The following is a 57,671-nucleotide window of genomic DNA, read 5'->3' on the forward strand; positions in this document are numbered from 1 at the left end:
TCGTCTAGAGGCCTAGGACACCGCCCTTTCACGGCGGTAACAGGGGTTCGAATCCCCTAGGGGACGCCACTTACTTTCCATATTCTATTCCTCATCTTATTGATATTTATATTTACCTTTCTTAGTTGTTTAAGCTCAGAACTCTGCTAGCTTTTATATTAACTTTCTGTTGTTCGTTAAGTATTCATACCAATTTTTCTTAATACTTGATCCTTCAAAATAGAACACTTAATTGTGTAAATTGGTATCAAATTATATTTCACTATGATCTCAATCAGTCTTTCGGTGAAATCTCTTACGGTTTTTAAGAAAGTAATAATTTATTATCTATTGCCCTTTTTAATCGAGAGCGAGCTATGACAAAAGGTAGAGCTGATTACACAGGAAAAGAGAATGATTATCCAAGTTCTTACAATCTACTTTCAACGACAAACGTAAAAGGTCAGATAAAGTATGCAAATTCACAGTTTTGTGAAGTTGCAGGGTTTTCACTTAGTGAGTTAGAGGGGAAGCCCCATAATATCGTTAGGCATCCAACAATGCCTAAAGCCGCTTTCAAGAATCTATGGGATTATATCGAAGCGGGTAAACCTTGGATGGGAATGGTTAAAAACCGCTGCAAGAATGGCGATCACTATTGGGTTAATGCTTTTGTTACTCCTATTAAAGATGCATCTGGTAAGACTGTCGAATATCAATCAGTGAGGACAAAGCCGAGCCGGGAAGTCGTTAACCGTGCAGAGGAAATCTACACTGATTTAAATAACGGTGTGTCACCAAGTAAATTTACTCGTGCCTCTTGGTCTTTGTCAGCTCAAATGATGGCAATAATCATTGTTTTCTATGCCTTGACCATGTTGATCTCAACTTTATCATCACCTTGGAATTACTTCGCTGAAACTCTGCTTACTCTCGCTGTTTTATTTATTACTTATTCTCGCCTTGCTCCAGTGCGATCGCTCAGCGAAAAAGCAAAAAAGGTCTACGATAACCCTTTGATGCAAAAGGTGTATCTTAATAAGGTTAATGATGTTGCATCTATAGAGCTTGCCTTACTTGCTAGAGAATCCGAGCTTCGGGCTGTGCTTGGACGTGTTAAAGATGCGAGTGCCACCGTTTCAGAGTACGCAACCAAAACGATGCAAGAATGCAAAACGAGTTCTGATATTTTAAATCGACAGCAAGCGCAAACCGGCTCCTTAGCAACAGCAATTAATCAGATGTCGGTATCGATTGGTGAAATAGCCTCTAATACTAACAATGCAGCGCAGCAATCCGAAGCAGCCCTTGAATCCGTTGTGAAAGGCAACAAAGCCGTCGATGACAATATGGAAAATAATTATGCTTTATCGGAAGAGTTATCTCGCACGCAAAAAGATATAGAAGATCTTAATGCGCAAACAGTTAACATCGAAGGAGTTGTCGACGTGATCCGAGGGATCTCCGAGCAAACTAACCTACTTGCTTTAAATGCTGCTATAGAGGCTGCACGGGCCGGTGAGCAGGGAAGAGGATTTGCGGTTGTTGCTGATGAGGTGAGAGCGCTTGCGCAAAGGACACAAGATTCGACAGCCGAGATTAATGGTATTATTGCCGATCTGAGGCAACGAGCAGAACGGGCGGTTACTGCCATTCAAAGTGGAGTAGAGCGCTCCTCTGAATGTGTAGTAAAGGCAGAAGGTACTAAAGTGAGCCTTGAAACGATCAACACAATAGTAAATGAAATATCAGGTTTGAACTATCAAATTGCGACATCGACAGAAGAAATGTCGAGTGTTTCTAATGAGCTTAACGCAAATGCAGTGACAATTTCAGGTCTTGCGGATGAGTCTATGGAAAGTGCGCGTAAAACGCATGAAACGATGAAAAATACAGAGCAGGCTTTAGAAAATCAAGAGGTGCTTGTCGAGCAGTTTATTCGAAAATTAAACAGTGCCCACCGTTGAGTAGATAACTTAAAGTAATACAGTACTTACCTTGTTGTGTATGGGAGAAGTGTAATCAGAGCTATCTAGCTCTGATTAATAATAGTAGTAAACGGAGCGGACCTAATACCAATTGCATTAATTCTCCAGCCAATTTGAAGGGGGAGATGCCATATTAGTGCCGTCAAAAATAGCTCTTTTAATTAATTGGTATAATTAAACGCTGTAGCCGTCTTCAACCCCTTTCACAGCATAGGCTACTGCGTCATGAGCATGAAGAGATTCGTAATGGTTTATCTTCACATAGAAATCTAAATAAGTTTGCTGGTTTAGCAATGCTTTTAACTTCCTAGCTGCATCTTCACAAAACATTAGGTTTTGGCCATTTAGGCGCGCAAACTCTTGCTCATCTTCTCGTTTTACGGCGGCTTGAACGGGAGTTTTCAACTCGTTTTCAACCAACTCGATCAGATCTAAAATTTCAAACTCAGCACTATTATCTGTAAGCTTAACTTTTACATTTGCAATCGAGCGCTGAGAATGGGGTGTTGCAACGATCCCTTCTGTGCTACCTAGCCAGTTATGCACACTATGGAAATCTAATTGTTTACCATCGAAAGCTTGTTGGAAAGCGTTTTGGATCAGTTGACGAGACAGTGCTGCCGAACAGGGGCAAGTCGATGAGTAAGCAACGTCAAGCGCCAGTTCTAGCTTGTAAATACCGTTTATCAGCGTCGCATCAAGGGTAATTGGGTATGATTTCCATCCCATTTTTTTACTTAAAAGCGAAGGGCGTCTGATAGGCAATTCAAACTGCAGGGTTACTTTTGCACCTGTACTTAAGTCGCTATGCGTACTTAAAAAGTTATCTAACAACTGCTTTAGAGTTTTTGGTGTAAGTACTTGCTCACAAGAAAGCGTGTCAAGAGCAAGAAAGAGGCGTGACATGTGAATGCCTTTTGCGTCTTCTTTTTGCAAATTAACAAAAGCATCGGCTTTGGCTGTAACAGTAACTTGATTTAGGCCTTTGCTTTCTAATACTAAAGGCAACTCTATGTTACCCATGCCTACCCAGTCTAAAGTTCCTGTTTGTAACGCACTAGCACTGTGTGCAATGTCTGGCATGTTATTTTGCATCGACGCTCTCTTTTCTCACGACTTAAAAAACGGGCATATTACACGAAATCAGATTAAGTTGGGATGGTGAGCTTAAATCTATCCGCACTAAATTAGATGATTTGTGCATTTAGTGATACAGAGTCTCATGTCCGTTATCTATCGTTCTGCTTAGTGTGTATGAAAATGAGTGAATGATCTGACCTCGCAATTTCTATACTCGCTTATTACTAGGGCTTTTGTATAATATTTACTTTGAGGGCTTGAAAAGCAATTCAGTCAGGCTCAAGCGGTAGAATATAAACTTGCCTGACAAGTGTTTAATAATGGTGAAGTAATAATATGACAGAAAATTCGTTTGGCTCATGGGCTCGAATTTTATCAAACTTGGTAGAAAAATACGGTAACAAGCGGGCGTTTGCCATCGCTTATGCTTTTACGCTCTTCGTTGCAGTTATTCTATCTTGCATGTTTTACTATGTTGCATTAGGTGTAGTTGAAATTGTTGATATATCGGCACTCTTTTTCTTAACCGCTGTTATTGCGCCCGCTCTCATCATGATGTCCGTCGCAGCAATGCGAGAGGTACACTCATCTAAGGCCTATTTGGAGTCGGCAACACAACAAGAAAAGATGCTGAATCAAACACTAAAAGACAATATTAATCGTTTAAATAGTGAGATTGACGAGCGTAAAATTGCTTTGCATGCTAAACACCGTGCGATAGATGAATTAAGAAAAGAAATTGCAGAACGTAAAAAGACCCAACAAGAACTTGCGCAGCAAGGTATGTTACTGCGAAGCATTGTTGATTCATCTCCTGATCTGTTCTATTACCGCGATGAAAACGGTGTATTCGCAGGCTGTAACAAGATGTTCGAATTAGTGATGGGCAAAAGCAGTGAAGAACTAATTGGTAAATCAGTCGAACAAATATATTCAGAGCAATATCTTCCAAAAGTACTTGAAACAGATAGCCAGGTATCAGAAACACAGCAACCATTAACACTTGACGTAGAGTATCCTGTTGAAGGCGAACCTCGTTGGTTTGAAATGCGCAAGCTGCCATTTATCAATGATAAAGGTGAATATATAGGCTTGTTGGCCTTTGGCCGTGATATTACTAGTCGTAAAGAAGCCGAGCAGGCGTTAGAAACTGCGTATAAGGATAAAGGTAAGTTTATTGCTACGCTAAGTCATGAATTAAGAACCCCGCTCAATGGTATTGTGGGTCTGACGCGCATGATGTTAGACACCGATCTGACTGCGCAACAAAAAAGCTGGTGTAATACCGTGTTTTCAAGCGCGGAGACGCTTGGCAATATTTTTAACGACATCATTGATTTAGATAAAATTGATAGGGAGCAGCTAGATATAGCAACGGACAGTATCAATGTCTCTGATTTTATAAACGATGTAGTCAACTTTGCAGGTCTAATTGCCGACCAGAAGGGCTTAGAATTTACTATTAATCGTTCTGGAATCTTAGACGTTTATGCGTTACTCGATCCGACACGTCTACGTCAGGTACTCTGGAATCTAATTAATAATGCAGTGAAGTTTACCCACAAGGGGAATGTTACGCTGGAATGCCGCCGCGAGAATCGAGATGATGGACCATGGCTGACAATTAGCGTTATAGATACAGGTATGGGAATATCTGAAGATCAGCTTGAGCGGATCTTTGAGATGTATTACAAGGCTCCTGATGCGTCGGGCAGCAATGCGATTGGCTCGGGCATTGGCCTTGCGGTTACTAAAGCCCTAGTTCAGGCTATGAAAGGAACGATAGCGGTTACTAGCCAAGAAGGTAAGGGGAGTCGTTTTGATGTTGAGATCCCGTTACAGCTATGTAATGCACCGAAAGAACAAAGTTACGCTGGTAGAAGCTTGTACATTTTACTTGTTGAGGATGTGCCGTTAAACGCTGAAATTGCAACAAATCTATTAGAACAGCGAGGGCATGAAGTTATTTGGGCTGAAACTGGCGAGGACGCTCTCTCGTTTGTTGAAACTGAGGATGACCTAGATCTCATTCTTTTGGATATGCAGTTACCAGATATCAATGGTGATGTTGTCGCGCGCCAAATAAGAGAAGACAGCCACTTTGATCACTTACCAATTGTTGCCTTAACTGCAAACGTCAGAAGCGCCGAGCAAGAGCTTGAGGGGATTAATGTCCAGGGAGCTTTGGCCAAACCAATAAATACTACTAAGCTCGACAAAATGCTCGCTGAGTTATTTGGAATTGAGGCACAGAAAAACAAACAAAGTATCGATATTCGAGAAGCGTTATCACAACCTGAGTACTCCGATTTAGATATAGAGACTATTTGCGACTTTGTTGAGTCTATGGGGGCTGCTGCATTTCAAAGAAGCTGTGACCTATTTACTAAGCTCAGTCCTAAGTACTGTCAAGAGCTCAGAGAAGCTGTTGCACAAAATGATATCGAGGAATATGGTGCGGTTGCACATAAAGTTAAAGGTGCTGCTGGTTCGGTAGGGTTGCAACTTGCACAATTACAAGCAAAGAAAATGGAATTAGAATCAGAAGGGAAAGAGGAAGAGACGCTATTGAATTGGGTTTCTGAGTTAGAGGCAAAAATAGAAGAAGGGCAAGAAGCCCTTCATCCATTAATTGCAAAACTCGCTGAAGATTAGTAAAAACGATTATTGAGCGTCGAGTTTACCAATGAAACGGTAACCTTCACCGTGAATTGTACTAATTAATTCAGGCGTATTGTTATCAGTTTCGAAATGCTTACGAATACGACGAATAGTAACGTCAACAGTACGGTCATTTGCACGAAGTTCACGACCAGTCATGTGCTTGATAAGCTGCTCACGGCTAAAGATGCGGCCAGGCGAATCTAGCATTAGACGAAGTGCACGATATTCACCTTTTGGTAGACGCTTCGAGTCACCTGTTGGAGATGTTAAACAGCGACTGTTTTCATCTAACTCCCAACCATTAAAAGTAATAACGCCGTTGCTATCAATTGTTGACTCTTCTGCAGACGTGCCAGTACGAGAGATTAGGTTGCGAGCACGAATTGTTAGTTCACGCGGGTTAAATGGTTTTGTGATGTAATCATCAGCACCAATCTCAAGACCAAGAATGCGGTCAACATCATTGTCACGACCTGTTAGGAAAATAAGGCCGATGTTTTTCTTCTGGCGTAATTCACGCGCCAAAATTAAACCATTTTTACCAGGAAGGTTGATATCCATGATTACAAGGTTTACATCATCATTTGATGTCAACTTGTCATGCATGTCATCGCCATCAATGGCTTCGATTACTTTGTAACCTTCCGCTTCAAATAAACTAACGAGGTTCAGTCGAGTTACGTCTTCATCCTCTACAATTAGAATGACTGGCGTTTGCATTATTAATTAACCTTTTCGGAATATATAATTTACAATGTGTCCGGACTTATATAATAAATCCGAATATTTACGATTATAGGAGCTTATCCAATTGTTAACAAGTAAAATCAGTTGGGATGAAACTTGGATACGGCAAGCAGCCTTGAGCGCACGATGAAGTACTGTTTTTCTAGTGCTTGCTTATTTATATACAGTCGAATTTTGCTCCCTTCTTGGACCAAAGAAGCAATCCCGCCTCTTTCTAAAAACTCAATACTTTCGCCCACGGTCAACATGTTTGACTCTATTGTATCGGTCCAAGCGGACAGTATATCATTTTCGCTAGTTTCATCAATGTATGTGATATCGCAAGCGCTGGAAAGTTCCCTATAACTCCAGGTTTTTTTTGCTTCTACGAGCTCAATGGGTTTGCCTCGCACATTTAGCTTTGTTGCACTTTTTAGTTCAGCAGCAGGCCCTGATTCAAGTGAATAGAAGCAAAATTGAATACTGGTTTTTGTGTTTTCGTCGGGAAACTCGACGAATTTTGCCATCTGATAGAGAAAAGCAGAGCGAACCTGATCTGGTGATTTTGCAGTTGTATTTAAGGAGACAAATAAAAGCAAAATAACTAGATTAATCAACCTCATTTTAGATTACCCGACAGAGGAAGAGTTATAATAAATTTAGCACCTTGGCTAAATTCTTCATCTAAAGTGATCGAGCCTCCAAGTGCTTGGGTTACCAAGTTATAAACCAAATGCATACCTAGGCCGCTTCCACCCTCACCTCTACGAGTTGTGACAAACGGATCGAAGATGCGCTTTTTAATTGCTTTGGGTACACCCATTCCGTTGTCTGCATACTCAATAGCAAGTTGCCCCATTGATGGTTTCACAGTAATTGAAATGCTATTGCTTTGTTGATCTTTAAAGCCATGGAGTAAGGAGTTGGATATAAGCTGCTCTAACACTTGTTGTAATGGCCCCGCTTTACTTTCGATTGCAAGTCCAGAGTCACAGTCAATAGTCACTTCAGGTTGTTTTGTGGAGAGTTCAGCTCGCATAGATGCTACGACTTCAGTAAGCAGGTTTGACAAATCTATTTGTGAGTTCACTTCTAGATCCTGACTTACCGCCAAGCGCTTAAAGCTAGAAACCAGCTCAGCCGCTCGGTTTAGGTTGCGGTAGATGAGATCAAGATTTTCAATTCCATCGTTAACAAAGCGCTCTAACTGCTTGGAGGTCAGAGACTTTGTTTGAAACGCTTCGCGAATATCGGATAATTTGTCTCTTAACAACGTAGAGCCTGTGATACCCAAACCGATAGGGGTATTTACCTCGTGGGCAACACCTGCCACCATTTGCCCCAGCGAAGCCATTTTTTCGTTCTCGATGATTTGGTTTTGGTATTGATGCATTCGCTCTAAAGCGTTCAGTAGCTCTTGGTTAGCCTCTCTCAACGCAATTGTGCGTTGATTCACTTTTTCTTCCAAGCTCTGGTTGAGCTGTTTTATTTCTTGTTTATCCGCTTTATGACGCTCAAGTTGATTTTCGGTGCGAGCTAACATGATATTTAAGTTATTTGCTAGCACGTTTAGTTCAGCAATATTGCTTCCTGGCGCTCTAGCACTGTAATTATGATTTTTTGAAACGTCCTGCAATAGTGCTGAGAGTCCTTCAATTGGCGTCGCTATACGCTTTTGGATCCCCCTTGAAACTAGCAATACGAGGAGTAGTACGAATAAGGTGAGCGCGATATCTACCAAGATTTTTTTATTTATATAGTTTGAGAGCCTTTCTAAACCGCCGCGGACATAAACATAACCTTCAATATTCCCCTCATAAATTACAGGTTTAATCAATTCAATGTAGTCTTCTGAGACCTTGGGGGTTTTTAACTCTTCAATTTGATTAACCTTTAGCGGTACTGGTGGTGTTCGACTGGCGTTGTAACTGGTAAAAAATACAGGGCTGTTGGTTACGTCATCCATGGCATAGATATGGATGTTTTTGATGATATCCACTTGTTGAAAAGACTTTAGACGTGCATCTTCTGTTTTTCGATCATCGAATAAAATAGTGATCTGAGAATTGAACGCAACGATGTCGGCTATCATCTCTATTTTGTTGATGATCAGTTGCTTTTGCTCTTTTACATCAAGGTAAGTGGAAATAGATATGGATAAAGAGAGGCACAGCGCGGTTACAAGCATCACTGCGCTGATCAATACTTTTCTTATGCTTGTTTTGGTTAATTGCTTACTCATTCTTATTCCAGCTGTATGATCAGCCTTAGCTGCGGCTACAGAGCTTTTGAGATCCAATAACTCATTATAATAAAGTAGAGCAAATCTTTGAAAATGAAAAGATAAAAGGTGGGTTTGAGTTAAGGTTTACTTGATATAAGCAAGTAAACCTTAGAGTTAGTAAACTACTGCGCTTTATAGATGGCGAATTTAGTGTTTTTAGTGACAACTTCAAACTGTTCAAACTGAGCTTCTAAAATAGGTGGGTATTTTAAGAAGCTATTTGCAACTAGCTGAATATTAGACTTGGTATCCATATGACGCTTAATGTTATGTAGAAATTGCTCAGCGATATCATAGTCTGTTGAAAGGCCTGTATGAAATGGTGGATTGCTTAAAATAAGGTTGAATTTACCATTCAATTCACTCAAACCATCGCTAAGTAACAAAGTTGCACTGAGGTTGTTTAAAGCTAAAGTCTGCTGCGTGGCAAACAGCGCAAGCGCATTGACATCCAAACAGGTAAACTTAAGAGTTGGGCTGTTCAATAAGGCGTAGCAGGCAATAAGTCCTGCACCACAGCCAAAATCTAACACTTTACCTTTATAGGGAAGGGTGACATTTTCTAGTAATAGTTGAGTACCAGCATCGAGCTTCCCATGATTAAATACACCAGGCAAACTTGCTGCAGTAAACTCGGTCTTGGCGATACGCACTGAAAATGTCTGTACATAATGGCTTACGTCAAAACTTGGGTTGGCAGTAAGCTGATCAAACTCATACAAAATGCAGTGTTTTGCGCTTTCTAATTTATAACAGTGTGCAGCGTGTTCTTTAAGTTGCTTTTCTGCACTTTTCACCCCACTTTTGTTTTCGCCAACAACGAGTAACCTAGTTTCAGCCGTGCTCAAGTGACGAATATTGTCAAACACCATTTGTGCTTCAGGTTTTGACTTAGGGTAATAATAAATAACTAAATCAATATCTTGCAATTGCGGTAGTTGATGATCTACATAGCTCATAACATCGGCGATTTTATCGGCGTGAAGGTGGTCTGCAAAATCGAAACTAAACGCATGAATTGCCGAACTTGGATTGAGCGCTTTTAATTCACGTAGGAAGCCATCGCGCTGATGGTTAATAACCAGAATATTGTTGGCAATAAGCTCTTCTTCATTACGAAGTAGTAATAAACTCGGGTTGGTAAACTGCAACGCTAGCTCCTAGTGAATGTACTCAAATAGATGGGCAATGAAGCAGCCTGATGAGCCGCTCCATTATAAAGAGGGGTTGTTTAGCTAATACGCTCGAACATTAAGTCCCAAACGCCATGTCCTAAACGATGGCCTCGTTGCTCAAACTTAGTAAGCGGTCTAAAGTCTGGGCGAGGAACATAGTCATTGCTTTGCGACTGGTTTTTATAACCAGGTGCTGCACTCATCACTTCAAGCATATGTTCGGCATAGTTTTCCCAGTCAGTTGCCATATGGAACACACCACCGACTTTAAGCTTTTGGCGTATTTTGTCAGCAAATTCAAGTTGTACAATGCGGCGTTTGTGGTGACGCTTTTTATGCCATGGATCTGGAAAGAATAGCTGTAATTTAGCAAGGCTGCCATCAGCGATACAATCCGCTAAGATTTCAACTGCATCATGTTCAAAAACACGTAAGTTAGTGATGCCTTGCTCATCTGCATCCATCAAACAAGCACCTACACCTGGACGGTGTACTTCTATGCCAATAAAGTTTTGTTGTGGGTTATTTTTTGCCATCTCAACGAGAGATTTACCCATACCAAATCCAATCTCAAGAACGACTTCATTGCTGTTACCAAAAACTTCAGTAAAGTCTAGCAAACCTTGTTGGTGTTCCAGTCCCATTGTTGGCCAGCATTTTTCTAGCGATGCTGCTTGGCCTTTTGTAAGACGTCCTTCACGCTTAACAAAGCTACGCACTTTTCTGATGTACTTGCCTTCTTCCTGCGCCTGTTCGAGCGCACTTTTGCTTGATTCGTTCATGGTCATTTCTATGCTCGTGAAAATGGTCGCATATTATCGTCATTCAGTTGGCAATAAACAAGTATAGAGTGAAACTTTACGTGGTGACTATTAAAGCGATTGTGATTACACTGGCGGCTTTTGTAGCAAGTACTAGTCAAGTTTATGAAAGTTAGCCAGCAACAAGCTAAGTGGTTTGGTGAGCAAGTTGTGTCTTGGTATCACCTTCATGGTAGAAAAACACTGCCGTGGCAACTCGGAAAAACGCCGTATAAAGTATGGGTTTCAGAGGTGATGTTACAGCAGACTCAAGTAACCACAGTTATTCCTTATTTTGAGCGCTTTATGGCGCGCTTCCCAACGGTAATTGCGTTGGCCGATGCACCGGAAGATGAAGTGTTACACCATTGGACTGGGCTTGGTTATTACGCCAGAGCAAGAAATCTTCATAAAGCTGCAAAGGTGATCAGAGATAGTTATAAGGGTAAATTCCCACAAACATTAGAAGCGGTGATGGACTTACCGGGCATTGGTCGCTCTACCGCAGGCGCGATACTCTCTCTTGCGCTTGGTCAGCATCATCCAATACTCGATGGTAATGTTAAGCGGGTACTCGCTAGGTTTTATATGGTTGAGGGCTGGTACGGAGTAAAAAAGGTCGAAAATCAGTTATGGTCTTTGAGTGATGCCGTCACGCCAAGCGGTGATGTAAGAGCATTTAATCAGGCGATGATGGATTTAGGTTCAGGCGTATGTACCAGAAGTAAGCCAAACTGTGATGTTTGCCCACTTGTTGAGGAATGTTCAGCGTTCAAAAATAATCGGGTTAAAGAATTTCCAAACCCTAAACCCAAAAAGGAGAAGCCAAAAAAACGTACTCACCACTTAATAATTAAATGTGATGATAAAGTTTTGATGGAGAAGCGTCCTTCGAGTGGAATATGGGGTGGGTTATTCGGCTTTTTTGAGTTTGCAGAGCAAGATGAATTAGACGCGTTTATTAAGCAGCAAGAACTTAAACTTGAATGTACAAATACACTTGAACCCTTTGTGCATATTTTTACGCATTTTGAGTTAACTATTACCCCCGTGGTTGTAGAAGTAAAAAGCATGCCAGATTGTGTGCATGATCAGCAATTGCTGTGGTTCGATACTCATAATCCACCAGAGGTTGGGCTTGCTGCGCCGACTAAAAAGTTGGTTAAAGTATTAACCGCAATAGGGTAAACTGACGCTATCACTGGTGCTGACTCTCATTGAGTGCACGATTAAAATTGAAGAGGTAGATACTCATGGCACGTACGGTATTTTGTCAAAAGTTACAAAAGGAAGCGCCTGGACTGGATTTTCAACTGTATCCAGGAGAAGTTGGTGAACGTATATTTAATAACATCTCTAAAGAAGCTTGGCAGCAATGGCAACACAAGCAAACCATGCTAATTAACGAAAAGCATCTTAATATGATGGATCCTGAGCATAGGCAAATGCTTGAAGAGCAGATGGTCGGCTTTTTGTTTGAAGATAAAGAAGTCGAAATTGAAGGCTACAGGCCACCAGAAAAATAAAGGTCGCATCAGCGACCTTTTTATAGCTCATAAACTGGCTAGGGGACGATTAATACTCTCTATCCACTGAAAGTTTAGCAAGTCCTATCAGTGCTTCTTTGTGCACTGAGTCAGGTAAAATGCTCAATTGTGCAATCGCTTTTTGGGCTTCTTCTTGGGCTTTAGCCATCGTGAAGTCAAGTGCTTTGGTCTCGGCTAGTGTTGCTAAAATATCTTCAAGATAATCAAGTCCATTACCACTTTCTATTGCAGTTCTGATCTGAGCTGTTTGCTGAGCATTTGCATGCTGCATTGCATAAATAAGCGGAAGCGTAGGTTTACCCTCGGCGAGATCATCGCCAATATTCTTGCCCAGCAATTCTGCGTTAGCACTGTAGTCAAGAATATCGTCTACAAGTTGGAAGGCTGTGCCTAAATGCATACCGTAAAGCTTAAGTGCAGTTTTAATTTCGTCTGATTGCTCTAACACTACAGCGGGTAGTAAAGTTGCAGCTTCAAAAAGCTTTGCCGTTTTGCTGTAGATAACCTGCATATAACTCTTTTCAGTTGTATCTGGGTCATTACAGTTCATTAGCTGTAACACTTCGCCCTCAGCGATAATATTGGTTGCATCCGCTAGGATCTGCATGACTTCCATATTGCCAAGACCAACCATCAACTGGAATGAACGAGTGTAGATAAAATCACCGACTAATACGCTTGCGGCATTTCCAAATTCAGCATTTGCAGTCGGTTCTCCACGGCGCAGTAATGACTCATCAACCACGTCATCGTGGAGTAAGGTTGCTGTGTGAATAAACTCTACAATTGTCGCTAGTGTGATGTGTTTATCACCTTCGTAACCTAATGCTCGTGCAGCCAAAAGGGCTAACATTGGGCGGATGCGTTTTCCTCCGCTATTTACAATGTATAAACCTAGCTGTTTTACAAGTGCAACATCAGATTGCATTTGTTGATGTATAAGTTGGTTGACGTCAAGCATATCTTGCTCAACCAAATTTTGGATAGTTTTTATATCCATTGCGCTCCGAGCCAATCTATTAACCGAAAATGAATAAACTCGGCGATTGTACTACAAAAAAATCATCGACTCGATAAATTGTCGTAGTTGCTTATAAAAAAACGTTTTTATGCTTACTTTTTGTGCTTTTAATGGTCGCGTAATGGGTGAAATAGGTACAGTGAAATCTCATTTGGCACTGTATTAGGTAAACTATAGATTCGCCTTTTGTCTGATGAATTGAGAGAAAAAAGAGCTTGGCTTTGACATTTTTTTGACTAGAATAGGGGAAAATATTTGATTGCCCTCATACGAGCTAAATTTTATTCACTTTCTTCAAATTTGCTCTTGCGCCAAGATACGCATTAGCGTAAACTTCGCGCCCTATTGAAGAATATTAAGTTGCGTCGATTTGAGGGCGCACAGACGGAGTTAATTATGTACGCGGTTTTCCAAAGTGGTGGTAAACAGCACCGTGTGACTGAAGGTCAAACAATTCGTTTAGAAAAGCTAAACGTTGAAACTGGTGCAGCAGTTGAATTTGATTCAGTACTTCTAATTGCTGATGGTGAAAAGATCGAGATCGGTGCACCGTTTGTTAACGGTGGTAAAATTACAGCTGAAGTTGTATCTCACGGTCGTGGCGAGAAGATTAAGATTGTTAAGTTTAGACGTCGTAAGCATTCTCGTAAGCAGATGGGCCACCGTCAGTGGTTCACTGAAGTTAAAATCACTGGCATTAGCGCTTAATTTTTAGAGGTACAGAAAGATGGCACATAAGAAGGCAGCTGGTAGTACTCGTAACGGTCGCGATTCAGAAAGTAAACGCTTAGGTGTTAAACGTTTTGGTGGCGAATCAGTTCTAGCGGGTAGCATCATCGTTCGTCAACGTGGTACTAAGTTCCACGCTGGTTCTAACGCAGGTATCGGTAAAGACCACACAATCTTCGCAAAAGCAGACGGTAAAGTTGTTTTTGAGCAGAAAGGTCCTTTAAACCGTAAATACGTTAGCATCGTTGCTGAGTAATCGGTATTAAATACTAAAAAACCCCGCTTAGGCGGGGTTTTTTGTTTTCAGCACATCAATTACCAAATTAGCTATATCAAGGCGTATTAATACAATTGGTATTAGGAGCGATTTGTCGCTGCTGCTATAATGGTGTAGTGAATTCAGACAGAGTTAAAGAGTTTAAACCATGAAGTTTGTCGATGAAGTAGAGATTAGAGCGGAAGCCGGAGATGGGGGCAGTGGTGTCGTTTCATTCCGCCGCGAAAAGTTTGTGCCAGATGGTGGCCCAGACGGTGGTGATGGTGGCGATGGCGGTAGTGTATTCCTGCAGGCTGATGAAAATTTAAATACGCTTATCGACTATCAGTTTGAACGCTTTCACAGGGCTGAGCGTGGTACCAATGGTCAAGGCCGTAATTGTACCGGTAAAAAAGGTCAGGACTTAGTACTTAAGGTACCAGTTGGTACAAGAGTTACAGATGTCGATACTGAAGAGTGTTTAGGCGATTTGACCAAAAATGGACAAAAGCTGATCGTAGCGAAAGGTGGGTATCATGGTCTTGGTAATACGCGTTTTAAGTCAAGTACTAATCGCGCACCAAGACAGAAAACGCTGGGTACTCAAGGTGAAGTTCGTAACCTTCGCTTAGAATTAATGCTGCTTGCAGACGTCGGTTTGTTAGGTCTGCCAAATGCTGGTAAATCTACGTTTATCCGCAGTGTATCTGCTGCCAAACCAAAAGTCGCTGACTATCCATTTACCACGCTAGTGCCCAATTTAGGTGTTGTAAGACCTGAAGCGAGCAAGTCATTTGTAATTGCTGATATCCCAGGCCTAATTGAAGGTGCAGCTGACGGTGCAGGCCTTGGTATTCGTTTCTTAAAGCACTTAGAGCGCTGTCGAGTGTTATTACACATTATTGATGTGATGCCGGTTGACGGTAGTGATCCTGTTGAGAATGGCTTCGCTATTATTAACGAACTGCATCAATACAGCCCTAAGTTAGCGGAAAAGCCTCGTTGGTTAGTGCTAAATAAAGTGGATTTATTGCTTGAAGAAGAAAGAGAAGAAGTATGCGCTCGTATTGCTGAAGAGCTAGACGCAGAAAACTTTTATATGATCTCTGCTGCAAACAAGTTAAATACGCAACCTTTGTGCTTTGATATCATGAACCTTCTTGAAAGCATGCCAAAAGATAAATTCGAAGAAGAGCAGCAAGAAGAAGTTGAATTTAAGTGGGACACATACCACAGACATGCAACTAAAAATGATAAGAGCGACGATGATGACTGGGATGATTGGGATGACGACGACTACGATGTTGAAGTTATTTACGAGCGTTAAGTTACATTGAATTTATTCTAAGAGGCCCATTAAATGGGCCTTTTTTATGCCTATTTGAACGGTATATTACTTCAACGCAGTATTCTCGCCGTAATTGTGTTGAAGATGATATACTAATCAACCTGAACTCGGGATAACAACTTGTTCTCTAGCAGCTGTTATCCCTTACTACTGCGTTAAATTTGCTTGCAATAGGCCAGCTATTGACGCACAAATTTGCCTTGTATTAAGAAATAACTTCTGGCTAGAGTGATACTACGCTTTTGAGCTTAGTGATTTTAGTGGATTAACTTACTTCTTATCCCGAGTCAGGTTAACCAAACATCTTACATGCTAATTGTGTGTATAAACTAATACTAAAATACTATAAAGGTGCGTTGTGGTAATTTCAATGATAGCTGCGATGGCAAATAACCGTGTTATCGGAAAAGATAACGATATGCCGTGGCACTTACCTGCAGATCTTCAACATTTCAAAAAGGTTACGCTAGGTAAACCAGTGATTATGGGCCGAAAGACATTTGAGTCTATTGGTAGACCTCTTCCTGGTCGTAGAAACATAGTGATATCCAGAAATCTTGACTATACTCAAGAAGGTATTGAAGTCCTCGCTTCACCTGAAGCCGCACTTAGTGCTGTTAGGGGTTGTGACGAAATTATGATAATTGGTGGTGGTCATATATATGACATATTTCTTCCTTATGCTCAGCGGCTCTATTTGACCTTCATCGATTTAGAAGTTGAAGGGGATACTCAATTTCCTGACTACGAGCAAGTTGCTGAGTGGGAAGTGCTTGAAACTGAGTGTAACGAACCTGATGAAAGAAATAACCATAGTTATAAATTCGTAACTCTGAACAAAAAACTATGAGTTTCTTGCTAACAATTGTTTAGGTTGCTAAAATATAGCCAGTTATATGCTACGAATAAAGTATTAAAGGGTCTGTGTAATGAAATTAACTACCGTGCTACTGTCAGCTTCTATCGCTGTTGCAGCTTTTTCTTTCAGCAAACCAGTAAGTGCAAACGATCAGTTGGCGCTTTCTATATGTGAATATATCGCAGCGGACGATAAAAATCGCATTCGTAACGCTTTGAAAACATCACGCCTTAAAATGCGTAATGTTTACGATGCAATCCAGTGCAACGGTAACAACTTACTTAGACATGCAATTGCTAGCAACGCTGTCGATTCGGGCGAGTACATTATTAAAAGTATTCCAAAAAGCGCGTTAGAAGATGGTAAAGATTTAGCGTGGGCTGAGTCAAACCACGGTGGTTCAGCATTGATTGCTGTCATCAAAGAGCGTGCAGGCCTTTAATTGTAAAGTTTACGCAATATGAAAAGAGCCCTTTCTAGGGCTTTTTTTATGCCTGAGTTTTCTAACAATCCTAATTAGCGCGTAATTTTTCTACCAATCTATTTTTTGATTAGAATCAGCTTCCTTCCAATTTTTGTAATAAATTTCTGCTAAGGCTCTTGAGAAATCGAGCAATCGTGCCAATACTATTGTTAAGGGTAAACGCAAAAGAAGGATTGCATATGAAGATTAATTTATCTGGCCATCACGTAGATGTAACCGATGCTGTTAAAAACCACGTTCATGAAAAGTTTGCCAAGATCGCTAACCATTTTCCGTCGTTGTTATCCCTAGACATCATCGTCAGCAAAGAACACAAACAATTTTACACGGAGATAAGTACAAACTACGCAGGTAGCCGAATATCAGTAAAAGGTGAAGACGAAGTGATGTATCCTGCTATTGCTAAAGCGTCTAAAAAGCTGGATGCAGCTTTGAAGCACCGAAAAGGTCAGTTAAAAGCCAATAAACATCAAAAGCCGGTGAGTACAACGCCACCTATTGCGCACGAGATTATTCAAGAAATGGAACTGAAATAACCTTAGTTTCAGATAAACATCAGGCCCTACGGGGCCTTTTTTGATACACTTCTCCAATCACCCTAGCTAGCCTTAATTACGAGCATATGCCAAATTACCAAGAAATTTTAGAACAGGCTGCACAGCGAGTTCAACCGTTGTTACGCCAAGGCAAAGTTGCTAACTATATTCCCGCTTTAGCTGAGCAGCCGTTAGAACAATTTTCTGTTTCACTTCACACGGTAGATGGCGAAACATTTAGTGCTGGAGATACTGAAGCCAGATTTACAATTCAATCAGTATCTAAAGTAATGACATTGACGCTAGCATTGCAGCGCTATGGTGACGAGCTTTGGAGTCGGGTAGGGAAAGAGCCTTCGGGTACTGCTTTTAATTCCTTAACTCAGCTTGAGTTCGAAAATGGCATTCCAAGAAATCCCTTTATAAATGCAGGTGCCATTGTAACTTGTGATGCGCTGTACTCTCGTTTATCTGCTCCAATTCATACCATGCTAGAAAGCTATAGAGCGATGTCTGGTAATGATAAGCTGTGTATTAATAAGGTTGTGGCGCAGTCTGAGTATGATCACAGGTATAGAAATGCAGCGATGGCTTATTTGATGAAGTCATTTGGCAATTTTAATAATGAAGTCGAGGATGTGTTGTGGTCATATTTCAATTTTTGTGCAATAGAAATGAATACCACTGAGTTGGCGAAGTCATTTTCCTATCTGTCTAGTCAAGGTTACTGCAACTTATCAAAACAGCGGATACTAACCAAAAAACAAACCAAGCAAATGAACTCGCTGTTGTTTACGAGTGGTCTTTACGATGCAGCAGGTGACTTCGGTTATCGAGTAGGAATGCCTGGCAAGTCGGGTGTCGGGGGGGCAATAATCGCTATTGTGCCGAATCGTTTTACAATTTCGGTATGGTCGCCAGGGCTTGATAAAGTAGGTAACTCTTTGGCTGGGATCGCGGCATTAGAATACCTATCCAACGAACTTGGTACTGCTATTTTTTGATGCCAAGCTATATACACACTAGATGATATAAAAATAGCGACCGTAGTCGCTATTTTTACCAATCCTAAACAAGCTAAGAACCGTTATTGTTCCCAGTATGATTGCTCTAGTGAGTCTTCACGCTCAGGTAAGCCTCGAGATAGCCTGGGTGAATGCTGAACGAGTACCTCATAGCTTGCACGATTTGCATATTTGCTTATCTGTGCCAAAGATGAATAGGTAATTGCACTTTGTTCATGTTTTGCTGAGTTTGGTACATTCAGCTTATGATATTCATTAGCACAAATATCATGCAGAACAGCGGCAAGGGCACAGTCACCGGCACCATTCGTATTCTTGATTATATCCGGTCCACCCATGTAAGGAGCGGTATGGCTGTATGCTCTGATCGGCTGTTCACATTGGGCTTTTTTCATCGCGCGTGAGAATTCGTAGCGATTAAATTCAGGAATAGCGCCAGGCAGCAACGGGTATTCAGTCACACGCTTGCAGCTGTCATCAACATAACCCGCCATAAACAGCCCTTTAGGGCCTGCGGTACAAATGACCAAATCAACCCAGTCCAGTGCTTTATCTGCGGCAAGAAGTGGATCGCTAAAGCCTGTGATCGCCTCACCTTCTTCTTCGTTCATCGCAAGGATATCAACATGTTTAGCAACGAAGTCAGCCCACCATTTGGGGTCTTGTTCAATTAAGAACTTAGTGCCAAGCGTCAATACTACGGGTATGCCAGCATTATTGGCATACTCAACCGCCTGCATCGTTGCTTGTGTCATGGTTTCGTCGCCACTCGTGCGCATCAAATAAGCGCTGATCACTAACGCCGATGATTCTTCGATAAGCGTTTGGCAAATAGACTCAGGACGTAGGTGATTCATTAATCCTGCGCTGATAGCAAAAGTTCGCTCACCACTGTCATCGATAAGTGTAAAACAACGACCGATGGGGCCATCAACTGGCTGCAAGTAGTCTAGATCAACTCGGCTTGAGGTGTTACATAAAAATTTGTAGGCGTAGCTGCCAATCTTTATGTTTTCACTCATCACTCCAAGTAGTACTGAGCGGTCATCTGCTAGCACTGAATAGTTGTGCATGGTGTTACCTATGGTACCGCCGGCAAATTCATAGTCGATCATGTCATCACGTTTTAGCCTATCATAAAGGGCGTTGGTGACATCATTGTCTATCACTTGTGACATACCACGCTGTAAGTGGAATTCATCAAGAAAAGCTTGATCCACTTTCGCTTCGATATCAACGACGATTTGATCTATACCACAGATATAGCTCCTTTTTAGCCGATCATCAGCGTGTAACTGGTTAATAAGCGGATCTTTATCTTCCACCGGAAAATAGTGTTTATGCCTACGGCGTCCCGGAAATTTCATATTCTACCCGTGTGTTTTTGAGCTTACGAAATAAAAAAAGCGGCGAATTATAGCGTAAATCCAACCCTGTGAGCCACGGCAAAATTGCGAAAATTATCAATAATCTCCGCAAAATATTAAAAAGATGTTGGTAACATCCTGAGTTTGCTTATAAAAGCAGCTGTAATGGTGACTATGATTATTTAAGAATAGCAGCTTAACCAGAGCTCTGCTGGAGGTGATATACTCCATTTTAGGTGAGGACGACAATAAAATTATCATGTCAGAAGTAAAAGATGATCAATATTGGATGAGAATGGCGTTAGCATTTGCTGACAAAGCTGAAGCCGAAAACGAAATTCCAGTCGGTGCTGTTGTAGTGAAAGATGGTGAAATGATAGCTGCGGGTTGGAACCGTTCAATTACCTGTCATGATCCTTCGGCTCACGCTGAAATGATGGCTATTAGAGAAGCTGGCAAAGTCGTTGAAAATTATCGGCTGATTGATTGCACTTTATATGTGACGCTTGAGCCATGTCCTATGTGTGCCGGTTTACTGGTTCATAGCCGCTTGAGCAGAGTGGTGTTTGGTGCCTCTGATGCAAAAACGGGTGCGGCTGGTTCGATAATGAACTTGTTACAGCACGAAAAGCTGAACCACCAACTAGAAGTTACATCGGGCGTATTGGGTGAAGTATGTGGCGAAAAGCTGTCTGCATTTTTTAAGCGCAGACGCCAAGAGATTAAAGCAGCAAAAAAGTTGAAAAACGGTAGTACTTAAGGCTGTACTACCGCTGTGGCTGTTTTTGCGTCCCTTTGCTCTTCCATTTGAATTAGCGCAAAAATACGATGGCGCAAGAGCATTTTACGGTGTGCATTTTTCATCATTACACGACGGCGATTTGGCGACGTGTATTTGGTGTTACGTTTAAATTGATGATTCCGACGTCTTCTCAACATAGAACCTCCGAATGTGAGAGATTAGGTGGGGGTAATGCCCCCAAATATTAATTTAATATAAATACGCTATGCCTATGACAGATTTATGACCTTTTGAAGCATTTATCAAGCCAGTTTAGTAAATATAAATTACTGTTGCTTCTCGACTTCACTGGCTTTGTCCGAATTATCAACCGGAGTCGTTTGCGAAGAGGCTTTACTGCTATCAGGTAGGAGTGCACCGTTGTCTTCCAACCACACAAGTGCATCATAATAGCGGCGAATATTATCTACATACGTTACCGCAACATCACCACGAGCATATCCATATCTTGTATTTCGATAGTAGCGCTTTTTAGTAAGTAGCGGTAGTCGTTTTTTAACATCTGCCCAGTTATTCGGATCGCCACCTTGATCCGCAGTAATGTTGCGTGCATCTCGTACATGGCCCCAGCCTACATTGTAAGAAGCAAGGGCAAGCCAAGTACTATCGGGCTGCTGTATTTCTTCAGGCATACGGTCAAATAAAATACGTAGATATTTGGCACCACCTTCAATATTTTGTTGGGCATTGAGGCGGTTTGTCACGCCAACTTTTTTAGCTGTGGGTTGCGTTAGCATCATAATGCCACGAACCCCAGTTGGAGATTTAGCTCTGGGATCCCACATCGATTCTTGATAGCTGACTGCAGCCAGCAAACGCCAATCGATATTGTGCTGTTTCGAATAACTTTTAAACCACTTGAGATAGGTTGGTAAGGTACTATGTACGGCTTCGACAAAGGCTAAGGTGTTTACATAGTTAAACTCTTCGATATGACCAAAATACTTCTCTTCGAGCGTGGCCAAAAAGTTGTTTTGTTGTACTCGAGCGAAAAATGCAGGCAGCAACGCATATAACGAGTCGTCTTTTTCGTTACGCATCATCCACGCCACATGTTCATCTTTTGTAACTGAAAACGCAATACTGACGGTCGGGTGGTAGCGTCTAAATAGGGCCAGTGAATGTGAGTCTGTAATGGTGTAGTCAATCTCTCCATCAATGATGGCCTGAAGCAGTTCTTCCTCACCTTTATCTGAGACAACCTCCCAACTCAAATGAGGATGGCTTGTTTTAGCCTCTTCAAGCGCGATAACATGATTGCTGTGTGCAAGTACGGTAATTGGCGCTTTAATATCATCAAAGTCTCTTGGCCACTCTCTCCCTTGTTTGTACACGAGCTTTTGACTGATCATTCTATACGTTGGGCCAAAACGATATTGCGCTGTTCTTGATGGGTGGAAGCTCACCGCGGAGGCGACGATATCTAAGTCCCCAGCATCTAGCCTTGCAAATAACTCATCTAAGTTAAAGTAAGGAACGATGTGTAATTCAACACCAAGCTCATTGGCAAATTCACTCGCCAGTTCATATTCGAACCCTTGTTCTCCAGTGGTGCCTTGGTAGTAGTTTCCCGGACCCGCGAGCGTGCCAACACGTAATACCTTATTTTGTTTTACATGTTGCAACTGATTAAGAGGGGCTTTGTCGCACCCAATTAAACAGATGACAACAAAGCACATAAAGACGTATTTAAACATGACCTAGGTTCTCTTTTGCGCTCGAAATCCCAACTTACCGCAGCAAAATCATAATTGCAAAAGCCGAATTAACTTAAGGTAATGATAGATTTGCATGATATTTTCTAGTTTTGACAAATTAGTGTTAATTCCGCGCGCTATTTCCACTATAATGAGCGCCCAAAGATATCGTTCAATCCTTAACCCCGGATGAAAATACCTATGTTAATCCTACGTGGTGCACCTGCACTTTCAGATTTCAAAGTCCAAAAGATCCTTAAAACCTGCGCTGCAGCTCAATTACCAGTTACCAATGTTTATGCCGAGTTCATGCATTTTGCTGATCTAACGGCTGAGCTTTCAGAGACTGAGTTAACTAAGCTAAACAGCCTGTTAAAGTATGGACCGACTATTACGGAGCATAAGCCTGAGGGCAAACTGATCTTGGTAACACCAAGGATCGGAACTATCTCTCCTTGGGCTTCTAAAGCGACAGATATTGCAAACAACTGTGGTCTTACGCAAGTACACCGTGTTGAGCGTGGTATTGCTTATTATGTTGAGGGTGAACTAACACAAGCTCAGTTCGACGAAGTTGCACAGTTACTTCATGACCGCATGACCGAATCTGTTCATGCAGAGCTTGATGATGCAGCTAAATTATTCCGCACGGAAACGCCTCGCCCAATGTCTTCAGTAGATATTCTTGGCGGCGGCCGTGAAGCACTCGCGGTTGCGAATGTTGAGCAAGGCTTTGCACTTGCCGATGACGAAATTGACTACTTAGTTGAAAGCTTTGAAAAGCTTGGCCGTAACCCTAATGACATCGAACTGTTCATGTTCGCTCAAGCAAACTCTGAGCACTGTCGTCACAAAATTTTCAACGCTGATTGGACTATCGATGGTGTAGAGCAGCCTAAGTCGCTGTTTAAAATGATTAAAAACACCTACGAAACCAATAGCGACAACGTGCTGTCGGCGTATAAAGATAACGCTGCGGTAATGGTTGGCTCTAAAGCTGGTCGTTTCTTCCCAAATACAGACGGCGAATATGCTTACCACGAGGAAGATATCCACATTCTGATGAAAGTGGAAACGCACAACCACCCAACGGCGATTGCCCCATTTTCTGGCGCATCAACAGGTTCTGGTGGTGAGATCCGCGATGAAGGTGCAACTGGTCGTGGTTCTAAGCCAAAAGCTGGTTTAGTTGGCTTCACGGTTTCTAACCTTCGTATTCCAGGTTTTGAGCAACCTTGGGAAACTAACTTTGGTAAACCAGGACGCATTGTTAATGCTTTAGACATCATGCTTGATGGCCCACTTGGTGGCGCTGCATTTAACAACGAATTTGGTCGTCCAAACCTATTGGGTTACTTCCGTACTTACGAAGAAAAAGTAGAAAGCCATAATGGCGCTGAAGTACGTGGTTATCACAAGCCAATCATGATCGCTGGTGGTTTAGGCAATATCCGTGAAGATCATGTGCAAAAAGGCTCAATCCCTGTAGGTGCTAAGCTAATCGCACTTGGTGGTCCGGCAATGAACATTGGTCTTGGCGGCGGTGCAGCTTCATCAATGGCATCTGGCCAATCAAACGAAGATTTAGACTTTGCTTCTGTTCAGCGTGAAAACCCTGAGATGGAACGTCGTTGTCAGGAAGTGATCGACAAATGTTGGCAGCTTGGTGATGATAACCCAATAGCGTTTATTCACGATGTGGGCGCGGGTGGTTTATCAAATGCATTCCCTGAGCTTGTCGACGACGGCGGCCGTGGTGGTAAATTCCAGCTGCGTAACATCCCGAACGATGAACCTGGCATGGCACCACACGAAATCTGGTGTAACGAGTCGCAAGAGCGTTATGTACTGGCAGTTGCCGCGGAAGACTTTGCTCGCTTTGAAGCAATTTGTAAGCGTGAGCGCGCACAATATGCGGTAATTGGTGAAGCGACAGAAGAGCGTCACCTAACAGTCGCTGATAGCCACTTTGATAATAATCCTGTGGACCTGCCACTAGACGTATTACTTGGCAAGCCACCTAAAATGCATCGTGACGTTGAGTCAAAGCGTGTAGTGGGTACAGCATTAGATACTGCTGGTATTGAGCTTGAAGATGCAGCTAAGCGTTTACTTCGCCTACCAACGATTGCTGAGAAAACATTCCTTATCACGATTGGTGACAGAACCGTAACAGGTTTGGTTGCACGTGACCAAATGGTTGGCCCTTGGCAGGTACCAGTCGCTAACTGCGCGGTAACGGCGGCAACTTACGATACTTACCACGGTGAAGCGATGTCGATGGGTGAGCGCACCCCAGCGGCACTACTTAACTATGGAGCCTCGGCTCGTCTAGCGGTAGCAGAAGCGTTAACCAATATCGCTGGTGCTAATATCGGTAGCCTAAACAACATTAAGCTTTCGGCAAACTGGATGGCGGCTGCGGGTCACCCAGGCGAAGATGCGGGTCTTTACGAAGCGGTTAAAGCGGTTGGTGAAGAATTATGTCCTGCATTAGGCCTTACAATCCCTGTTGGTAAAGATTCAATGTCGATGAAGACTCAGTGGGATGAGAATGGCGAAGAAAAGTCAGTGACTGCGCCATTATCACTTATCATCACCGCATTTGGTCGTGTTGAAGATATTCGCAAAACAGTCACGCCTGAGCTTCGTACTGATAAGGGTGAAACCAGCCTATTCCTACTTGACTTAGGTGCTGGTCAAAACCGTCTTGGTGCCTCAAGCCTAGCCCAAGTGTACAAGCAACTTGGCGACAAGACACCTGATGTTGACAGCCCAGAGCTGTTAAAAGGCTTCTACAATGCGGTACAAGCATTAGTTGAGTCTGGCAAGCTTATCGCTTACCACGACCGCTCTGACGGTGGTCTATTCACCACTGCCGCCGAAATGGCGTTTGCAGGCCACACAGGTGTGAGCATTGAATTAGATGCGCTGCAAGGTACTGACTTAGAAGTGCTATTTAATGAAGAGCTTGGCGCAGTATTACAAGTTCGCAATGACGATATCGCTGCGGTTGAAGCGATATTTGCTGAGTATGGTATTGCTGATATTGCACATCGCATCGGTACGCTAAACGGTGAAGACAAGGTTATCTTTACTCGTGGCGGTCAGGCGGTACTTGAAAATACTCGCACTGAGCTTCGCACTATTTGGGCTGAGACAACTTACCAGATGCAAGCACTACGTGATAACCCAGATTGCGCGAAGCAAGAGTTTGACGCTAAGTTCGATGACAAAGATCCGGGTCTTAACGTTAAACTAAGCTTTGATCTAAACGAAGATATCGCAGCGCCTTATATTGCAAAAGGGGTGAAGCCTCAAGTTGCCATCTTGCGTGAGCAAGGCGTTAACTCACATATCGAAATGGCGGCAGCATTTAACCGTGCTGGTTTTGCGGCAATCGACGTACACATGAGCGATATCCTTGAAGGTCGCTTAACGCTAGAACAATTCAAAGGCCTAGTGGCATGTGGTGGCTTCTCATACGGTGACGTTTTAGGTGCTGGTGAAGGCTGGGCTAAATCAATCCTATTCCATGACTCAGCACGTGAGCAATTCCAAGGCTTCTTCCAACGCCAAGATACTTTCAGCTTAGGTGTGTGTAATGGTTGTCAGATGCTTTCTACATTAAAAGAGCTGATCCCAGGCACGGAAAACTGGCCACGTTTTGTCACCAACAAGTCAGAGCGTTTTGAAGCGCGTTTCAGCTTAGTTGAAGTACAGCAAAGCCCGTCAATCTTCTTTGATGGTATGGCTGGCTCTCGTATGCCAATCGCGGTATCACATGGTGAAGGTCACGCTGAGTTTGCAAGCGAAGCGGCGGTACAAACTGCACTGAATTCAGGTTCAGTTGCTGTGAAGTTTGTTAATAACTACGGTGATCCAACCACTCAGTATCCAGCTAACCCGAATGGCTCTCCTGCTGGTATTACGGGCATGACGTCAACTGACGGTCGTGCAACTGTGATGATGCCGCACCCTGAGCGTGTATTCAGAGCAGTAGCAAACTCTTGGCACCCAGATGAGTGGCAAGAAGATAGCCCTTGGATGCGTATGTTCCGCAATGCGCGTAAGCGAGTAGGCTAACGAAATTAAAAAAGGTCACTTCGGTGACCTTTTTTATTCATGGCTCGATAATTATCTATCGGGTACACTGAAAGGGAAATACCAATCATATTTTAGGGATACGAATGAAAAAATGGCTTTGGAGCTTAGCGTTGATACTCAGTGTTTTCGTGGGTGTTTACCTTGCCAGAGTTCCTTTGTCGCTCTGGGCCATTAAACATTTTATACCAGTTAATGAACTTCAGGTCAGCTGTCTTGATTGGCGTTTGTCGGGCTTCAATCGTATCCATATTACAAAAGCATGTGTGCAGACAGATGCGTTTAATGCCCAGCTTTATGATGCGCAACTAAGCATGCGCCAAGTCAATATTAAAAAAGCGGACATGCAACTTCTTCCGCCCAAAAAGTCAGATGCAACTCGGCCACAGCGCCTCGCATTACCACTCGACATCACCAGACCCAAAATGCATGTAACCAAGCTCTCTATATCTGGCGAGCCATTACCAAAGCCATTAGTTGTGTCGATTTTGGAGTCCGAGCTGAATCAATTTGTAGTTTCAGGTGACATCGCTGCAGAAGTTACGTTGCAGCCAGAGCGTATTGCTGCAAATATTGATCTTAGTGGCGAGTACCTCAGCGCTTTGTTACCTCCTCAGATCCAAGCCCTTTCAGGAACTAGCCAACTTGAATTCGATGGTCTGGCTATGGACGCAGAGCTAGAACTTGAAACTTTAGTGGCGCTTGAACAGGCTGAATGTAAAGGTACCGTTGCGTATATAGGCGCTTTGTCCGGGCGCTATGATTTAGCAACGCAGCAGGGGAAGGTAGCACTTGCCGAGCCGATTTCAGCGAAATCAGCGCTTGATTGTCTTACTTCTGAATATAGTAAACTGTTACCGACCACTTGGCAGGTCCATTTACCGAGAGAAATTACTATTTCTGCGGATTCAATTGCGACAGATTTACTTGAAGTGACGGGTAAAGATAAACCGTTACAACTTGAAGTTAACGAGCTGGCAGTCGACTTAACTGAGCCTTTCGTCAATGGTGATATTCGCCTTGAATTTTTCGATGATAAGTGGGGCGCGCATACACTCTCTGGAGCGCTGAGTGCGCGACCAAATTTTGTTAATATGAGCGGGGAAATCACAACTGACCTTCAAAAGCTTACACTACAAGATGTTATTGCTGAGAATCTCGAGCTCAATAGCCGCTTCAAAATATCGGGTAACCCAACCGAGCTAATTACAATTGAGGCTCAGCCGAGCATATTCTCAACCCAGTTATCGACATCAGGTTTGGTGATCGATAATCCATCTCTGACGCTTGACTTACATGCGCAGCTAGATGTGCCAAAACTCAAAAGTGGGCATCTACTACACAGAGTCTTACCTGAAGGAATGAGTTTTGCGATAACGCTTGATTCAACACTGCAAAACCTGAGTGTTGAGAATGTAACAGCAAAACAGAGTGCGTTGAGCGGGCGAGTTGTGCTTGAGCCTACACATGATTTTGATATCAATCTCAACTTAACCAGTGCACAGATACAACAGCAGAGTTATAAACTGAATGAGTTTGCGCAGACACTGCACTGGCAAGGCTCAGTCGCGACCGGAGAAATCTTTTCAACCTTGTCGGGCAATACTAAGGTAGCAGAAGTTAACTTAGCTGATCTCAGTTTGAAAAACGTGAGCATTGACAGCAAAGGGCAGCAAAGCCGCGGATTGATGGCGTCACATGTGATTAATATTGATGGTGTAAAGGCGTTGCTTGAGCATCAATATTCAAGCTTAAAACATCCAGCACAATTACATGTGCCCACACAGCAGCTTACTCAACTTCAGCCATATATTGACGCGCTTTTACCGAACTTAAAAATTAGCAATGGTAACTTCTCTGCAGTAGTCGAAGGGGATTTATCCACGCGTATATTTACCTTAGATGGGGGCGTTCAAAACGGCTCTGCGTTATTTAATGAACGGCTTATTCAAAATGCAACGATTGATGTCTTTGGTCTATTAAGTTCAGCTAATATTCAACTCAAGCCAACCACACTGAGTGTTGAAGAGTTGAGAGCTGGTGTTATCGTTCAAGCAATAACAGGCCAACTACTCAGCGAAGCAGGCGTGGCTATATTGAAAGATATTAACGCACAGGTTTTTGCCGGTAACGTGGAGATTGATGAAGTTAGTTTGGTCCCAACGCCGCAGGTCGTTCAGGTATCGCTAGATAAACTGAGTTTGGAGCTTATTGCCGCTTCTGGACATGATGCGGGCGTTGAGCTGAAAGGGCTAATCTCAGGGACATTACCAGTGCAATTCTCTTCATCGGGTGTGCGAATTGACTCTGGTAAAATACACAGTGTTGGTGAAGGGCTATTAAAGGTTGAAAACAATGCATCAATTAATGCGCTAAAAGAGCAGCAACCTAGCTTACAAACGGTGATCGGTGTACTTGACGAGTTGACCATTGAGCAATTGAGTAGTGGCGTAAATTTAAGTGAAGACGGCTGGTTGGACTTAGATGTTAAAATTACAGGAATTAACAAACTCCAACAACAACCAGTAAACTTTAACTATACACACTCAGAAAATGTGTTTACCTTATTACGAGCCCTACGCTTAAGCGACGAGATTACGCGCGAAGTGGAAAATGCGTTAAATAAAGAGGAGCGTTAGTGAATGAAATGGATGCTAGTGATATCAGCTTTATTGGTATTGAGCGCTTGTACTCATAAGGTGCAAGTAGAAACCAAAGAGCCTATTACGATCAACTTAAATGTAAAAGTAGATCATGAGATCCGCGTGAAAGTGGATAAAGAACTCGACAATTTATTCAGCGAAGACAGCGAGCTATTCTAAGGAGGATTTATGAAGCTAAAAGCAATCTCTACCCTAATTATTGGGCTCAGTATGAGTTTCGCCGCATTCGCAATTTCCATTGACGATGCTAAATCACAGGGTTTAGTTGGCGAAACTACATCGGGCTATCTTGGCGTAGTTAAAAATGGCCAAGGTGTGCAGCAGCTAGTTGATGAAGTGAATGAAAAGCGCAAAGAAAAATACCAGCAATTAGCGAAAAAGAACGGTATTACACTTGAGCAAGTGGAAGCTTTAGCTGCTAAAAAAGCGTATAACAAAACGCATTCAGGCCATTATATTCAAGTCAATGGCAGCTGGGTGAAAAAGTAATACTTCAAAAATCTTACAAGAAAAGGCTGGCTAAACCAGCCTTTTGACTATTTATCCGAAGCTTAGGTCATTTAGCTTTGTGGCATTGCTGAAGCAAATGCTGCCAAAACGCTTCCCCTTTACGCCTTGCGAGGCGAATATTATTTTCTGGGATCTGTTCAGGATCGTCATACTCTGCTAACGCTTGAGCCATACTTTCTTCGCGGATCAAGTGGAGTGTAGGGTAGGGCGCGCGATTAGTGTAGTTTGCTGCGTCATGCTCATCGCTATCAGCAAAAACATAATCTGGGTGAAAAGTGGCAATTTGATAGGTCCCTTCAAACCCTTGCGCTACTAATAAAGCGTTTGCTAGGTCGACGAGATCCAAAAAGTCGTCAAAATTGCTAAAACCTTTATCAAATATAACTAGCGTTGTTTCTCGCTCTGACTCATAGTTTAACTCTGAGCACTGCTCTAACATATCCATCACGGCATCGTCGTGTCTTATCGCTTGAGACACGAAATAATGAATGCTGTTACTTTCAACTTCCTGTCGAGCAAACGGGCAAAAGTTGTATTTCACAATGACTTGGCTAACCCAGTTTTGCATTGTAGAGATGACTGTATTCATGAATTATTCCAAGCTCTTATTGATTAGTTTCATGGTTTTAGCAATAGCTCCGGTATTTTCAACTAGTACCGATTGAGCGTTAGCACCGATTTGCGTTCGAAGCGATTTATCTTCAAATAGCGTAATAATTTCAGCGGCAAGCTTGTCCTCATCATCGACTACGATGGCACCTTGTTGCGCGATAAGTTGAGGGTATATATGCGCAAAATTATAGGTATGTGGACCGGTTAAAATTGGTACACCATGAGCTGCCGCTTCTAGTGGATTATGACCGCCGCGTTCAATCAAGCTACCACCAATATAGGCGATATCGGCACCGCCAAATAGCCACTTTAATTCCCCTAAAGTATCAGCTAACAAGACCGAGGCTTCTGTGTTTATGCTGTTACTACTCTTTTTGGTAAAAGCGATCTCTTGCTCATTGAGGTAGTCAGCAACCGCTTCAAACTGCTCGGGATGGCGAGGCGCGATAATAAGTAACGCATTACTTACCTGCTTTAATACTCGCTGATGTGCGGCAATGACTTGCTCATGCTCCTTAGGATGCGTAGATCCTGCAAGCCAAATTACCCGCTCGGGATAACCTATTCGGAATTGTCTTGCCTTTGCAATTTCTTCTTCAGTGACTGAAATATCAAACTTGATTGAGCCGGTAATGTGAAGCTTAGATTGAACAAGCCCGAGCTTGATGAAACGCTCACCGTCTTCTTCATTATGGGCTGCAAGCAGATCTATGTTGCTCATTAAGCCTTTGGTTAACCAAGCATGCTTTTTATAACCTTGGTATGACTTTTCAGAGAGTCTGGCATTGACTACCAAGGTTTTACATTGGTTTTGCTTGGCATAATGAAAGAGATTAGGCCACAGCTCAGTTTCCATCACAATAAGGAGCTTGGGCTTCAAGGTATTGAAAAATTTTCTGACCGCAAAAGCAAAATCGATAGGTAAATAACAGACATGTACTTGGACATTGCTGTGAAAAGCTTTTGTTATCTCTTCTCTACCTGTCGGGGTGTTACAAGTAACAATGATTGGAGTTGCAGCTTGTTCTTTAAGTACTGATTTGATGAGAGGTGTGGCTGCAAGCACTTCCCCTACGGAGGCGCAATGGATCACAACAGCATGTGGTGGAAGCTTGTTTAGGTTAAAGCCGAGGCGCTCTGTAAAATGAGTTCGATAGTCAGGATTTTTCCTACCTCGAATAAAATACAGATAACTCAATAAAATAGGTGCTAATACTAGCAATAATAAGGAATATAGTCGGCGCGCCATAGGAGTCGCTTAAGCTCAAAAATCAGTATTTTACCTTGTTCCAAGGCGAAATTGAATGAACAACACAATTTTACACAGTTCAACAGATGCCTATGGGCTTTTGGTTTGGTAGTATTTAGCGCATTAAAAAGTAATGGAATAACAAAATGAATTTAGCTCGAGTACTCGCTTGCTGTAGTTTATTGGCTTCGAATCTCGCTTTTGCGAGCCCCACAGCTTATTTACCCATTGGACAAGATCCGCTGTTGGAATATCAAATCGATAAAATGTTTGCGTTGACCGTTGGTACGCCTATGGCAAAGCCTTACCGTATCAGTGAAATCAAGATGCATTTGATGAAACTTAGGCATATTGACGCCACATTACAGCAGAGTATTAGTCAGGGGATTGCACCTTATCTGCAGGACGATGCGTTGACGCAAAGATCAATAACACTTCGTGTTGATAGCGGTGAAGAAAAGCAAATAGCCAACGACAGAGGTAATTACAGTGGTGAATATGCTGAATTGGGGCTCGGTGGCGTTTGGCGTGGAAGCGAATCAAGCATTTTACAAATCGGTGCTGAGTATCGAGTAGATGCAAACAAACTTGTTCCATACAATACTTTTTATGGCATGTCCTACGGCAACTTGCAGCTTAATTTAGGATATAAAGAACATTGGTTTTCACCATTTAAGCATTCGGCTCAAGTATATTCTAATAACGCGAGACCTTCATTATCAGCTTCTTTGGGTTTAGTTGTGCCTATTAGAAATTGGTGGAACTTCGATTTTGAACTGTTTTATTCTGAACTTGAGAAAGTCCATGACGGAATTCGTTTTCAAGGCACGCTTCACGATGGAACACCTAAAATAGCGGGTAGTCACTTTAGTATAGAGCCATTAGCTGGATGGAAAATTGGTCTAAACAGAGTCATGCAATTCGGAGGCGGGCCTAGAAAAGTAGATTTTAAGGACTTTGTTAAGGCATATTTTGACCCTGTTGGAAACGATAATAAGATAGGTGATCTCACTCAAGATGATGAACTGGGCGATCAATGGGCAACTATCACGACCAGCTTTACCACAAATTACGGCACTCAAGCACAATGGTATTTAGAGTACGGTGGTGAGGATAGCAATAACCATAAAAACTATTTGTTTGGTAACACGGTTGTCAATGTTGGTGTTTTTCTCCCTCAATTGACTTCAACGACTTCATTACGCTATGAGTTTACTGATATGGAAAGCTTATGGTATGTAAACGAAATTTACGATACTTATGGCAATACAATCGACGGATTTGGCATTGGGCATTTTGCTGCAAACCATCGCCAGTTCGATGATGGTGCACCGACGCAAATTCACGTTTTAGAAGGTACTTACCAATCAGATTACCGTTCTTTATGGCGAGCTAAGCTTTCAGTTATCGATAATGAGAGTAATTATTTGAATGAACTTGGAGAGCTTGGCGCTGAGTACGAACGTGGCTACGAGTTTGAGCTGGCACATATTGGTGAAGCCTATAGCAAGCAAGTCGAAACTAAATTAACCTTGGGTAAAGATGTCTTCGGTGAGAATTACACTTGGTTATCAGTCCATGTATACTGGTAGGTATCACGCGGGACAAGCATAGAATAGTTTAGGAACAAATATGTCATTGAATGAACAAGTAGCACAAAGCTACTTCGCAAGCTTACAGCGCCATGTTGATGTTTTTGAAACAATGGCAAACTATCACCAAGAATGTGTTGAGCTACTTGAAGCATGCCAAAGCACGTTAGCAGCTGGTGGTAAGGTCATTTGGTTTGGTAATGGTGGCAGCGCGGCAGATGCGCAGCACCTCGCTGCAGAATTTGTGGTGCGTTACAAATTAGAGCGTGGTCCTTTGGCTTCGATTGCATTAACTACCGACACCTCAATTTTGACCGCACACAGCAATGACTATCACTTTGACTCCGTATTTGAGCGTCAGGTTCAGGCTCTGTGTAAACCGGAAGATATGGTGATTGGTTTAACCACATCAGGTACGAGCCCTAATATCAATTTGGCACTTCAAGCCGCAAATGAAATTGGTGCCTTTACCGTGGCATTGACTGGTAGAACTGGTGGCAAAGTGAAGGACATTGCTAAATTACCGATTATTATCGCAAACGACGAGACAGCGCGTATTCAAGAAGCGCATATGTTTATTGGTCACTGGCTATGCGAAGCGGTCGATATGCTTGTTGCGGCGGAGCAAGAGGCATGAAGTTAGCGGCACTTCAACAGCTAAATCAAGCCAAGGTATTGGTGGTTGGCGATGTGATGTTGGATAGATACTGGCATGGAGATACCGGGCGTATTTCTCCTGAGGCTCCAGTACCTGTGGTGAAAGTCAGCGCGTTGGAAGACAAAGCTGGTGGTGCGGCGAACGTTGCCAAAAACATCGCTCACCTAGATGGTAAAGTGGGTTTGCTTGGGCTTATCGGCGAAGATGACAATGGTAAAACGCTTGAGGCTATCCTTACCAAGGAAAACATTGAATCTAGCTTAGTTAACGTCGTTGAGTTGCCGACTATCGCAAAAATGCGTGTGATCAGCCGTCATCAGCAAGTAGTCCGACTCGATTTAGAAGAGCCTTTTCAGTTATCTCACAGTCAACTACTGCTTGAGCGTCTAAAGCAAGAAGTTGATAAGTATGACTTTGTGTTGTTTAGCGACTACAACAAAGGCGCTTTGTGCGCCATTTCAGAAATGATTGCGGTGGCTAAAGCAGCTGGTAAAACGGTACTAATTGACCCTAAAAATAGTGACTTGAGCCTCTATCAAGGTGCTGATTTTATTACGCCTAACTTAAACGAATTTAAACTCGCTGGTGGAGACACAAGTAGCGAAGAGGCACTCACCTCTAGTGCGCGTGAGCTTCTGAAAACGTCAGGGATCGGCGCTATGTTGCTGACGCGCTCCGAGCAAGGCATGTCTTTAATAACCAGTACTGAAAAGTTTGATTTCCCAGCTCAAGTACAGGAAGTAAGTGATGTTACGGGAGCAGGTGATACCGTGATCGCCACACTGACGACTATGTTAGGTGCGGGAATGTCTGCCAAAGATGCAGTTGAAGTTGCAAATATTGCCGCAGGCATTGCCGTGAGTAAGTTAGGTGCTGCAACGGTGTCACCGGAAGAGTTGAGTCGCAAACTGGGTCAATATCTTAGAGAAACGGGCGAGCACTACCAAACGCCGTTTGAAGAAGTGCTTAAGCACATTACTTTTGCCAAGCAAAACGGCGAAACCATTGTGTTTACCAACGGCTGCTTTGATATTCTCCATGCAGGCCATGTGCGTTATTTAGCGCAAGCTAAAGCGATGGGCGACAGACTCGTCGTTGGGTTAAATACTGATGAATCAATCTCGCGTCTTAAAGGGCCTGAACGTCCAATCAATCCATTGAAAGAGCGGGCAATGGTGTTATCTGCACTCGCTTCTGTGGATTGGGTTATTCCGTTTGGCAGTATTGAAGAAAATGACACACCAGCTAAGCTGATAGAAATGGTCAGCCCTGACATTTTGGTCAAAGGTGGTGACTATAAAGTGGAAGATATTGCAGGTGCAGAGCATGTGCTTAATCAAGGTGGAAAAGTCGAGGTGTTAGCATTTTTGGATGGTTGCTCGACTTCCAATGTGATTAAAAAGGCACAGTTACAAAAAAGTTAACGTGCGCTGAGATAGGCTTGCATTAACACTTGCCACTGATTTTCATCAAAATAAAAGGTCGGCCATTTGCCGGCCTCTTTTTTAAATGAACGTTGCAAACGCTCCATGTTTGCGTGCTGCCAACTTGAGTTTGGCTGCATGATTTTGCCCTTATCAAAATCAATTAGAAATACTTTGCCGTTGGCATCAAACAAAATATTGTTGATGTTCAAGTCATCATGATACGCACCGGCTTGATGAAACTGTGCAATGGTGTGGCCGATACTTTCCAGTTCATTTGTACTAAGCGTTCTTGCTTGCAAAATTTCGCAAACACTGGTGGCATCAGACACCGCTTCGGTCAAAATATCTGCACGATAAATACCAAAATGAAGCGATATTCTTGCGCCAAGTGGTGTTGGGACTGGTAAACCTTGTAGTTGTAGTTGCTCTAGCAAAGCAAACTCTTGATATACGCGCGTATTTTCTAGTTTGGTGAAAATATACTGATCACTCAACAGCTTGCCGATTAAGCCTCCACGATAGTAGTGCTTAAGTACCGCGATGCTTTGGTTAAATCGCACGAACCACGCCGTTGCTCGACCTTCTTTCGAGCCGACAATCGCATTATTTTTATGCCAATATTCAGGGTCAAACATTTCTTCTGAAACATCATAATCTAGGGTTGAAGGCGTTAGTAAATAGCTATGCGGTTGTTTGGTGATTTGCACAATATAGGATTCTTAAGAGTCAATTGTGGCATTCTAACGATTTTTCATCCTCAGTGAAACTTGCAAACTTGTTTGATTAATTTAAGATCAAGCGCTTGTTACTTTCCATGAGAACTATTGTTTTGAGCAAATCCTTGACCTCTATTTGTATTTTGCGACTTTCAGCGATTGGCGACGTGTGCCATGCAGTAACTGCTGTACAGGCGATCCAACGCGCACATCCGCAAGCGAAAATAACCTGGGTGATAGGTAAAGTGGAAGCCATGTTACTGGCTGACTTACCCGGTGTTGAGCTCGTCGTATTTGACAAAAAACAGGGTAAAGCCGCGCTCAAGGCGTTAAAGGCAAAGTTCAAAGGGCAAAAGTTTGACGTATTACTACATATGCAGGTCGCGTTAAGAGCCAACTTTGTTGCGCGAGTTATTCCTGCAAAGCAAAAAATAGGCTTTGATAAAGGGCGTTCAAAAGAGTTACACAGTTTGTTTATTAATAAGCGGATCGCACCTCAAAAGTCGCCACATGTGCTCGAAGGTTTCCAAAACTTTGCCCGTGCAATTGGTGCTGAGTGCGGTGAGCCAACATGGCAGATGCCAGTGACGGCAGCTCATCAAGCTGCGGCAAAATCGCTATTGCCCGAAGGGAAAGTGTTTGTGATATCGCCTGCGGCAAGTAAAGCCGAGCGCAATTGGCTTCCTGAGCGTTATGCTAGGGTTGCAGATCATGCTGCTGCATTGGGGTTTCAGGTGGTGATAACGGGTGGTCCAACGGAGCTTGAGCAAAACTTAGCAGCCGAAATTCAAAAACACAGTCAAGCTGAGTTATTAAACTTAGTGGGAAAAACTGACTTGAAAACCCTACTTTGTGTGTTGGAGCAAGCCGAATTGGTGTTGGCACCTGATACCGGGCCTGCTCATATGGCTGTGACAGTTGGAACGCCGGTGATTGGTTTGTATGCGCACTCCAACCCAACTCGCACAGGGCCATACCTGTATCAAGACTATGTAGTTGAGGTTTATCATCAAAACCTCATTGCGCAAAAGGGCAAAACCGCAGAGCAATTACCGTGGGGAACACGCGTAAAGGGTAGCGAACTCATGTCTCAAATTTCCGTTGATGCAGTAATTACGATGTTTGATCGGGTAATAAAAGAGCAGGGGATTGTGATCAATGCATAAGGCAGTATTTTTAGACAGAGACGGCGTTGTTAATAAAGATCACGCCTATGTTCATCAAATCGCGGATTTTGAGTTTATCGACGGGGTATTCAGTGCCTGCCAAGCATTTAGCAAAGCCGGTTATAAAATTGTGGTCGTGACGAATCAGTCGGGCATTGGCCGAGGTTACTATGATGAAGCACAATTTCACGCGTTAAGTGAGTGGATGTGCGCGCAGTTTATGGCGCATGGTGTTGACATCGCTGGTGTTTATTTTTGTCCTCACCACCCTGAAAAGGCACAAGGCCCATATAAAGTAGAGTGTAACTGTCGTAAGCCTGAACCTGGGATGCTGCTGCAAGCGATAGCCGAGCATGACTTGGATCCTGCGCAAAGTATTATGATTGGTGACAAAGTCTCAGACATCAAGGCTGCCCGCGCTGCTGGCGTAAAAACAGCCATTTTAGTTGAGTCTGGGCAGAGTTTTAGTCAAGAGCAACAACAGCTCGCGGATAAAGTATGTGCGTCGTTGGCGGAGGTACCAGCCGCACTATCTTTGTCTGAGTAAAATAAAGTTTGCTGCCAGTTGTCGCAAATCGTGCATTTATTGTGTGAACCTTTTAAAATAAAGATATCTTTTAATGTACCAGGTATGATTGAATTGGTACGTTCCAATTAACTTGAGCTAATTAATATAGAATAAGCGCAAGCGTTAACTTCTGATAGTGAGAATGACAACCGCCTATGGCGATACGTAGCTTACTATCACCGTGCAAAAAATGGAGACTCCCAGATGAGAGCATCGGCCTTCTACAGCCAGCTTCAGCAACAAATTGAAGAAGTAAAAGCTGAAGGATTATATAAAAAAGAGCGTATTATCACTTCTCAGCAGCAAGCTGAAATTGCAGTATCGACTGGCGAAAGTGTAATTAACTTCTGTGCAAACAACTATCTAGGTTTGGCGAATCACCCAGAGCTAATTAAAGCGGCGCAAGGCGGCCTTGATGACCATGGTTTTGGTGTCGCGTCGGTGCGCTTTATCTGTGGTACGCAAGATATTCACAAAACGCTTGAAGCAAAGATCAGTGAATTTCTAGAAACAGAAGATACTATCCTTTACTCTTCATGCTTTGATGCTAATGCAGGTTTATTCGAAACTATCTTAGGCCCTGAAGATGCAATTATCTCGGACTCATTAAATCACGCTTCTATCATTGATGGTGTGCGTTTATGTAAAGCTAAGCGTTTCCGCTACGCAAACAACGATATGGCTGATCTTGAGCAGCAGTTAATAGCCGCTGATGAAGCTGGTGTGAAAACCAAGCTTATCGCGACCGATGGCGTATTCTCAATGGATGGCGTTATTTGTAACTTAAAAGCGGTTTGTGATTTAGCGGATAAGTACGACGCATTAGTGATGGTTGATGATTCACACGCAGTAGGTTTTGTTGGTGAAAATGGCCGCGGTACACCGGAATACTGTGGTGTATTAGACCGAGTGGATATCATTACAGGAACACTTGGTAAAGCACTTGGCGGTGCGTCGGGCGGTTATACCTCTGGCAAGAAAGAAATCGTAGAGTGGTTACGTCAGCGTTCACGTCCTTATTTATTCTCAAACTCGCTAGCGCCGTCAATTGTTACTGCTTCAATCAAAGTACTAGACATGATGAAAGAAGGCGATGCCTTACGTGCTAAACTATGGGATAACGCAGCCTACTTCCGTACTAAGATGGAAGCTGTTGGCTTTACTTGTGCGGGTAAAGATCACGCGATTATTCCGGTTATGTTAGGCGATGCCAAAGTGGCCTCAGAAATGGCTGACAGACTGCTGGCTGAAGGTATCTATGTGATCGGTTTCTCTTATCCTGTTGTGCCAAAAGGTCAAGCTAGGATCAGAACACAAATTTCAGCTGCGCATACGACTGAGCAGCTAGACAAAGCAATCGAAGCCTTTACCCGTATTGGTAAAGACCTAGGCGTCATTTAATTTTGCCACCGGCATTAAGCCGGTGCAGCTAACGAGCGAATACTATGAAAGCATTATCCAAGTTGAAAGCTGAAGAAGGAATTTGGATGGCGGATGTGCCAAAACCGGAAGTAGGGCACAACGATCTATTGATCAAAATCCGTAAAACAGCAATTTGTGGTACCGACGTACACATCTACAAATGGGATGAGTGGGCACAAAACACGATCCCAACTCCAATGGTTGTGGGACACGAATACGTAGGTGAAGTGGTCGATATGGGCCAAGAGGTGCGTGGTTTTAGCATTGGCGACCGAGTATCTGGTGAAGGTCATATCACCTGTGGTCACTGTCGTAATTGTCGTGCTGGTCGTGTTCACCTATGCCGCAACACTATTGGGGTAGGCGTTAATCGCGAAGGTTCATTTGCAGAATACCTAGTTATTCCTGCTTATAATGCGTTTAAGATCCCTGACAACATTTCTGACGAACTCGCTTCTATCTTCGACCCATTCGGTAATGCAGTGCACACCGCATTGTCGTTCGACTTAGTTGGTGAAGACGTACTCATTACTGGTGCGGGCCCAATCGGTATTATGGCTGCGGCAGTGGCGAAACACGTTGGTGCGCGTCATGTGGTGATCACAGACGTAAATGAATATCGCCTTGAACTTGCCACTAAAATGGGTGCTACGCGAGCAGTAAATGTTGCCAGTGAAAGCCTAGAAACGGTTATGAAAGATCTTGGTATGACAGAAGGCTTCGATGTTGGACTTGAAATGTCAGGTGTTCCTTCTGCATTTAAAGGCATGTTAAACAGCATGAACCATGGTGGTAAGATTGCAATGCTGGGCATTCCTCCTTCTGACATGGCGGTGGATTGGAACCAAGTGATCTTCAAAGGTTTAGTGATCAAGGGTATTTACGGCCGTGAAATGTTTGAAACTTGGTACAAAATGGCAAGTTTGATCCAGTCAGGCTTAAACCTTGATCCAATCATTACACATCAGTTCCATGTTGATGACTTCCAGACTGGCTTTGATACGATGATTTCAGGGCAATCAGGTAAAGTTATTCTGAATTGGGATTAATGCTCAACTTTGCTTAGTGCATGAATGAGTAGTTATAATAGAAAGACGGCTAGGTCGATAAGGCTTAAGCCGTCTTTTATTTTTTAGTTTTAAATGGGTAACACATGTCTTTTAAACATATTTCAGTAGCAGACACACAAGCGCTTTTAGGCAATGATGATGTTGTGGTAGCAGATATTCGCGATGAAAATACTTTTGCACAAGGGCATATTCCAGGCGCTGAACATTTATCTAATGCTAATCTTGCTCATTTCATGCAGGAGAAAGAGTTTGACCAACCAATCGTGGTTGTGTGTTATCACGGGATCTCCTCACAAGGCGCAGCTAACTACCTAGTTGAGCAAGGCTTTGAAGATGTTTACAGTATGGATGGCGGTTTTACGCAGTGGGCAAGTGAGTTGCCAAACGAGATTGAAAAGTGAAATTAATAGCCCATTATCACAATGCTCGACTAGCACAAGGTGCGGTCGATTATTTTAAGACGCAAGGGATTTATTGTGTTTTACAAAGTCACGATGGGCAGCAAGTTGAAGTTTGGCTAGAGCGTGGTGATGAGGCGCTTGCTATGCGTCTTTGGCAAACGTTTTTGGAGCAACCCGAGGCCGACTTATATCAAGCGGCTTCTTGGCAAACCGGAAGTACACAGGGGTTATTTAGCTATCAAGGCCAAAACTTAAACTTGGTGCGGCGCTTTGCGGGATTAAACTGGTTATTGCAGGGCGTTTTTGGTGTCAGTATTATTATTTTTGTCGCCATGCGGTTTGGTGACGCTAATGGCATCTTTTCTGCACTACGTTTTTCCCTAGATAAACCTTGGACTTGGATAGCACCTACACTCATACATTTTAGCGCCATACATTTGATTTTTAATTTAAGCTGGTGGTTACACCTTGGCGCACAAATCTCAGAGAAACTCGGGCTCTGGGCATTAGTTTGCATCTACTTTGTAACCGGCTTAACTAGTAACTTTATGCAGTTCCTATTCGTTGACGCTAATTTTGGTGGACTAAGTGGCGTGGTCTACGGACTACTTGGCTTCTGCTGGGTTATTGGTCATCGAAATCCTGCCGGAGCCGCTTTGGTCTCTAAACCTGTTATTGGCTTTATGCTGCTTTGGATGCTGTTTGGATTTACGGATATGTTTTTTATTAACATGGCTAACTGGGCGCATTTGTTTGGATTACTATCAGGTATGTTGGTTGCGGTATTTTGGCCTATCAACAGGCAACTCAAAGAGAGTAGCTAGTTACTTCGAACTCGGGATCTAGTGCTTCCGAGTTCGTGTATGAGTTGATTCGGTTAGTGATATAAATATTTGGTAAAAAGCACATCACGAACAATTTCCTGCCCAGTTTCTTCTTTTAGCAGTGTCTTTAGCTTTTCAGCACAGCGTTTTCTGATTTCTTCTCTGCCAGTTAATGATTTAATGGTTTCTTCGTTTTCTTTACTCAGGATCTGTACAATTGCATCTCTTAGTAAAGGAGTATGGTGTTCAACCACGGCAATATTCGCAACGTCATTTAACATTAGGTCAACGGTAACACGGACATAACCGAGCTTTTTGTTGGACTGGCCTATGTAGTTTGTGATGATATCTGGCTCAAACCCGAAATACCCAATAGTTGAGTCCGCTTTTACAGGGAAAGCCGTGGTTAATGCAATGCATAATGTGAGTACAACAGCCAACAGTCTCATGTTTAATTAGGTATCCTAATACAAATTACTTTTTACTTAGTTTATACATAATTGCGTTGATTTTACAGGTAGCTTCAATACAAACATAAACTTTTTAGAAAGCCGCTGCTCTGCTATTATGACCGCGGATTTTTAAAACGGAAATAGAACGTTGCCTTTGCAATTACCCTTAGAGCTCCCTTGGCTGAAGAACACACAGTTGGTGGATGTTGAGCCAGCACTTTCTCCTTATTTACTAGAGGCTCAATCTCTAACCGCAAAATTGAAAGAAACTTGTGAAAGGTTTTCTGTGACTGTGCTTGCTAATGAGTTCAGGAGCGCTCCTGAAGCGTTACGTACAGAGCTTTCTGAACAGGTTTGGTGCCGAGAAGTAACGTTAAATTGTAACGGTAAAGCAGCTGTATTTGGACAAAGTTGGCTCAATGAGGACGCATGTACTGTCGGAATGGATGCAATTGGTGAGACACCTTTGGGTGAGTTACTGTTTACTGATTCAAATTGGCAGCGCGGAACCCTTGAGTTTCTTCGTTTATCTACTGCCGACTATCCGGCGCTGATTGAACTTATTGCACCCACAACTGGCGTCGCCCCAGAGCGTTTATTTGCTAGAAGAAGCTGGTTTAAAAACGGCAAAGCAAAGATTTTAGTTTGTGAAGTCTTTATATCGGAAAGCTTTTATGATTGACCACCAGAAATGGCAGGCTTACAGCCAACTTATGCGATTAGATAAGCCAATCGGGACTTTACTATTATTGTGGCCAACGCTTTGGTCACTGTGGTTTGCAGCTGAAGGTGTTCCAAGTATTTGGCTTATTGTTATCTTTGCTCTGGGTGTATTTATAATGCGCAGTGCAGGCTGTGTTATCAATGATTTTGCTGATCGCAAGGTTGATGGAGCTGTAAAGCGTACCGCGACAAGACCGCTTGCAAGAGGCGCTGTAACGAGTAAAGAGGCACTAGGCCTATTTGCTATTTTGGTCGCGGTGGCTTTTATTTTGGTGCTTTTTTTAAACTGGCAAACCATTGTATTATCCTTTGGAGCACTAGCGTTAGCCTCTGTTTATCCTTTCATGAAACGTTATACAAACTTACCTCAACTCGTACTTGGGGCTGCCTTTAGCTGGGCAATACCGATGGCTTTTATGGCAGTAAATCAAAATGTGCCAGTGCTTGCTTGGGTATTGTTTGTTGCGAATTTAATATGGACGGTTGCTTATGACACTATGTACGCCATGGTAGATAGGGATGATGATTTGAAGATAGGGGTAAAGTCTACTGCGATTTTATTCGGCAAATGGGACCTCCATATTATTGCACTGCTCAACATCACATTTATCGCGATGATGGCGGCAGTTGGTGTAACGTTTGACTTGAATCTCGCTTTTTGGTGCAGCTTACTAGCAGCCTCTGTGCTGCTTATTAGGCAACAATATGCCATACGCTACAGAGATAGAGACAGATGTTTTTGGGCTTTCTTAAACAATAACTATGTGGGCTTGGCGATTTTTGTCGGGGTCGTGCTGGGCTTTTTACCGCTCTAAAGCGAGTAATTAAAAACGGGCAAGTAATACAGATTATTTGCCCGTCTGTTTAGCAACTAATAAGTTACTGTTTGCTTGCTAGATGAAGATGCAGCATCCTCAATTAGCTCAAGCAAGTGATTTATATGCGCATTTGAGCCAACTTGGTGATTGGTTTGTACAATCAATTGTTCTCTATCCAAAGCCTTATTGGTTTTTAAGAAAACTAAGTTAGGGTCTTGTGCGATAGTTTTTGAATGTTCGATACTCGCAATTGCAAAGCTATTGCTATTCTTCAAACCATCAATTACTTGTTCAATGTTACCAATTTTAACACTCGTTGATTTGTTTAACGAGTCAACGGCTTCATTAAGCATACTTTGTACTTGCTTCGACTGTGAGAAACAGCCATACATAGGGTATTGCGTTAATTCAGCTTTTCTGATGCTGTCTTGATTTGCTAGAGGGTGATTTCTCGAAACAAATAAAACTAACTGATCAGGCAGGTGAATATCACTCACTATGCTATTTGCACTTTGTAAATATACGCTGATATCAATCTCACCAAGTTGTAGCTTACGAGTAAGCTCCAACTCATCTTGCAACTGCATTTCGATCTTCACATTAGGGTACTGAGCTAAAAACTGACCGCAAGAAACTGGCACGATGCTGCTAGCTTGAGTCGTATAACCAATAATTAACTTTTGGTTATCACGGCCAAACAAACTTTGCTTAATGGTTTTCTTGGTTAGATCGAGTTCTGATAAGGTTGTTTTGCAATACTTTAAGAACAGCTCACCTTGTTCAGTCAGTTTTACTGAACGTGTTGAGCGTTTAACGAGTTCACAACCTATTTCATCTTCAAGGGTTTGGATGCTTCGAGTAAGCGCTGAAGTACTGATCTGGGTTTGTTCTGCGGCTTGTCTAAAATGTCTTAGATTACCTAATGCTACGAACTGCTCGAGTTGTTCAAATCTCATGTGAAATTCCTTTTAATTTCAACTAAAACACATTTATTACGTCTTTTCCCAATAATAATACACCAATCGGGAAAAAGAAAGTGAAGTTTTTACATTCTGATTACAAAGTTAGTCAGGATACCTGTCACGTACCTCAATAAATTGTTCCAGATTTTTTAGAAAAAGGTCAACCAATTTGGGTTCAAATTGTTTACCACTTTGAGTATTTAGCAAATCTATTACTTTATCTAGTGGCCAAGCTGGCTTATAACACCGCTCACTTCCTAGTGCATCAAAGACATCTGCCAGAGCAGTGATCCTGCCGACAATGTTAATTTGCTCTCCCTTTAAACCTCTAGGATAGCCTGAACCATCCCACTTTTCGTGATGTTGATGCGCGATTAATGCGCCACACTGCAAAATCTCATTTGTTGAATTTTTTAAGATTTCAAACCCTTGCTGCGCATGCGTCTGCATAATTATCCATTCTTCATCAGTGAGTTTTCCGGGTTTATTTAGGATTTGATCTGGAATACTGATTTTGCCAATGTCATGGAGCGGAGAGGCGAGTTTGATGATTTCTGCTTGGTAGTGAGAGAGTCCGTAAAGCTGAGCTAAAAGCATACTATAATGTGCCACGCGTTTTACGTGTGAGCCGGTTTCTTTCGAGCGTTTTTCGACGGCTTCACCCAAAATATAAGAAAGCTCTTTTTGAGAATCTTTGACGGTTTCACGCAACTTCAAGTTGTCGTAGGCTAGTGCAATATTGTTTGCAAAAAATTCAAGTAGCTGGAAGTCCATGCTATGAAGTTCGCTGTCCTTACTCACATAAATCATCGTTTCACTCCCTTCTCGCGAAGGGAAGTAGCCAATATATTCGTTACGGGTCTTTATCGATGCTTTTTTATTATGTGTTTCTATAAACAGATTTTGTACATTCTCGGGCAAGGTAACAATACTAGGTTCTACGCCTGCCCCTGAGGCTGCAAGTAGTTTAAATTTTGTCGGTTCGTTGGCTTGGTGATTTACCGCAGCTGCACAATATATTTCCGAATCAGATAATCCCATTACTGCGGATACATGGGACAATATGGTTGATGCAAAATCCTGAATATTGCTACACTTCAAAAAGTTAGAGGATGCATCAATAATGCGTTCAAGTCCCATTTTGTGCTTTTCGATGGTTTGAATATCCCGGTGAGCCCGTAAAGCAGAATAGAGTAGTGTTTTTAGCTTGACGGCAGTGAGCTCGGTTTTGTTCTTGTAGTCATTAATATCGTAATCGCGAATGACCGACTCTTCCGGAGCTTCTCCAGGCTGCCCAGTGCGCAGGACAAGTCGAATATCAAAGTTTGCTAAGTCATCGCGGATATATCGCACTAAATCAAGCCCTGCATGATTACTTTCCATTACGACATCAATGAGGCCTACAGAGATATTCGGTTCCGTGTCCAAGATGGCTTTTGCTTCTTGTGCAGAGTAGGCGTGATGAAATCTCAGTGCTTTATTCTCAAATTTAAAGCCAGATAACACCAGTTTAGTCACTTGGTGAATGTCTTCTTCATCATCTACAACCAGAATATCCCAGTAGGTTTCGGCCATTTTATTTGTAGGGCTTTCTAGCACTTCATCTGAGAACAAAAATCCGCTCACAGATTGCTCCTCTTTTTATGCTGACTCAACATTAGTATAGTCGGCAGTAACAAGGCCGCTAATCTTGTTGAGGTTTTTTCTCGATATTTTGCAATTCTAGTTCGATTGCATCGCAAGAAATGTGGATTTCATAAAGAGAAAGTAGCAATGACAAGGTCAGGCTACAGAGACTCGCACCAAACAATGTGACGCCAAGTAAGGATATTTCAAGAAACAAGGCAAACATTGAAGACGTACAAAGTAAAAATGCGATTACACCCCATACTTGCATTCGTCTGATCAATCTAATTCGTTTTCTTAGGTTTTCGATTTGTGCTTTAACCAGAGATCTTATGGTGTCGCCTTCTCGGGCGTTTAATTCACGGATCAATTGCGCGAGTACCAAAAAGCGATTGGTATAAGCGAGTAGCAATAAAGAAATTGCTGGGAATAATAGGCCCGGTGTTGTTAGAGTCATAGTCGTATTTTAATGGAATGGCTTGATGTTTAAGTGTGATGATAATGAATGATTTTATCAAGAAACAAATGAGCACATTGAGTGCTAATTCGATAGTGAAGATAATGCAATGAGTGAACAGTCTTTTCATTGGGTGCAATTGTGCGCTATCAGCGGCTTTGTTGAAGCACATTTACTCAAAGGTCAATTAGAACAAGCGAATATTCAGGTTCGCTTACAAGGTGAGCATTTGTCAGGTGCTATTGGTGAAATTCCAGCAGAGCAAGCAGCCATCAAGCTCTTTGTTTATGCAATAAAGTTACCCGAGGCTCAGGAAATATTGGTAAACTATAACAAATCACGTCATCGCAGTGCCGCCGAGCTGTCGGATTGGCTATGTAACCACTGTGCAGAATTAAATGGACCAGCGTTTGAATATTGCTGGCAATGTGGAAATAAGCATGAGCAAAGCAAATAACTTTCAAAGAATTAGAGAGTTAAATTATCTTCAAAAGGCAGTCTTAGGCGCTGCTATTATTGAGCGTATGTTGCCAAATTATTCACTATTTAGTGAGGCAACGGGTTTTGGCGACGAGCAAGTGCTCAGAAATGCGCTGAATTTAATCTGGGAGAAAATATTACTGCCAAAGAGCAAAATTAGCTTAGAAAAGCTGGTTGAAAAGGTAGAGCCAAATGTACCTGAGCTCAGTGAGTTTGATATGTTTGGTACCTATCCCGCAATCGACGTAGCGACAGCGCTGTTAGGCATGTTGCAAGGTCTGATGACAAAAGATGAACATGAGTTTGTAAGCGTTGCCAAAATTTCTCAGGCAACGGTAGCTAAATACATCGAGTTTATGTTGATGGCGGAAGATATATCTCCAACGAATGAGCTAGTGCGTGAGCACCCGCAGATGCAGTATGAAATTGAAATCCTCGCTGAGCTTATCGAACATGTGGAAAATATGGGGCGTATTAGCAGCGAATCGGTGAAGTCGCTGAAGGCCTTGGCACTGGCTGACGGCCAAACAAATATTGGTTTGGAACTTGAGTAGCTGATTTCGTATAATCAGCGGCTGCAGTAAAGAGTTTGGAGAAAGTAACTTGCGTATTTTGGGTATAGAATCCTCATGTGATGAGACGGGTATTGCTATTTATGATGATGAGCAAGGGCTGTTGGCACATCAATTATATTCTCAGGTAAAAGTACACGCCGATTATGGTGGGGTAGTGCCTGAACTTGCTTCTCGTGATCATGTACGCAAAACAATTCCTCTGATAGAAGCTGCTTTCGCCCAAGCGGGTTGCGGTCCTGAAGACCTTGATGGCATTGCTTATACCGCAGGGCCGGGTTTGGTCGGTGCTTTGTTGGTTGGCACCTCAATAGGTCGCTCGTTAGCGTTTGGTTGGGGGATCCCAGCTGTTGCCGTACATCATATGGAAGGCCATTTGCTTGCCCCTATGCTTGAAGACGATAAACCAGATTTCCCATTCGTCGCGCTGTTAGTATCTGGTGGCCATACTATGATGGTCAAAGTCTCAGGTATCGGTGAATATGAAGTACTTGGTGAGTCAGTGGATGATGCCGCTGGTGAAGCATTTGATAAAACTGCCAAGCTACTCGGTCTTGATTATCCTGGCGGCCCAATGCTTGCGAAAATGGCGACACAGGGTCAAGCAGGGCGATTTACTTTTCCAAAACCGATGACAGACAGACCTGGTCTGGATTTTAGTTTCAGTGGATTGAAAACCGCAGCGGCAAACACGATCCGTAATGAAGGCGATGATGAGCAAACGAAAGCAGATATTGCTCATGCCTTTCAAACAGCAGTCGTAGAAACGCTAGCGATTAAGTGTAAGCGAGCACTGAAAGAAACTGGCATTAAAAGCCTTGTGATTGCAGGTGGCGTCAGCGCCAATACTGAACTTAGGCAAAAGCTTGAGCGCATGATGCTTGGCATGAAAGGGCGGGTTTATTACCCGCGCACTGAGTTTTGTACAGACAATGGGGCGATGATAGCTTATGCAGGAATGCAGCGCCTAAAAGCAGGTCAGCATGCGCCACTTGATATGAAGACTAAACCGCGTTGGCCGCTGGATAGTCTAGAAAAAGTCTAGACCCTAGTCTTTAGACTTTTTCCCCACCTTGGGCTCTTTACCACTCAAGAGCCTTTTAATATTTGCCCTATGACGAATAATAATCACCACAGTTAAAAAGCTGACCGGCACCGTATACAGCGGCTTTATCCACCATGTGTAAAGTGGAGCTGCTGCGACTGCGACAATCGCTGCGAGTGAAGAGTAGCGTGTGAGCGCTAGCACCACGAGCCACGTACTAATCAGTAGCCCGCCCAATGACAAGCCGATGGGTAATAGCGCACCAAATGCCGTTGCTACCGCTTTACCACCGTTAAAGTGAAAGAATATAGGATAAATGTGACCTAGGCATGCGCTTACGGCTATTGCACCTAACCATACAGGCTCTATTTTCAGAAAGTAGGCTCCCCACACAGGGATGGTTCCCTTTAAAATATCGAAGACGAGCACCAGCGCAGCTGGGATCTTTCCTCCCAATCTTAATACATTGGTTGCGCCTGGATTATTAGAACCATTAAAGCGTGGATCTGGCAGGTTGAATAACCGACACACCAGAATCGCTGAGGAAATCGATCCCAATAAATAAGCACATACGCACATTAAACTGATTAACACTGTCTTCCTTATTTTTTATTGCGTTGTTTTGGGCTATGATCGGCGGTCTTAAGTCCTGCACAGATCGCGAATTGCGATTAGAAAATGCGGGTGAATTACAGCGATAAACATGTTTGGAGTTTACATGGATAAAGTCTATATCTCACAGCTACACGTCGAAGCCATAATAGGAGTGTACGACTTTGAAAAAGAAAGTAAACAAAGCCTTTACTTTGATGTTGAGATGTTGACCGATATTAGCGCTGCCGCTCGCCATGACGATATTAATTTGGCGGTTGATTATGCCAAAGTGAGTGAGCGTATTATTGCGCATACCCAAGCAAAACCAGTTGAGCTATTAGAAACGCTAGTTGAACAGCTTGCTGCAATGATCCTCAATGAATTTAATGTACACCAAGTACTTATAAAAGTGAGTAAACCTGCTGCCGTGCCACAAGCACAAACGGTTGGTGTAGAAATTGTGCGTAAGAAGTAGAATTATCATGGCACAAATTTTTATCAGTCTCGGCTCAAACATAGAAAAAGAAAAAAATTTGCTGAGTGGCTTGAGGGTATTGATAGAACACTTTCCGGATTTTCAACATTCGAGTGTTTTTGAGAGTGAAGCCGTCGGGTTTGCAGGAAATAACTTCTATAACTCGGTCTTTGCAGCACAAACACAGCTGTCTTTAGACGAAGTGTATAAACTGCTCAAATCGATAGAATACGATCATGGTCGTCGCTGTAGTGAAAAGAAGTTTAGTCCACGTACATTAGATCTCGATATTCTCTTTTATGACCACCTTATTTGTTCATCACCCGCTCAGTTGCCTCGGGATGAAATAACCAAAAATGCCTTCGTGCTTCAGCCATTAGCTGAACTAGCTCCTGATTTTATCCATCCTGTTGAGGGTAAAACCATTGCTCAGTTATGGCAGGAGTATCACAACCCAACTCAAAAATTATGGAAAGTGGAGTTTCCCAAGCAATGAGCTTTATTGAGATTGTCGTCCTTGCAATTATTCAAGGTCTCACTGAATTTTTACCTATTTCGAGTTCTGCCCACTTACTGCTACCTTCTCAGGTACTAGGTTGGCAAGATCAGGGTCTTGCCTTTGATGTTGCTGTTCATGTTGGTACTTTGCTGGCTGTCGTTATTTATTTTCGACAAGACATTGTCAGCCTACTGGCAGGATGGTTCAAGTCATTCTCAGGTACGCACTCAAAAGAAAGCCGGCTGACTTGGTGTATTGTGGTTGCCACTATACCATTCGTGATTTTAGCTCCACTACTTAAAGATATCGTAGAAGTTTATTTACGTAGCGCTTGGGTGATTGCAACATCGACGATAGTATTTGGTTTACTGCTTTGGTATGCCGACGTGAAAGCGAAACAAATCAAGGACGAATTTGCCTTAAACTGGAAAAGCGCATTGATACTGGGGCTTGCGCAAATTACAGCTGTCATTCCCGGCACATCGCGTTCAGGCATTACCATCACCGCAGGTTTATTACTCGGGCTTGATAAGAAAAGTGCGGCGCGCTTTTCGTTTTTAATGTCTATTCCAGTCATTTCTATGATGGGATTGTATTACAGTTTAGAGCTTGCTACCGGCGATGAAGTGGTTGATTGGAATGCGTTATTAAGTGGTGCGGTACTGTCGTTTATCTCAGCTTATGCCTGTATCTTCTTTTTCCTGAAAATCATAGAGCGCATGGGCATGATGCCATTTGTCATTTACCGCTTGTTACTTGGGGTGGGATTAATCGCTTTCTTGAGCCTAAGTTAATCTGAGCTTTGGATAATTCAGCAAGGTTAACAGAAAAGCCAGCTTGATGAAGCTGGCTTTTTCAATTTACTAGACTGCATTAAGCAATTTGCTTTTCCGCAAGGCATAATTCCATGGTCGCCTTCAATAGCCTGTAAAGGTTTATCGACGCATCAATTTCTTCTTTGCGGTTTGTTAAGCTCTCAATATTTAAGCCAAGAGAAATATCCAGATGTGAGCAGCTTTTTAAGATTTGATCGAGATTCTCTCTACAAATACGAATTGACTCACTTAGTGTATTGTCTGCATCTAACATGCGCCATTTGGTTGCTTCTGGTACTGAGATCCCCAGCCACTCCATAAACTGCAAGGTCTTTTCTCCACCACATGGAGTAAAGGTAAGAATAATGCGTTTTGGTGTTTGCCCTTGTTGTTTACAGGTGCGAGCATAACTCGTGATCAGATCTATGGTTGCTTGAGCGTCATACACTGCTTGGGAAACAAAGAATTGGCAGCCTTGCTCTGTTTTATCTATCAGCCTTTCGTGTTCATTACGCTTACTGGCATGGCGCTCTGCGATGGTTACACCACCCAAGAAAAAGTCATCTTGGTGATGCTTCAATACCTTATAGGCTTCAGAAAGCGGCAACTTAATATCGCCTTGTGAAGACGGGCTGCCCACTAATACTAGATTGTTTAACCCATATTGCTGTTTAGTGCTGCTTAACCAATTGCCAAAAGCTTCACTATCGCGCTGTGCCACACTTTTATACGTAATTACATCAAGGTGTGACAATTCGCGGATCAACTGGCTATATTCACACGGATCAACGGTGTGCTTAAAAGGAAATGGGCGTGGTACTTGAGTACGGCTGCTTTCATCTTGAATGTCATAGATGATCACGCCGTCGTATTCAATCTCATGTAAACGGCCTAAAAGTTTAGCGGCAATTGATTTTAGCTGTTCTGGGTCGGTGCCAATCTTAGGTGGTGTGGTACCAATTAAATATACCCCTTGGTTAGGGTCAATGATTTTCTCTTGAAGCGTTAAAGCCATAATCCTCATTCCACAAAAGCATTTCTGTATCTCTTTACTAATATAGCAGCCATTTAGACGTCTAGATAGATTTTTTTAATGAAAGAATTTCAATAATTATGAATTAATCTCAAGTGCTCAAATCAAAATTTCATATTTGTTTACACATTAGGGTGGTAAATCACCTTGGAAATTAGCGAATTAGTATGACTTTGGGGCATAATCAGGAGGTTTGCTAACGTAAGTGAACACGACTTACTTAGAATAAAAAATATGATTAGGACCAAATTCATGAAATTCAAATTACTAGCAACCAGCTTTGCCGTAAGCTTAGCGCTTAGTGGCTGCGCAGCGACGAATTCAGATCAAGCTCAACAGTCAGCTGTAAGTACTCAAGCTGCCCAATCCAATAAAGTATTCGCCCAAGATTATGTTTTGGAAGAGCTAGAAAATGGCCTTCGCGTCATGGTAGTTAAAACTAACTATCCTGATGTGGTATCGCTACAAATTCCGGTTTCTGTTGGTTCGCGTAATGAAGTAGAAGCGGGTAAAACCGGCTTTGCTCACTTCTTTGAGCATATGATGTTCAAAGGCTCAGAAAAGTATCCACAAGACGTTTATTCGGACATTTTGAAAAACTCAGGTGTTGATAATCGTGCCTACACGACCAACGACTACACTAACTACCACTTAAATTTCTCAAAGCAGCATTTAGATAAAGTATTAGAAATCGAAGCGGATATCTTTCAAAACCTGACATACAGTGAAGAACAGTTCCGCACCGAAGCACTAACTGTGAAAGGTGAATACCTTAAAAATAATGCCAGCCCAGTTCGAAAACTGCTTTCTGCGGTAAGAAAAGAAGCATTTGATAAACATACCTATAAGCACACAACGATGGGCTTTTTTGAAGACATCGAAGCAATGCCAGATCAAATGGCCTATGGTAAAACCTTCTTTGAGCGTTTTTACAAGCCTGAATATGTATCACTTGTGATCGTAGGTGATGTGGATCCTAAAGCAACTATGGCTATGGTGAAAAAGCATTGGGGTAATTGGAAAAAGGGTGACTACCAAGCCGATATTCCTGTTGAGCCAAAGCAAGACAAAGCGCGTTACGTTCACGAAAAATATGATGGCTTACCGGGTCACTGGTTGCTAGTTTCGTATAAAGGTACTGCATGGGAGCCGAAGAAAAAAGACCGAGCGGCACTTGATCTGATCTCGCAGCTTTATTTCTCTGAAAATTCAGCGCTGTATCAAGAGCTGGTGGTAGATAAACAGCTTGCAAGCCAAATGTTTACCTATAACCCTGAAACCAAAGACCCAGGTCTTCTGCATGTTTTCGTTAAAGTAGAAGATGAAAAAGATTTGGCAACAGTGCGTGATGCAATCAATAACACTTACGCAAAAGCACGCACAGAGCTGGTAGATGAAAATAAGCTTGCTGCACTTAAATCAAACCTAAAGTACAGCTTTATTAACGGCCTTGATTCATCACAATCTATTGCTTCGACACTCGCGAGCTACATGCATTTTGAGCGTGATCCTGAAGTAGTGAATGAACTGTATGCAAGTGCTGATAAAGTCACTGCAAAAGATATTCGTGATATTGCCAATAAATACTTTGTGGACAGCAGCCGCACAACGGTAACTATGTCTGCACTTGAGTCTGTCTCTGGTTTTGATAAGGAAGTTAACTTAGACAAGTTAGTGGCAAAAATGGACAAGCCAGTAACGCGTCATTTCAACGTACTAGATAAAACGAATAATTCACCGCTGGTGGATGTGAACTTTCTTTTTTACACAGGTGCTGCTGCCGATCCTGCAGGTAAAAAAGGTCTTGCTGCGCTTACTGCGGCTATGATTGCCAATGGTGGAAGTGAGTCGCAATCATACAAAGAAATTCAAAAGGCGCTGTACCCGATTGCTGGTAGCTTTGGTTATCAAATCGATAAAGAAATGATTTCTTTACGTGGTCGTATTCATAAAGACAATGCTGATCAATGGTATGGCATTGTGAGTCAGCAGCTTTTGAACCCAGGGTTCAGAGAAGATGATTTTAAACGTCTGAAAAAAGAGCTAATCGACGGCATTAAGGCTGGTTTGAAAGCGTCAAATGATGAAGAGCTAGGTAAAGAAGTGCTTTATCACGAGCTGTACAAAGGCCACCCATACGAAAGCTATAACTTTGGTGATTTATCAGACTTAGAAGCAATCACTTTAGATGACGTTAAGGCTTTTTACGCTCAGCAATTTACTCAAGCTAAACTCAACGTGGGTATTACTGGTGCACTCGATAAACAGCTAAAAGAAGCGATGTTTAACGACCTTACGGCTTTACCTAAAGGTGAAGAAGCACGTTTACAAGTGCCTGATGCGCCTAAACTGTCTGGCCATCACGCAACCATCGTAGAAAAGAATGCAAAATCAACAGCGGTGTCTTTTGGTTTCCCAATCGACACGGTTCGTAGCAGCAAAGACTGGGCCGCGCTTTGGTTAGTGCGTTCATACTTTGGTGAGCACCGCAGTTCAAACAGCCACTTATACCAGCGTATCCGTCAGGTACGTGGTATGAACTATGGTGACTACGCTTATATCGAATACTTCCCACGTGGCATGTTCCAAACTAAGCCAGATGCAAACTTAGGTCGTAGTGAGCAAATTTTCCAGGTGTGGTTACGCCCACTTCGCTCTAATAACGATGCCCATTTTGCAACGCGCACCGCATTGTTTGAACTCGATAAGCTGATCAAAGAAGGGATGAGCAAAGCAGACTTTGAAGCAACACGTAACTTCTTAATCAACTTTGTGCCGCAAATGGTGGCGAGCCAAGATAGACAGCTAGGTTATGCACTTGATAGCCAGTTCTACAACACCGATGAATTTGTTGCCTATGTGACAAAGCAGCTAGCGTCGCTGTCTGTTGAAGACATCAATCGCGTTATCAAAGAGAACTTGCAGACCGAAGATATTCACTATGTGTTTATCACTGGTGATGCAAAAGATATGGCGCAGCGTTTAAGTGCTGAGCAGTCATCTCCTATGACTTATAACACGAAAAAGCCTGATGTATTACTGGCAGAAGATGCTGAAATTGCTACATACCCGCTAAATATTCCAAGTAAGAATATTAAAACGTTAGATGTAGAAAAAGTGTTTGAATAACGATTATTCAGCTTAATAAAAAATGGCGGCTAAAAATTTAGCCGCCATTTTTTTGTGTCAAAACCACGCGTAATGTTAGGTTATAGTGTTGAACCACTCCACTGCAGCGGCTATCCAAATTAACGAGCTAATTAATAATGTCAGCGTAACGGCCGCTGATGCCATATCTTTTGCACGACCAGATAGTAAGTGGTGTTCGGTACTCACTCTATCTGTCAGCGCTTCGATTGCTGAGTTGATAAGTTCTATAACTAATATCAACAGCACACTACCAACCAATAAGGCCCACTGAGCAATACTTTGCGCCAATATGATTGATAAAGGAAGACTTGCCACCAGTAACCACGTTTCTTGTCTAAATGCCGACTCTTCTTTATAGGCTGCTTTCATTCCTTTCGCTGAGCAATGCGTTGCTTTGATTATCCGCGCAAGCCCTGTGCCATTTGGTTTGTTGGTATCCGTTGTCTTGATCTTTATCGACATATTAGCGATCCCGCGTTGGTAGTATTTAATGGGGCGTTATTATACGAAGATCTGTTCAGTTCGACAGTGCTAAATTGTAAGAATCTTTGGTCCAACAGAGGGCATTTAAAACCGTACTAAAATATGTTGGTTGGTTATTAGATATAACCAAGTGTTTGAAGCCTGATTTTTTATAATACATGACACTTAATGACTCTAAGCGTTACACTATGAGAAGTATCAGTATTATCGGAAGTTCGTCACATGAGACATGAGATTTGGAATAAGTTACGCGAAGAGGCCAATGAGTTGGTTGCTCGCGAACCATTACTTGCTAGTCACGTTTACTCGAGTATTTTAAATCACGAGTGTCTTGGTTCTGCATTAAGCTTTATCGTTGCAAATAAGTTGGCGGATGCCGTGGTGTCAGCATTTACAATTCGCGAGCTGTTCGATCAAGCCTTTGTGCACTGCGATACCATGCTGACTCATGTTGCACATGATATAAAAGCCGTTAAAGATCGCGACCCAGCTGCCGATAGTTATCTCAATGTAATTTTAAATCTGAAAGGTTTTCATGCAATCCAAGCACATCGATTGGCATACTGCTTATGGCGTCAAGACAGAAAAGAGCTGGCTCGCTTTATACAGAGCAGAACCTCTGAAGTATTCGGTGTTGACATCCATCCTGCTTGTAAAGTCGGTCATGGTATTATGTTTGACCATGCGACTGGTATAGTCATTGGTGAAACCGCGGTTATTGAAGATAATGTTTCTATCCTGCAATCAGTCACACTTGGTGGTACGGGTAACGAGCAGGGTGATCGTCACCCGAAAATCCGCGCTGGTGTATTGATTGGTGCGGGTGCCAAAGTACTTGGCAACATTGAAGTAGGAGAGGGCGCTCGAATTGGTGCAGGTTCCGTTGTACTTAGCCCTGTAGCACCGCACACTACGGTAGTGGGGATCCCAGCTAAGGTGGTTGGTAAGCCATCATGTCCATGTCCTGCAGAGAGTATGAACCAAAACTTCCTCGAAGATGATGATAAGCTTGAAAATGAGTCAATCACTTCAGCGATGTTGTAATTTTTTGTATTGCTGACAACACTGAGATGATATTTGAATAGTGCTCGTTTAACGAGCGCTATTTTGGCTATTTATCTTCCTAAGTATTCGCTCCAACACTAAATTATACATCTAGCAAATAGGCGTTTCCTGCAAGTACCATCTAGCGTTTTCTTTGACTACCTTTCATATTTATGGGCTAAATGAGTCAGAAGCCAGAAAAATAAGTAACTTATAAATAGGGTTATGGCTAAATTAAGTGCCAAATAAGCCAAGTTCTTTTTAACGGCTATGAGCATCGCATAGGCAGTAATAGCGACGAAAATAGACGGCAATAACACACCTTTGCACTTGTCTAAAAATGGTGAAAGTTGATCGTTATTTAATAAAAACACAAAGGCTGAAGTCAAAGTGCTGTATAGTAACACACTGCTCAATAATGAAAAATTTACGTATGGAAATATATCTATAGGTGTTGCTGAGAAATTCATTATTATCAGAAACGTCAACAGATATGAGCAAGTTCTAACGTACGGAAAACCCCATACCCATTTGGCGAGTACGGTGAAAATAGACGCGCTTATGGAAAATAAATAAATCATAATCATTCCTTGTTTATACCTAGCTGTGTAGTACTTAATCGATCATATCCAATCGTTTTTGTTTGAAAATTTGAGCTGGCATAGTTAGTTGAGCCTATTTTAAAACTGTTGATTGGATCTCACCATCAGCCAGTTGTGTAATTATCGGCTTTTCTGGGTCGATATCCGCCACTGACTTAATCACTTTATCTTCTTGCTTGGCAATACTATAGCCTCGAGCTAATACCGCCAGTGGACTGACGCTGTCTAGTTTTGCGCTTGATACCGCGAGTTGATGTCTTTGTGTGTTAAGCTTTTGCTCCATTGCATACTGCAACTTATCACCGAGTTGTGCGACCAGTTGTTTGAACTGAGCAATTCTTTGCTCTGGATGTAATCGATCAAATCGATGTTGCAGCAAATGAAATTGCGATTGCTTTTGACGTAAGTGATGGGCTTGAGCACGAATTAATCGCTGCTCTAATTCATCAACTCGCTGTGTTTGCTGCATTAGTTGATTTTTAGGGTGTTGTA

56 protein-coding genes and 1 tRNA gene (1 of these 57 running past the window's edge) are annotated in these 57,671 nt (G+C 42.6%); 36 read left to right on the top strand and 21 right to left on the bottom strand.

What is annotated here, in order from left to right:
- Nucleotide 1: 1 nt before the first annotated feature.
- Together NO992_RS20990 and NO992_RS20995 are read left to right on the top strand one after the other, a co-directional pair.
- Nucleotides 2-69, top strand: a tRNA-Glu gene (locus NO992_RS20990).
- A gap of 287 nt (nt 70-356) precedes the next feature.
- On the top strand, nt 357-1,946 hold the full coding sequence (locus tag NO992_RS20995; protein ID WP_371380310.1) for a PAS domain-containing methyl-accepting chemotaxis protein: 1,590 nt from the start codon (nt 357-359) through the stop codon (nt 1,944-1,946).
- A 195-nt stretch (nt 1,947-2,141) separates the two neighbouring features.
- On the opposite strand, the gene folE2 is transcribed toward NO992_RS20995, so the two are convergent.
- A complete protein-coding gene (gene folE2 / locus NO992_RS21000) occupies nt 2,142-3,062 on the bottom strand; it encodes a GTP cyclohydrolase FolE2 (protein WP_010379414.1) in 921 nt (306 codons plus the stop codon).
- A 321-nt stretch (nt 3,063-3,383) separates the two neighbouring features.
- On the opposite strand from folE2, the gene arcB reads away from it, so the two are divergent.
- Nucleotides 3,384-5,702: an aerobic respiration two-component sensor histidine kinase ArcB gene (gene arcB, locus NO992_RS21005; RefSeq protein WP_017216546.1), complete on the top strand. Its 2,319-nt coding sequence runs from the start codon at nt 3,384-3,386 to the stop codon at nt 5,700-5,702.
- Between the two features lie 9 nt (nt 5,703-5,711).
- Here arcB and arcA read toward each other — a convergent pair whose 3' ends face one another.
- From arcA to trmB, 5 genes are all read right to left on the bottom strand, one after another.
- On the bottom strand, nt 5,712-6,431 hold the full coding sequence (gene arcA / locus NO992_RS21010; RefSeq protein ID WP_010379411.1) for a two-component system response regulator ArcA: 720 nt from the start codon (nt 6,429-6,431) through the stop codon (nt 5,712-5,714).
- A 107-nt stretch (nt 6,432-6,538) separates the two neighbouring features.
- Nucleotides 6,539-7,060, bottom strand: a complete 522-nt coding sequence (locus NO992_RS21015; RefSeq protein ID WP_010379409.1) for a YfiR family protein — start codon at nt 7,058-7,060, stop codon at nt 6,539-6,541.
- On the bottom strand, nt 7,057-8,679 hold the full coding sequence (locus NO992_RS21020) for an ATP-binding protein (protein ID WP_371380313.1): 1,623 nt from the start codon (nt 8,677-8,679) through the stop codon (nt 7,057-7,059). Before NO992_RS21020 ends, NO992_RS21015 begins: the two co-directional genes overlap by 4 nt.
- 164 nt (nt 8,680-8,843) lie before the next feature.
- Nucleotides 8,844-9,872, bottom strand: a complete 1,029-nt coding sequence (locus tag NO992_RS21025) for a methyltransferase (RefSeq protein ID WP_371380315.1) — start codon at nt 9,870-9,872, stop codon at nt 8,844-8,846.
- A gap of 80 nt (nt 9,873-9,952) precedes the next feature.
- Entirely contained in the window at nt 9,953-10,678 is a 726-nt protein-coding gene (gene trmB / locus NO992_RS21030) for a tRNA (guanosine(46)-N7)-methyltransferase TrmB (RefSeq protein ID WP_010379403.1), read from the bottom strand.
- Nucleotides 10,679-10,822: 144 nt separating this feature from the next.
- Between trmB and mutY the strand changes: the two genes are divergently transcribed.
- Together mutY and NO992_RS21040 are read left to right on the top strand one after the other, a co-directional pair.
- Nucleotides 10,823-11,884 (top strand): A/G-specific adenine glycosylase, encoded by a 1,062-nt coding sequence (gene mutY / locus NO992_RS21035; RefSeq protein WP_371380317.1) that lies wholly within the window; start codon nt 10,823-10,825, stop codon nt 11,882-11,884.
- Between the two features lie 65 nt (nt 11,885-11,949).
- Complete coding sequence (locus NO992_RS21040) at nt 11,950-12,222, top strand: oxidative damage protection protein (RefSeq protein WP_010379401.1); 273 nt, start codon at nt 11,950-11,952, stop codon at nt 12,220-12,222.
- A gap of 49 nt (nt 12,223-12,271) precedes the next feature.
- Here the strand turns inward: NO992_RS21040 and ispB are convergent, their stop codons facing one another.
- On the bottom strand, nt 12,272-13,243 hold the full coding sequence (ispB, locus tag NO992_RS21045) for an octaprenyl diphosphate synthase (RefSeq protein ID WP_010374573.1): 972 nt from the start codon (nt 13,241-13,243) through the stop codon (nt 12,272-12,274).
- Between the two features lie 417 nt (nt 13,244-13,660).
- Between ispB and rplU the strand changes: the two genes are divergently transcribed.
- The 7 genes from rplU (at nt 13,661) to glsB (ending at nt 18,480) form a co-directional block, all read left to right on the top strand.
- The gene (gene rplU / locus NO992_RS21050) at nt 13,661-13,972 is read left to right on the top strand and encodes a 50S ribosomal protein L21 (protein ID WP_010374575.1); all 312 of its coding nucleotides are present in this window, start codon (nt 13,661-13,663) and stop codon (nt 13,970-13,972) included.
- 19 nt (nt 13,973-13,991) lie between these two features.
- Nucleotides 13,992-14,249, top strand: coding sequence for a 50S ribosomal protein L27 (rpmA, locus tag NO992_RS21055; RefSeq protein ID WP_010374578.1), 258 nt, complete (start codon nt 13,992-13,994; stop codon nt 14,247-14,249).
- Nucleotides 14,250-14,418: 169 nt separating this feature from the next.
- Nucleotides 14,419-15,576, top strand: coding sequence for an Obg family GTPase CgtA (cgtA, locus tag NO992_RS21060; RefSeq protein ID WP_010374580.1), 1,158 nt, complete (start codon nt 14,419-14,421; stop codon nt 15,574-15,576).
- 379 nt (nt 15,577-15,955) lie between these two features.
- The gene (gene folA / locus NO992_RS21065; RefSeq protein ID WP_026345589.1) at nt 15,956-16,447 is read left to right on the top strand and encodes a type 3 dihydrofolate reductase; all 492 of its coding nucleotides are present in this window, start codon (nt 15,956-15,958) and stop codon (nt 16,445-16,447) included.
- A gap of 79 nt (nt 16,448-16,526) precedes the next feature.
- Nucleotides 16,527-16,898 (top strand): DUF3718 domain-containing protein, encoded by a 372-nt coding sequence (locus NO992_RS21070; RefSeq protein ID WP_010374584.1) that lies wholly within the window; start codon nt 16,527-16,529, stop codon nt 16,896-16,898.
- Nucleotides 16,899-17,119: 221 nt separating this feature from the next.
- Nucleotides 17,120-17,476 (top strand): ribosome hibernation-promoting factor, HPF/YfiA family, encoded by a 357-nt coding sequence (gene hpf, locus NO992_RS21075; protein ID WP_010374586.1) that lies wholly within the window; start codon nt 17,120-17,122, stop codon nt 17,474-17,476.
- An 86-nt stretch (nt 17,477-17,562) separates the two neighbouring features.
- Nucleotides 17,563-18,480 (top strand): glutaminase B, encoded by a 918-nt coding sequence (gene glsB, locus NO992_RS21080; protein ID WP_010374588.1) that lies wholly within the window; start codon nt 17,563-17,565, stop codon nt 18,478-18,480.
- Nucleotides 18,481-18,563: 83 nt separating this feature from the next.
- On the opposite strand, the gene NO992_RS21085 is transcribed toward glsB, so the two are convergent.
- A complete protein-coding gene (locus tag NO992_RS21085; protein WP_010374590.1) occupies nt 18,564-19,868 on the bottom strand; it encodes an inosine/guanosine kinase in 1,305 nt (434 codons plus the stop codon).
- A gap of 259 nt (nt 19,869-20,127) precedes the next feature.
- On the opposite strand from NO992_RS21085, the gene tadA reads away from it, so the two are divergent.
- The gene (gene tadA, locus NO992_RS21090; protein ID WP_010374591.1) at nt 20,128-20,628 is read left to right on the top strand and encodes a tRNA adenosine(34) deaminase TadA; all 501 of its coding nucleotides are present in this window, start codon (nt 20,128-20,130) and stop codon (nt 20,626-20,628) included.
- On the opposite strand, the gene NO992_RS21095 is transcribed toward tadA, so the two are convergent.
- On the bottom strand, nt 20,625-20,807 hold the full coding sequence (locus NO992_RS21095; RefSeq protein ID WP_010374594.1) for a hypothetical protein: 183 nt from the start codon (nt 20,805-20,807) through the stop codon (nt 20,625-20,627). The genes tadA and NO992_RS21095 overlap by 4 nt on opposite strands.
- Nucleotides 20,808-20,936: 129 nt before the next feature.
- Entirely contained in the window at nt 20,937-22,367 is a 1,431-nt protein-coding gene (gene mltF, locus NO992_RS21100) for a membrane-bound lytic murein transglycosylase MltF (protein WP_010374596.1), read from the bottom strand.
- 201 nt (nt 22,368-22,568) lie between these two features.
- On the opposite strand from mltF, the gene purL reads away from it, so the two are divergent.
- The 4 genes from purL (at nt 22,569) to NO992_RS21120 (ending at nt 29,623) form a co-directional block, all read left to right on the top strand.
- On the top strand, nt 22,569-26,453 hold the full coding sequence (purL, locus tag NO992_RS21105; RefSeq protein WP_371380322.1) for a phosphoribosylformylglycinamidine synthase: 3,885 nt from the start codon (nt 22,569-22,571) through the stop codon (nt 26,451-26,453).
- Nucleotides 26,454-26,557: 104 nt separating this feature from the next.
- Complete coding sequence (locus tag NO992_RS21110) at nt 26,558-29,110, top strand: YdbH domain-containing protein (protein WP_371380324.1); 2,553 nt, start codon at nt 26,558-26,560, stop codon at nt 29,108-29,110.
- A gap of 3 nt (nt 29,111-29,113) precedes the next feature.
- Nucleotides 29,114-29,293: a YnbE family lipoprotein gene (locus NO992_RS21115; RefSeq protein WP_010374602.1), complete on the top strand. Its 180-nt coding sequence runs from the start codon at nt 29,114-29,116 to the stop codon at nt 29,291-29,293.
- 9 nt (nt 29,294-29,302) lie between these two features.
- A complete protein-coding gene (locus NO992_RS21120) occupies nt 29,303-29,623 on the top strand; it encodes a YdbL family protein (RefSeq protein ID WP_017216535.1) in 321 nt (106 codons plus the stop codon).
- Nucleotides 29,624-29,690: 67 nt separating this feature from the next.
- On the opposite strand, the gene NO992_RS21125 is transcribed toward NO992_RS21120, so the two are convergent.
- Together NO992_RS21125 and waaA are read right to left on the bottom strand one after the other, a co-directional pair.
- Nucleotides 29,691-30,233, bottom strand: coding sequence for a DUF1415 domain-containing protein (locus NO992_RS21125; RefSeq protein ID WP_371380326.1), 543 nt, complete (start codon nt 30,231-30,233; stop codon nt 29,691-29,693).
- Nucleotides 30,234-30,236: 3 nt separating this feature from the next.
- Nucleotides 30,237-31,505: a lipid IV(A) 3-deoxy-D-manno-octulosonic acid transferase gene (gene waaA, locus NO992_RS21130; protein WP_371380328.1), complete on the bottom strand. Its 1,269-nt coding sequence runs from the start codon at nt 31,503-31,505 to the stop codon at nt 30,237-30,239.
- Nucleotides 31,506-31,651: 146 nt separating this feature from the next.
- On the opposite strand from waaA, the gene NO992_RS21135 reads away from it, so the two are divergent.
- From NO992_RS21135 to hldE, 3 genes are read left to right on the top strand one after another with little or no spacing between them, the layout of a single operon-like run.
- A complete protein-coding gene (locus NO992_RS21135) occupies nt 31,652-33,097 on the top strand; it encodes a capsule assembly Wzi family protein (RefSeq protein ID WP_371380330.1) in 1,446 nt (481 codons plus the stop codon).
- Nucleotides 33,098-33,137: 40 nt separating this feature from the next.
- A complete protein-coding gene (locus NO992_RS21140; RefSeq protein ID WP_010374612.1) occupies nt 33,138-33,734 on the top strand; it encodes an SIS domain-containing protein in 597 nt (198 codons plus the stop codon).
- The gene (gene hldE / locus NO992_RS21145; protein WP_371380333.1) at nt 33,731-35,179 is read left to right on the top strand and encodes a bifunctional D-glycero-beta-D-manno-heptose-7-phosphate kinase/D-glycero-beta-D-manno-heptose 1-phosphate adenylyltransferase HldE; all 1,449 of its coding nucleotides are present in this window, start codon (nt 33,731-33,733) and stop codon (nt 35,177-35,179) included. The genes NO992_RS21140 and hldE overlap by 4 nt, the downstream gene beginning before the upstream one ends.
- Here the strand turns inward: hldE and NO992_RS21150 are convergent.
- Nucleotides 35,176-35,889, bottom strand: coding sequence for a 3-deoxy-D-manno-octulosonic acid kinase (locus tag NO992_RS21150; RefSeq protein WP_371380335.1), 714 nt, complete (start codon nt 35,887-35,889; stop codon nt 35,176-35,178). The two genes, hldE and NO992_RS21150, sit on opposite strands and share 4 nt — an antisense overlap.
- 107 nt (nt 35,890-35,996) lie before the next feature.
- Here NO992_RS21150 and NO992_RS21155 point away from each other — a divergent pair, with 107 nt between their 5' ends.
- From NO992_RS21155 to glpG, 6 genes are all read left to right on the top strand, one after another.
- Entirely contained in the window at nt 35,997-37,064 is a 1,068-nt protein-coding gene (locus tag NO992_RS21155) for a glycosyltransferase family 9 protein (RefSeq protein ID WP_371380337.1), read from the top strand.
- Nucleotides 37,057-37,611 carry a D-glycero-beta-D-manno-heptose 1,7-bisphosphate 7-phosphatase gene (gmhB, locus tag NO992_RS21160; RefSeq protein ID WP_010374616.1) on the top strand — a complete coding sequence of 185 codons (555 nt, stop codon included), beginning with the start codon at nt 37,057-37,059 and terminating at the stop codon, nt 37,609-37,611. Before NO992_RS21155 ends, gmhB begins: the two co-directional genes overlap by 8 nt.
- Nucleotides 37,612-37,836: 225 nt before the next feature.
- The gene (locus NO992_RS21165) at nt 37,837-39,033 is read left to right on the top strand and encodes a glycine C-acetyltransferase (protein WP_010374617.1); all 1,197 of its coding nucleotides are present in this window, start codon (nt 37,837-37,839) and stop codon (nt 39,031-39,033) included.
- Nucleotides 39,034-39,077: 44 nt separating this feature from the next.
- Entirely contained in the window at nt 39,078-40,103 is a 1,026-nt protein-coding gene (tdh, locus tag NO992_RS21170) for an L-threonine 3-dehydrogenase (protein ID WP_010374618.1), read from the top strand.
- A 104-nt stretch (nt 40,104-40,207) separates the two neighbouring features.
- Nucleotides 40,208-40,525: a thiosulfate sulfurtransferase GlpE gene (gene glpE / locus NO992_RS21175; protein WP_010374619.1), complete on the top strand. Its 318-nt coding sequence runs from the start codon at nt 40,208-40,210 to the stop codon at nt 40,523-40,525.
- The gene (gene glpG, locus NO992_RS21180) at nt 40,522-41,349 is read left to right on the top strand and encodes a rhomboid family intramembrane serine protease GlpG (RefSeq protein WP_371380341.1); all 828 of its coding nucleotides are present in this window, start codon (nt 40,522-40,524) and stop codon (nt 41,347-41,349) included. Before glpE ends, glpG begins: the two co-directional genes overlap by 4 nt.
- Nucleotides 41,350-41,402: 53 nt before the next feature.
- On the opposite strand, the gene NO992_RS21185 is transcribed toward glpG, so the two are convergent.
- Nucleotides 41,403-41,798 (bottom strand): flagellar basal body-associated protein FliL, encoded by a 396-nt coding sequence (locus tag NO992_RS21185; RefSeq protein ID WP_010374621.1) that lies wholly within the window; start codon nt 41,796-41,798, stop codon nt 41,403-41,405.
- 157 nt (nt 41,799-41,955) lie between these two features.
- Between NO992_RS21185 and NO992_RS21190 the strand changes: the two genes are divergently transcribed.
- Nucleotides 41,956-42,483: a chorismate lyase gene (locus NO992_RS21190; RefSeq protein WP_371380345.1), complete on the top strand. Its 528-nt coding sequence runs from the start codon at nt 41,956-41,958 to the stop codon at nt 42,481-42,483.
- Complete coding sequence (gene ubiA / locus NO992_RS21195) at nt 42,476-43,339, top strand: 4-hydroxybenzoate octaprenyltransferase (RefSeq protein ID WP_371380348.1); 864 nt, start codon at nt 42,476-42,478, stop codon at nt 43,337-43,339. The genes NO992_RS21190 and ubiA overlap by 8 nt, the downstream gene beginning before the upstream one ends.
- A 56-nt stretch (nt 43,340-43,395) precedes the next feature.
- On the opposite strand, the gene NO992_RS21200 is transcribed toward ubiA, so the two are convergent.
- The 3 genes from NO992_RS21200 to NO992_RS21210 all read right to left on the bottom strand — a co-directional run bounded on the left by NO992_RS21200 (nt 43,396) and on the right by NO992_RS21210 (nt 46,387).
- Entirely contained in the window at nt 43,396-44,298 is a 903-nt protein-coding gene (locus NO992_RS21200; RefSeq protein WP_017216523.1) for a LysR family transcriptional regulator, read from the bottom strand.
- Nucleotides 44,299-44,406: 108 nt separating this feature from the next.
- Nucleotides 44,407-45,930 carry a DUF3369 domain-containing protein gene (locus NO992_RS21205; RefSeq protein ID WP_371380351.1) on the bottom strand — a complete coding sequence of 508 codons (1,524 nt, stop codon included), beginning with the start codon at nt 45,928-45,930 and terminating at the stop codon, nt 44,407-44,409.
- Nucleotides 45,931-45,988: 58 nt separating this feature from the next.
- Entirely contained in the window at nt 45,989-46,387 is a 399-nt protein-coding gene (locus NO992_RS21210; RefSeq protein WP_010374626.1) for a DUF2721 domain-containing protein, read from the bottom strand.
- A 109-nt stretch (nt 46,388-46,496) separates the two neighbouring features.
- Between NO992_RS21210 and NO992_RS21215 the strand changes: the two genes are divergently transcribed.
- The 3 genes from NO992_RS21215 to tsaD are packed head-to-tail and all read left to right on the top strand — an operon-like array spanning nt 46,497 to nt 48,484.
- On the top strand, nt 46,497-46,844 hold the full coding sequence (locus NO992_RS21215) for a DUF2007 domain-containing protein (protein WP_010607629.1): 348 nt from the start codon (nt 46,497-46,499) through the stop codon (nt 46,842-46,844).
- Nucleotides 46,828-47,421: a YjaG family protein gene (locus tag NO992_RS21220; RefSeq protein ID WP_010374628.1), complete on the top strand. Its 594-nt coding sequence runs from the start codon at nt 46,828-46,830 to the stop codon at nt 47,419-47,421. The genes NO992_RS21215 and NO992_RS21220 overlap by 17 nt, the downstream gene beginning before the upstream one ends.
- Before the next feature lie 49 nt (nt 47,422-47,470).
- The gene (tsaD, locus tag NO992_RS21225; RefSeq protein WP_349198218.1) at nt 47,471-48,484 is read left to right on the top strand and encodes a tRNA (adenosine(37)-N6)-threonylcarbamoyltransferase complex transferase subunit TsaD; all 1,014 of its coding nucleotides are present in this window, start codon (nt 47,471-47,473) and stop codon (nt 48,482-48,484) included.
- Nucleotides 48,485-48,487: 3 nt separating this feature from the next.
- On the opposite strand, the gene plsY is transcribed toward tsaD, so the two are convergent.
- Nucleotides 48,488-49,078 carry a glycerol-3-phosphate 1-O-acyltransferase PlsY gene (gene plsY, locus NO992_RS21230; RefSeq protein WP_029215929.1) on the bottom strand — a complete coding sequence of 197 codons (591 nt, stop codon included), beginning with the start codon at nt 49,076-49,078 and terminating at the stop codon, nt 48,488-48,490.
- Nucleotides 49,079-49,202: 124 nt separating this feature from the next.
- On the opposite strand from plsY, the gene folB reads away from it, so the two are divergent.
- The 3 genes from folB to NO992_RS21245 are packed head-to-tail and all read left to right on the top strand — an operon-like array spanning nt 49,203 to nt 50,846.
- Nucleotides 49,203-49,553 (top strand): dihydroneopterin aldolase, encoded by a 351-nt coding sequence (folB, locus tag NO992_RS21235; protein WP_305776597.1) that lies wholly within the window; start codon nt 49,203-49,205, stop codon nt 49,551-49,553.
- A 7-nt stretch (nt 49,554-49,560) separates the two neighbouring features.
- Nucleotides 49,561-50,049: a 2-amino-4-hydroxy-6-hydroxymethyldihydropteridine diphosphokinase gene (gene folK, locus NO992_RS21240; protein ID WP_010374632.1), complete on the top strand. Its 489-nt coding sequence runs from the start codon at nt 49,561-49,563 to the stop codon at nt 50,047-50,049.
- Nucleotides 50,046-50,846 (top strand): undecaprenyl-diphosphate phosphatase, encoded by an 801-nt coding sequence (locus tag NO992_RS21245; protein ID WP_010374633.1) that lies wholly within the window; start codon nt 50,046-50,048, stop codon nt 50,844-50,846. Before folK ends, NO992_RS21245 begins: the two co-directional genes overlap by 4 nt.
- Before the next feature lie 79 nt (nt 50,847-50,925).
- On the opposite strand, the gene NO992_RS21250 is transcribed toward NO992_RS21245, so the two are convergent.
- The gene (locus tag NO992_RS21250; RefSeq protein ID WP_069022749.1) at nt 50,926-51,882 is read right to left on the bottom strand and encodes a methylenetetrahydrofolate reductase; all 957 of its coding nucleotides are present in this window, start codon (nt 51,880-51,882) and stop codon (nt 50,926-50,928) included.
- Nucleotides 51,883-52,152: 270 nt separating this feature from the next.
- Here NO992_RS21250 and NO992_RS21255 point away from each other — a divergent pair, with 270 nt between their 5' ends.
- Nucleotides 52,153-55,029, top strand: coding sequence for an insulinase family protein (locus tag NO992_RS21255; protein ID WP_371380357.1), 2,877 nt, complete (start codon nt 52,153-52,155; stop codon nt 55,027-55,029).
- A 75-nt stretch (nt 55,030-55,104) separates the two neighbouring features.
- Here the strand turns inward: NO992_RS21255 and NO992_RS21260 are convergent, their stop codons facing one another.
- Nucleotides 55,105-55,512: a diacylglycerol kinase gene (locus NO992_RS21260; RefSeq protein WP_010374636.1), complete on the bottom strand. Its 408-nt coding sequence runs from the start codon at nt 55,510-55,512 to the stop codon at nt 55,105-55,107.
- 243 nt (nt 55,513-55,755) lie between these two features.
- On the opposite strand from NO992_RS21260, the gene cysE reads away from it, so the two are divergent.
- Nucleotides 55,756-56,577, top strand: coding sequence for a serine O-acetyltransferase (gene cysE, locus NO992_RS21265; RefSeq protein WP_045987778.1), 822 nt, complete (start codon nt 55,756-55,758; stop codon nt 56,575-56,577).
- Between the two features lie 675 nt (nt 56,578-57,252).
- On the opposite strand, the gene xseA is transcribed toward cysE, so the two are convergent.
- Nucleotides 57,253-57,671, bottom strand: partial view of an exodeoxyribonuclease VII large subunit gene (xseA, locus tag NO992_RS21270; protein WP_371380361.1) — the 3' portion only. The gene runs 913 nt beyond the window's last position; the window shows 419 of its 1,332 coding nt (coding positions 914-1,332); its start codon lies off the right edge, out of view — the gene reads right to left on this strand; its stop codon occupies nt 57,253-57,255.

The organism is Pseudoalteromonas sp. DY56-GL79, assembly GCF_041414765.1.
Taxonomy (GTDB): Bacteria; Pseudomonadota; Gammaproteobacteria; order Enterobacterales; family Alteromonadaceae; genus Pseudoalteromonas; species Pseudoalteromonas piscicida.

Excerpts from the sequence above, each read along its gene's own strand:
- hpf (WP_010374586.1), top strand. The coding sequence starts at position 17,120 with ATGAAGATTAATTTATCTGGCCATCACGTAGATGTAACCGATGCTGTT.
- NO992_RS21020 (WP_371380313.1), bottom strand. The coding sequence starts at position 8,679 with ATGAGTAAGCAATTAACCAAAACAAGCATAAGAAAAGTATTGATCAGC.
- NO992_RS21220 (WP_010374628.1), top strand. The coding sequence starts at position 46,828 with ATGAGCAAAGCAAATAACTTTCAAAGAATTAGAGAGTTAAATTATCTT.
- trmB (WP_010379403.1), bottom strand. The coding sequence starts at position 10,678 with ATGAACGAATCAAGCAAAAGTGCGCTCGAACAGGCGCAGGAAGAAGGC.
- NO992_RS21260 (WP_010374636.1), bottom strand. The coding sequence starts at position 55,512 with ATGTCGATAAAGATCAAGACAACGGATACCAACAAACCAAATGGCACA.
- NO992_RS21200 (WP_017216523.1), bottom strand. The coding sequence starts at position 44,298 with ATGAGATTTGAACAACTCGAGCAGTTCGTAGCATTAGGTAATCTAAGA.
- rplU (WP_010374575.1), top strand. The coding sequence starts at position 13,661 with ATGTACGCGGTTTTCCAAAGTGGTGGTAAACAGCACCGTGTGACTGAA.
- NO992_RS21070 (WP_010374584.1), top strand. The coding sequence starts at position 16,527 with ATGAAATTAACTACCGTGCTACTGTCAGCTTCTATCGCTGTTGCAGCT.
- NO992_RS21095 (WP_010374594.1), bottom strand. The coding sequence starts at position 20,807 with ATGTTGAGAAGACGTCGGAATCATCAATTTAAACGTAACACCAAATAC.
- NO992_RS21110 (WP_371380324.1), top strand. The coding sequence starts at position 26,558 with ATGAAAAAATGGCTTTGGAGCTTAGCGTTGATACTCAGTGTTTTCGTG.
- folE2 (WP_010379414.1), bottom strand. The coding sequence starts at position 3,062 with ATGCAAAATAACATGCCAGACATTGCACACAGTGCTAGTGCGTTACAA.
- NO992_RS21215 (WP_010607629.1), top strand. The coding sequence starts at position 46,497 with ATGAGTGAACAGTCTTTTCATTGGGTGCAATTGTGCGCTATCAGCGGC.
- NO992_RS21255 (WP_371380357.1), top strand. The coding sequence starts at position 52,153 with ATGAAATTCAAATTACTAGCAACCAGCTTTGCCGTAAGCTTAGCGCTT.
- tadA (WP_010374591.1), top strand. The coding sequence starts at position 20,128 with ATGTCAGAAGTAAAAGATGATCAATATTGGATGAGAATGGCGTTAGCA.
- arcA (WP_010379411.1), bottom strand. The coding sequence starts at position 6,431 with ATGCAAACGCCAGTCATTCTAATTGTAGAGGATGAAGACGTAACTCGA.
- waaA (WP_371380328.1), bottom strand. The coding sequence starts at position 31,505 with ATGGCGCGCCGACTATATTCCTTATTATTGCTAGTATTAGCACCTATT.
- NO992_RS21125 (WP_371380326.1), bottom strand. The coding sequence starts at position 30,233 with ATGAATACAGTCATCTCTACAATGCAAAACTGGGTTAGCCAAGTCATT.
- NO992_RS21120 (WP_017216535.1), top strand. The coding sequence starts at position 29,303 with ATGAAGCTAAAAGCAATCTCTACCCTAATTATTGGGCTCAGTATGAGT.
- gmhB (WP_010374616.1), top strand. The coding sequence starts at position 37,057 with ATGCATAAGGCAGTATTTTTAGACAGAGACGGCGTTGTTAATAAAGAT.
- ubiA (WP_371380348.1), top strand. The coding sequence starts at position 42,476 with ATGATTGACCACCAGAAATGGCAGGCTTACAGCCAACTTATGCGATTA.
- tdh (WP_010374618.1), top strand. The coding sequence starts at position 39,078 with ATGAAAGCATTATCCAAGTTGAAAGCTGAAGAAGGAATTTGGATGGCG.
- cgtA (WP_010374580.1), top strand. The coding sequence starts at position 14,419 with ATGAAGTTTGTCGATGAAGTAGAGATTAGAGCGGAAGCCGGAGATGGG.
- hldE (WP_371380333.1), top strand. The coding sequence starts at position 33,731 with ATGAAGTTAGCGGCACTTCAACAGCTAAATCAAGCCAAGGTATTGGTG.
- glpE (WP_010374619.1), top strand. The coding sequence starts at position 40,208 with ATGTCTTTTAAACATATTTCAGTAGCAGACACACAAGCGCTTTTAGGC.
- glsB (WP_010374588.1), top strand. The coding sequence starts at position 17,563 with ATGCCAAATTACCAAGAAATTTTAGAACAGGCTGCACAGCGAGTTCAA.
- NO992_RS21245 (WP_010374633.1), top strand. The coding sequence starts at position 50,046 with ATGAGCTTTATTGAGATTGTCGTCCTTGCAATTATTCAAGGTCTCACT.
- NO992_RS21085 (WP_010374590.1), bottom strand. The coding sequence starts at position 19,868 with ATGAAATTTCCGGGACGCCGTAGGCATAAACACTATTTTCCGGTGGAA.
- folB (WP_305776597.1), top strand. The coding sequence starts at position 49,203 with ATGGATAAAGTCTATATCTCACAGCTACACGTCGAAGCCATAATAGGA.
- rpmA (WP_010374578.1), top strand. The coding sequence starts at position 13,992 with ATGGCACATAAGAAGGCAGCTGGTAGTACTCGTAACGGTCGCGATTCA.
- NO992_RS21185 (WP_010374621.1), bottom strand. The coding sequence starts at position 41,798 with ATGAGACTGTTGGCTGTTGTACTCACATTATGCATTGCATTAACCACG.
- cysE (WP_045987778.1), top strand. The coding sequence starts at position 55,756 with ATGAGACATGAGATTTGGAATAAGTTACGCGAAGAGGCCAATGAGTTG.
- purL (WP_371380322.1), top strand. The coding sequence starts at position 22,569 with ATGTTAATCCTACGTGGTGCACCTGCACTTTCAGATTTCAAAGTCCAA.
- NO992_RS21135 (WP_371380330.1), top strand. The coding sequence starts at position 31,652 with ATGAATTTAGCTCGAGTACTCGCTTGCTGTAGTTTATTGGCTTCGAAT.
- NO992_RS21115 (WP_010374602.1), top strand. The coding sequence starts at position 29,114 with ATGAAATGGATGCTAGTGATATCAGCTTTATTGGTATTGAGCGCTTGT.
- NO992_RS21040 (WP_010379401.1), top strand. The coding sequence starts at position 11,950 with ATGGCACGTACGGTATTTTGTCAAAAGTTACAAAAGGAAGCGCCTGGA.
- NO992_RS21155 (WP_371380337.1), top strand. The coding sequence starts at position 35,997 with ATGAGAACTATTGTTTTGAGCAAATCCTTGACCTCTATTTGTATTTTG.
- NO992_RS21210 (WP_010374626.1), bottom strand. The coding sequence starts at position 46,387 with ATGACTCTAACAACACCGGGCCTATTATTCCCAGCAATTTCTTTATTG.
- folK (WP_010374632.1), top strand. The coding sequence starts at position 49,561 with ATGGCACAAATTTTTATCAGTCTCGGCTCAAACATAGAAAAAGAAAAA.
- ispB (WP_010374573.1), bottom strand. The coding sequence starts at position 13,243 with ATGGATATAAAAACTATCCAAAATTTGGTTGAGCAAGATATGCTTGAC.
- NO992_RS20995 (WP_371380310.1), top strand. The coding sequence starts at position 357 with ATGACAAAAGGTAGAGCTGATTACACAGGAAAAGAGAATGATTATCCA.
- NO992_RS21140 (WP_010374612.1), top strand. The coding sequence starts at position 33,138 with ATGTCATTGAATGAACAAGTAGCACAAAGCTACTTCGCAAGCTTACAG.
- NO992_RS21165 (WP_010374617.1), top strand. The coding sequence starts at position 37,837 with ATGAGAGCATCGGCCTTCTACAGCCAGCTTCAGCAACAAATTGAAGAA.
- NO992_RS21250 (WP_069022749.1), bottom strand. The coding sequence starts at position 51,882 with ATGGCTTTAACGCTTCAAGAGAAAATCATTGACCCTAACCAAGGGGTA.
- mltF (WP_010374596.1), bottom strand. The coding sequence starts at position 22,367 with ATGTTTAAATACGTCTTTATGTGCTTTGTTGTCATCTGTTTAATTGGG.
- mutY (WP_371380317.1), top strand. The coding sequence starts at position 10,823 with ATGAAAGTTAGCCAGCAACAAGCTAAGTGGTTTGGTGAGCAAGTTGTG.
- NO992_RS21015 (WP_010379409.1), bottom strand. The coding sequence starts at position 7,060 with ATGAGGTTGATTAATCTAGTTATTTTGCTTTTATTTGTCTCCTTAAAT.
- arcB (WP_017216546.1), top strand. The coding sequence starts at position 3,384 with ATGACAGAAAATTCGTTTGGCTCATGGGCTCGAATTTTATCAAACTTG.